Origin of the sequence: Cyclobacterium sp. 1_MG-2023, from assembly GCF_030546805.1 — a bacterium.
Lineage (GTDB): Bacteria > Bacteroidota > Bacteroidia > Cytophagales > Cyclobacteriaceae > Cyclobacterium.
Genome location: NZ_JAUOPC010000019.1, coordinates 1 through 57,671, shown reverse-complemented (window position 1 = coordinate 57,671; position 57,671 = coordinate 1). Strand labels below are relative to the sequence as shown.

Sequence of the window (57,671 nt, the reverse complement as noted above, 5' to 3'; positions counted from 1 at the left end):
CTTGAAGGCCGATATATCCTTTTTTGGCTTTAGCGTAATCCGGTGCATTGCTCCACTTACCTGAGTTTTTCCTTGATTCCCAATCTTCAGACCCTGGGACAAATGAAACCACAACCTTTCCATTAAGCCAATATTCTACTTTTTCGGGTGTGTATACTATTTTAGAGTTGTTCCATTCACCAACAGGATTTAAATCTACTTGCGATTGATCGGCAGGGTACATTGCATAATCAGAGGCAGTTTTTTGCCAATCTTGCAATTGGTCCAAGTTTTCTGTTTCCCCCATTTTTTTATTGTAGGAGGTTAAATCATGCATGGATGCATAATTTTCGTCATCTATAAGTTGGTATTCAGGGGCCAATACGGAAGGGCTTTTACCGGGGACTTCCGGCAAATGATAAAATATGCCACTGTTACCACCCTTAGGTAACTTCCACTCCAGGTACAATTCAAAGTTTTCAAATGCTTCCGCACCGTAAATAATGTCTTTTCCCCCTGTATAGTCTTGTTCTAAACCTAATTCCGTGTCAAAGGTCAATTCACCGTTTTTAATGATCCAACCGGGAGGAAGTTCATCGCCATTATAGGCTCTCCAGCCCTCAGTTGTCGTTCCATCAAAAAGAATTATCCAGTCATCTTTTTCTTGGACTTCAGTACTACTTTCCGTCTTGGTATTGCTGTTGCAAGCATTGAGTGCTACCAAAGCAAGTAAGGAATAAATGATTTGTTTCATATTATAGATTTAAATTTTCAGCTATAAATATAATTCGAATTGTCTGCTTCAGCAAAATTTGATTTTTCTGTACCGGTGATTTTTGCCTCCATCTTGCTCAGTCGTAGAATTCAGGTGAATATTTTAAGCCGGATTCTCTGTTTAAATTAATTTCATTTAAAGTACGTGTTTTAGTATTACAATGGTTTGAACAGGCTAATTGGTCGGTGTTATCCGTATTCAATTTGGTGTCAATAATTTGTTTTAGTATTTTATTTTGTGTAATAAATTCTTAAATTATGCTAAGTTTTTTCAAGAGATGATGGAAAGTACAGGCTATACCATAGTTGTCAATATAATGATAGGCTTGGCGCTCGCCTATTTCATTATTGAAATCATGCTTATCCTCAATGATGTTGAGGACGATACTTCCAATGTGCTCTTGCTGGAATGGTCCAAGGGTAAGTCTTTTTTTATTCCTTTTGCCCTGGGAGCAATTGCCGGACACCTTTTTCTGGGCACCACCAATGCTGCTTTTAAAATGGCTAATGGAATATTTCCCGTGTTGATCCTGTTTGGCTTGACAATTATCATGGTTATCATAGGTTTCAAAGTTCCCTTTGAAAAAACCAAATCCTTTCTTACGGCGATTCTAATAGCAGGCCTGTTATACGGTCACTTTTTTTGGTCCATGAATTATATAATAAGGCCATGAGCAAGCTGAAAAAGTTTTTAAAAAGGCACCTGTCAGAAATCCGTACCATTAAAATCGTGGTAGCGGTATTGCTGGGATTGATGGTAGTGATTGATATAGTGCTGGTGATGCTGGAAGGGAAAGATTTCCCTACTTTTAGCCTAGTGGTCAAAGAGCTCAGGCATCGCTTGATATGGTTTACCTTTCTGTATGGTGGCTTGGTAGCTAAGATTTTTTACAACAGGAAGGTCGGAGAAAAGGAAAAAGAAGTTACCGGATTACTGGCCTTCTTTTCCATGGTATTTTTACTTTTTGTCATTGGGAGGCATTTGGAAACAGCACCAAGTTTGTTCTTACAAGTTTTATTGTTGCTTAGTGGAGGGGTGCTTGCTTATAGGGCTTGGCCGCAATACCAATAATTTTTATTTACTAGACCAATAGTGGTTTTAATCATTGATAAATAGCGTTATTTTTATTGAACCCTATTGAGACCAAAGTAGAAGTGTTGCTAATTATTGGCATTTTTCTTTCAAAACATGGGCTCAGCCATGGCCTGTTGCGCGATTGCAGGGTATTTCTTTTTGGCATAGGTGCAAGTCTATGTCTTATCTAAAATTGAATAGCACCAAATGAAAGTAATAATTATAGGAGGTACAGGCCATATTGGAACCTATTTGGTTCCTAAACTCGTGGAGGCAGGCCACAGTGTAGTTTGTGTGAGTAGGCAACAAAGTAATCCATACAACCAACACCCGGCATGGAAATCAGTAGAACATGTAGCCATTGATCGGGAAAAGGCTGAAGAAGCCGGCAACTTTTGTAATCAAATAGTAGGGCTAAAAGGGGAAATCGTAATTGATTTAATTTGCTTTACAGAAGAAAGTGCACGGAAATTAGCAGAAGCTCTGAATGGAAAAATCAAGCATTTTCTTCATTGTGGTAGCATGTGGGTACACGGGCACAGCGAGCAAGTGCCAACCACAGAAGATCAAGAACGCAAACCCTTTGGTGAATATGGTATAGATAAGGCCAAAATTGAAGCCTACCTTCATGATTTTCACCACGAAAGTGGATTTCCGGTTACCGTTTTACATCCCGGTCATATTGTGGGGCCTGGTTGGCTTCCTGTAAACCCTGCAGGTAATTTTAATCCCGAAGTATTTGTTCGTCTGGCCAAAGGAGAAGAGGTGCAATTACCTAATTTTGGCATGGAGACGGTGCACCATGTACATGCAGCTGATGTCGCACAAGCTTTCATTAAGTCTATTGAAAATAGAGATTATGCCATTGGAGAAAGTTTTCATGTGGTCTCCGAACAAGCCCTGACCTTGCGAGGATTTGCTGAAGCCATGGCTGCAAAGTTTGGAAAAGAGGCCAATTTACAATTTCTTCCCTGGGAAAGTTGGGAAAAGACCGTGAGCAATACCGATAAGGAGTTTACCTGGGATCACATTGCCCACAGCCCCTGTGGAAGCATTTCGAAAGCAAAGGATTTATTGGGGTATCAACCTCAATACAGTTCCCTTGAAGCCGTTCAAGAGGCTGTAACCTACTATTTTGAGCAAAAAGGAATTGTTACCAAAACCTAAAGTCAAGGATACATTTAAACTTTTGAGGCTTAAAAAATATTAAAAGCACCCTGTTAAATGGGAGGCTTTAGAAAGGAAGTTAAGAATGCCTGTCAAAACTCTTGACAGGCATTTAATTTTTCTCATTATTCCTAAAACAGCCAATAGCGCAAGTTGAAGCACCTAAAAATTGGATTCAATTCCTCAATCAATAATGCTTGGTAAAATACCTTCTGATTATTTGAATAATATTTGTAGCTTAGAGCTTATAGGTATTAGGGTCCAAGAATAAGCTTTCTACCTATGCTTATAAAGATCGTTTTATCTGAATTTTACAATTGGAGTCTTATATGGAAAAGAAGTTCCAAAACTAAATTTTCAGATTTTAGGTAATTGTTTTTTTGACAATTTATTTAATTGGTAATGTGTGCTTTAATAAAAAAGCCTTTTTGTTTGGCTAAATAGGACTATGATGGGTACAGGTAAACTTTTCAATTTTGGGATTTGGATTTTGACTTTAGGACTTGATTTTTATTCTTGCCAATCAAAAGCTGATATTACCCTAAGAATTAAAGGTGCAGTAACTGTTCCTATAAGAACTTCCTTATTTTTTTCCGATGGCTTGGCTGAACCTGTTTCGGTCCTGTCTAGAACCCTACCTAATGGTTTCAAAGCAGAAGGCTATAAAATGGTAGCAAAGAGCAACCCAACTGATCACAATAGGCTTTTATCCAAAATATGGCATCTAACTTTAATGACAACAGCCGGATGATCTATGATGCCAATACCGGAGAAGATACAAAAGATAAAACCAAAGAAGAGCGTGCATATGCTGCCAACCCTTTTGTTGGCGAAGAATATCAAAATTATTGTGTGGAATGCATGCCTTCCCATTTTGGAAATTTTACGCATACCTATTTTATCCCTGTTCGTCCAAAATGTCCGTCCTCGGCTTAAAATTGCATTTAGAATGTTTAAACAATAAAATTATGTACATAACCGTTGAAACATCAATCAAAGCAGCCATAGGAAAGGTATGGGAATGCTGGACTGACCCGGCCCATATCGTTAATTGGAATTTTGCTTCAAACGAATGGGAATGTCCATCAGCCACAAATGATCTCCGACCCAATGGGTCTTTTAATTGGCGAATGGAAGCCAAAAATGGTACAATGGGATTTGACTTTACAGGAATTTACAGCGAAATCATAGAAAATGAGTTGATCGCCTACCAAATCTCAGATGGTCGAAAAGTAACGGTAGAATTTATTATTGTAGACAATGAAGTTAAGGTCGTGGAAAGTTTTGAAGCAGAAGGTTCCAATGCAGACGAGCAGCAGAAAGCCGGATGGCAGGCCATTCTCCAAAACTTTAAAAAGTACGTTGAGACCATTAAATAGCCAAGAAAAATTTCAATCCCTTAATAGAAAAACCATGAAAGTGATGGCACTTTTAGCCAATTGAAACCCAATTTAAACGATAAACCATGACCGATTCCTCTTCCCAGTTTGAAGACCTTGACGAAGAACAATTACCCGTAGCTAAGCATAAACTTCATGATTGGACACATTTTGCAGGGCTTTATGCAGCGGAGCATGTAGCCGCCACAGAATTTGTTATAGGAGCCACATTTGTAGCCTTAGGCGCAAAGACAATGGATATTCTATTGGGCTTATTGATTGGGAATATATTGGCCGTTTTAAGTTGGAGGTTTATTACTGCCCCAATTGCCGTTGAGACAAGGCTTAGCTTATACACCTATCTCAATAAAATTGCCGGAGATTCAATGACCAAGCTCTACAATTGGGCCAATGTGGTTATTTTTTCCGTGATCTCAGCAGCAATGATTACAGTGTCTGCTACAGCCGTTCGCTTTGCTTTTGACATACCTGCTCAGCTCAATTGGTATCCAACCAATTTTTGGTTTGTCCTGATTGTTTTCGGTGTAGGCATTGTAGTGGTTACCATCGCCTTGTATGGTTTTAATGCTGTTACTGAATTTTCCGGCATTTGTGCTCCTTGGTTGTTTGTGATGTTTACAAGTGGTGCCATGGTATTATTGCCTGCCTTAAGTCTGGATGTATTGGCCAAAACATTGCCTTCCGGTTGGGATGATTTTATAAGCTTAGGAAATCAATCCATTTGGACGGGGGTGGATAGCAATGGTGAACCGGGAATTGGCCTGATCGAAGTGATCGGATTTGCTTGGGCGGCCAATACCATTACCCATTTTGGATTGATAGATATGGCTTTGTTGCGCTTTGCAAAAAAGAAATCCTATGGATTTGCCACAAGTACCGGGATGATGTTCGGTCATTATGTGGCTTGGATAGCCGCAGGCATAATGGGTGCCGGAGCAGCAGTTATTTTAGGAAAATCAATAGTTGCCCTTGACCCGGGAGATGTAGCCTATTATGCCTTAGGCTTGTCTGGCTTTGTTATCGTTATTGTAGCAGGATGGACCACTGCCATCACCAACTTGTATAGGGCAGGATTGGCCGCTCAGGCCATCTTTTCAAAGCATTCAAGAATGAAAACCACTATAGTGGTCGGTGTAGTTACCATTATGATTGCCTGTTTCCCCTTTGTGTTTTCTCAAATACTTCCCCTTTTAACTTATGCCGGCCTGCTGGTAGTACCGGTTGGAGCAATTGTTTTTACAGAGCATCAAATTTTTCCGAGGATAGACTACACCTCTTATTGGTCGCATTACAAGGCCTTGACCTTTAGCACCCCTGCCATCGCTTCATGGGGGCTTGGCTTGGTTTTCGGTTTTGGGTTAAATGCACTCGATGTAATGTCATTCTTTTATCTTTTTGTCCCAACCTGGGGGTTTACCATCTTGGTGTATACTTTCTTAGCAGGAAGATATGGGGCCAAGGAAGCATATCCTGAGGCAGTGCAAAAGGAAAAAGAGCGAAATGAAAAAATTAGGAGCTATCAAGAGCAAAAGGGCAAAGAGGAAAAGCCACATTTGGCTGACAATTCATTGCCAACCTGGACACTAAAGGTTCTCGGTTATTTGGCTTTAATCATCACCTTGGTATTGGCTTGGAGAGTGCTTTTTGGAAGTGCAGATGAGCTCAGTTACCTGGATAATAGAGAAAGATTTTACAGTATTGCCTTTATTTGCACATTGGTTTATTTTGCAACGGCTTATTGGGCTTTGTTGCGCGGAAAACAAAAAAATCAACATTGAAATGGAAAGTACTTTAGCACTTAATCAGCAAAACCTAACAAAAATAACCCATCTTATTCCCTGCCCGGGATACAATAGAGAAGCACTCAAAAAGGGAGTGGTTCATATTGGGGTTGGAGGTTTCCATAGGGCTCATCAAGCTTATTATACCCATCAATTGATCAGGGAATTCAATGATTCTGACTGGGGTATTTGTGGAATAGGCTTGCGGAAAGCTGATCAAAAGATTCATGATGTACTCCAGAACCAAGATGGATTGTATACCCTGATTATTAAACACCCTGACGGTACAATAGCGCCGGAGGTGATAGGATCAATTGTTGATTTTCAATTGGCAGTAGATAGTACAGCCTCTGTAATCTCAAGACTTGCTTCTGAAGAAACAAAAATTGTCTCATTGACCATAACGGAGGGAGGCTATAATTTCAAACCGGCTACCGGGGAGTTTGATTTTGCGAATCCTGATATTCAACATGAGCTTGAGCACCCGGATGATCCCAAAACAGTCTATGGCTTTTTGACTGCTGCCTTAAAGAAAAGACGCGATGCAGGTTTGCCGGCATTTACAGTTTTGTCCTGTGACAATATACAGCACAATGGAGATATGGCTCAGAAAATGTTGCACTCCTTTGCCCAAGCACAAGATGCTGAATTGGCCCAATGGATTGAAAAGGAGGTTTGCTTTCCCAATAGTATGGTAGATAGGATTACTCCGGTGACAACCCAGGCTGATATAGATTACCTTGAAAGCACCTATCAAATAAAAGATGAATGGCCTGTTACTTGTGAGCCATTTATCCAATGGGTAGTGGAGGATAAATTTTCCAATGGTAGGCCTGAATTTGAAAAAGTGGGCGTTCAGTTCGTTCGGGATGTAAAGCCCTATGAGAAAATGAAACTTCGACTATTGAATGCAGGGCATTCAGTCCTTGGTATCTTGGGAGCCATCCATGGCTACCCTACCATCAATGCTTGCATAGAAGATAAAACCTTTCGAACTTTTTTACGGGCATTTATGGATCAAGAGGCTACACCTACTCTGGATGAGCTTCCGGGAATCGATTTAGATGCTTATAAAGACAGTTTGCAAGAACGTTTTGCCAACCCCAATATTAAGGACAGTGTTGCTAGAATTTGTTCCGAAAGCTCCGCCAAATTACCAAAGTTTTTGATCGAAACATTAAATGAAAATTTGTCCTCCAATGCAAGTATCGAGTTTTCTGCTTTGATCATTGCTGCATGGTGTTATTATAGTGACAAAGGAGTGGATAGGAATGGGGAAGCCATTGAGATAATTGATGCCATGGAGGAGGAATTGCATCAAGCAGCTGTGCAGACAAAAGAAGATCCGCTTGCCTTTATTAAGCTAGAGTCCATCTTCGGAGACTTATCAGAAAATCTTCGGTTTACCCGGGTGTACACCTCCTTGATTGAAATCATTTATAGGGATGGAGAAGTGATCAAGCTGATGCAAAAAATGCTAAACTCCGGATTTGAAAACAGGGAGGATTAAAAATAAGTAAATTAAGGGAGGTTTTCTTCGGTTATTGGATTTGAAAAAGTATTTATTAGGATCCATAATTAGCTGAATAAAAAAGAATTAAAGAAAAGCTTGCTTTATTCAAAACGATCGGTTAGTTTTGTATTGTTATTCAGACAATGGCAAGGAAAAAAGAATATAGGGAAGAAGAGGTTATCGATAAAGCAATGCGTTTGTTTTGGCGCAATGGCTATGAAAGAACTTCGATGCAAATGCTTGAAAAAGAAATGGGCATCAATAAATTCTCTATTTATTCGAGTTTTGGTAGCAAACGTGGTGTTTTCCTTGAAAGCCTCAATTGTTACCAATCGAAAGTAGCTGCCATGTTTGAAAAATTCAAGAAAGCCAGCAATGGGGTAGAAGACATTAAACAGTTTTTTTATGATTCCGTAGCCATATGTGCTGAGGAAGGAAATGAGAAAGGTTGTTTATTGACAAATACCTACAATGAATTTTCTGAAAGTGATGATCCTGAAATTAAAACCCAGGTAAAGTCTTTTATGGACAATTTGAAATTGCTTTTCTTGGAAAAACTTAGGATAGGCTCGAATAAAGAGGATAGCCTTCTTTTGAAACAAGCCAATTTTCTGGTCATTGCCAAACATGGTTTGGCTGCTGCGAGTAGAGTCAATAGTCGGGAAGAAATCGAAGACTATATTGAAATGACCTTCAGTAGCATTTGACCTTTTTTTTACACTAAATCTAAACAATCGTTTAGAAATAATTTAAAATGAATACTATGACAACTTTGAAAATTCACAACATCGAAACTGCTCCGGAAGGTAGCAAAGAACTATTGGAACAATCGAACAAGGCCAACGGGATGATTCCCGGTTTGCATGGCGTATTGGCAGGAGCTCCAGGAATACTTGAGGCTTATCAGACGATCCATAAATTGTTTACTAACTCTTCATTTGATAAAGAAGAATTAACTGTCGTTTGGCAAACAATCAATGTGGAACATGCCTGTCATTATTGTGTGCCTGCCCATACCGGTATTGCCAAAATGATGAAGGTAGATGATGACATTACAGATGCTTTGCGCAATGAGACTCCTTTGGAAAATCCCAAATTGGAGGCCTTGCGGAACATGACCTTAACGATCGTTCGTAACCGAGGACATGTAAACTCAGAAGATTTGCAAGCCTTTTATGCAGCCGGATATGGTGAAAGACAAGTGTTGGAGATTATTTTGGGCTTGTCTCAAAAAGTAATCAGTAACTATACCAATCATATTGCCAATACACCTGTGGACGCTCCTTTCCAAAAGTTTGCTTGGGAGAAGGAAAATGCTGAAGGTGTGTAAAGTCTGTAGGCTTGTATACATTAGCGATAAATAAACGATTGATACCTACCTTTCACTTTAATTTCGAAAGGTAGGTTATTCCCATTTTACCGATGAATTCGGATCTACAAATAGAATAATAATTCCAATTTTGGGTGATTCCCTGAGTAAATTGGGTCTAAGCGTCTGATAATGGGCTAATTGCCTTGAGTAAAACAAACTGCTTATTTTATATGTTTATGTAAGATTGTAAGCAATTGACAAAGAAGGAGTAAAGGAATGAAAGAAAAATTGAAAATAGATATTGTTTCGGATGTGGTTTGTCCATGGTGCACCATTGGTTACAAACGTATGGAGAAGGCCATAAGTGAACTTGGTATTGAGGACAAGGTGGACATAACTTGGCAGCCTTTTGAGTTGAATCCTAATATGCCTGCCGAAGGACAGGATCTTCATGAGCACATTGCCGAAAAATATGGCAGTACGTTAGAACAACAAAAGGAGTCTCAGGAAATGATGACAGAGGCCGGAGATGAGTTGGGATTTAAGTTTGATTATTTTGAAGGAATGCGCATGTCCAATACCTTTGAAGCCCATGTCTTATTGGAGTATGCCGGGGAGTTTGGCAAACAAACGGACTTAAAGATGCGATTGACCACTGCTTTTTTTAGTGAGCGAAAAGATGTTTCCGACAGGGAAGTCTTAAAGGAAGCCTTGCTGGATGTAGGCTTAAATGCCTCCGAGGCCTTGGCCAGATTAGAGGATGTAGAAGCAAGAAAGGAAGTAAAAAGTAAGGAAGAATATTGGCAAAATGTGGGAGTCAGGTCAGTACCCACCATCGTTTTTAATAAGCAAAGTGCCTTGACGGGAGCCCAACCAATTGAGGTATTCAAGAAGGTATTGACAGATATAATGACTAGTACACATCAGTAATAATAAATTATTGGGAGATCTACCTCCAATTCAATCAGGTCCAAAAGCCAATTGACTTGGAGGTTTTTTTATAAATGATTGGAGATCAATATTCTTTGGCATCAAATTTGAATTTTTTATGATAAACCAACCCATATATGGAAAAGTCAGATTTGAATCCGAGCAAGCAAAAAAAGAAAAAAATTGCCCGTCTCGGAATAGGAACCAAAGGAGTCGTTTATCTTTTAATCGGAGGGTTAACGGCATGGGAGGCTTTTGGTAGGGGAGGCAAAAAAACCGGAAGCAATGGTGCCCTAAAGTTTGTGATTGATCAACCCTTTGGTCAAATTTTACTTTGGCTGGTGGTGTTGGGCTTGGCAGGTTATGTTTTTTGGAGAATGTATCAAACCTTTAAAGATACGGAGGAAAAGGGAAACGATTCCAAAGGTATAATGTACAGGTTGGGGTATTTCTCAAGTGGTATTTTTTACCTATTTATTATCTTTAATGCCTTACAGTTGTTGATTGGTGGTGGAAGTGGCGGCAATGGTGGAGGAAAGGAATCAATGATTCAGCAACTTTTAGCACAGGAATATGGGCGGTGGATCGTTGCTTCTATTGCCTTAATTTTTTTAATACGGGCCATCATTCAAATTTTTATTGCCTTCTCAGGTAAATTTAAGGACAAGGTCAAAGAATCAGGGATGAATGACAAAGCCCAGCAATTAATGGTTAGTTCAGGTCGTGTCGGCTATACCTCTAGAGGAATGGTTGTGGGTGTAATTGCCTACCTAACGGTAAAAGCTGCCATTACCTATGATGCTTCGAAATCAGGAGGAACAAAAGATGCTTTTAATTTTATCCAAGATGAATTTGGCGGGGTAGTTTTAGGAGTGATTGCCTTAGGAATGTTAGCCTTTGGCCTATTTCTAATTTTTAAAGCGAGCCAACATAAAATGGATTTTTGATTATTAAATTTTTTAAATTTCTGCAATGATAAAGTTTGTTAGTCGCCCTTGGTAGAAGCTTAAATTTAATTAGGTTAAAATGGAATAGATGGGAATCGATACTTTTTCTTAAATCTACATTGTGTTTTTAATTTTGCTAAAATCCCTCTAGCTTAGTAATGGTAATCAGTGGCAATATGCAGGGCATGTTTCACTTCCATTCATAAGATTCAAACCGATGATTATTCCCAAGCTATATAAAAAGTTTCATGTTGACAAAGGGCATACGTCCATCGGTCTTTTTGTTGCTTTAAACGATAAATATTCAATTGATAAGGTATTCTACCCAGGTTCACATGTACATATTACACCCTCTTTGGTATTTTCTGAGGTGATTTATGCAGATTCTTTTAGAAATACTTTCAGGTTTTTTGAAGATCCGGAAACCTTGGTTTTTGTTTCAGCCAATAAAAGGTATAAAGAAGAGGCAATATTCCATTTTTATCAACAAGATTATGAGCAAAGTTTTAATGGGCTTGCCAAAGATTTTGATTTGGTTATTTCTCAATATGCAGGATTTGTAGGGCAAGCAGTCAAGTCTTATCTAAAAGTTGGAGGGCTTTTGGTATGTAACAATTCACATGGGGATGCAAGCCTTGCTTCATTAGACCCTTCTTATCAATTGACTGCTGTTTATAGAAGACTAGCGGATGATAAATTTTCCATTTCAGAAAATAAACTGAGCGATTACCTGATTCCAAAGAGCGGGGTAATACCAACACGGGAGGAAATCATTACCAAAAGACGAGGCATTGCCTATACCAAGAGCCCTTCGGGATATATCTTTAAAAAAGTTAAGGATTAAGAATGAATAATTGCTGCCGGGTTATATAAAACTAAAATCTCATACATTTGTCCAAAATAGCATAATCCATACTTTAATATTTATGAAAAAGGGAGTTATTGGTGGTTTCTTGATATTGTTAATTGGAATGGCAAGTATCTTTTCCTGTAATCGGAAAACGCATGGTTCTTTACAAACCGCCACGACTGTCAATTCTAAAACTTCTCAGAAAAAGCCTTATTTATTATTAATATCATTGGATGGATTTAGATGGGATTATTTGGAGAAATACAAACCTCCAAACTTAGATGCTTTTGTTAAAGAAGGTGTTCGTTCGGAAGCTTTAATTCCGGCTTATCCGACCAAGACTTTTCCAAACCATTTTTCCATAGTTACCGGAATGTATCCTGACAAGCATGGAATCTTGTCAAACTCGTTTTATAGTCATGACCAAGAAAAGCTGTATGATTATAAAAACGTAGAAACCGCTACTGATGGAAAGTTTTATAAAGGTTCTCCAATTTGGCTGGAAGCCAATAAGGCCAATATGGTAACTGCCAGTTATTTTTTTGTAGGTTCAGAAGCAGATATTCAAGGAATACATCCAACCTATTATCATACCTATGATTCCAAAGTAAAAAAGCAGGAGAGAATTGCTCAAGCCATCAACTGGCTGGAATTGCCTGAAGAAAAAAGGCCTCATTTAATTACCATGTATTTTGCAGACATGGACAATGCAGGTCATGATTATGGTCCGGGGAACGAGGAGAAAATAAAAGAGGCCCTCTTTGAATTGGACAGCCATTTAGGACAACTGTTTAAAGGAGTGGCTGAAACAGGACTTCCTGTAAATATTATGATTGTTTCTGACCACGGCATGGTAGACCTTCCTGCTTCCAATATCATCCCCATAGATTCTATTAAAAATGACAGTTTGTACAGGACGGTAGACAATGGAGCTATGATTAACATTTACCCTCACAAAGGCGTCGATACAGAGGCATTGATTCATTCGTTTAAACGAAGAAATGAACATTTTGAGGTATATACGCCGGAAGATATCCCGGGATTTGTAAATAGACCGAAGAGCAAAGATTGGGGTGCGATCCAGTTAATACCGGACTACGGCTATTATTTTTTACCCGCTAAAAAGAAAGAGTTGATGATCCAACACAATATTAAAGCCATTGGTGTGCATGGGTTTGAGCCAAAAAACAAGGCAATGCATGGTATTTTTTATGCCAAAGGACCTGCTTTTAAGACAGCCTTCACCCTACCTCCTATGGCCATTGTTCATGTTTTTCCCTTGATGTGTGAGGTCTTAGGCTTACCAATTTCAAAGAATATAGATGGGGATTTGGAGGTAGTTAAAAGTGTTTTGAAATAGTTGGAATCTACCAATAAAGCCTACCTAATTTAAAAAGTTAATCGCTTAATAGCCATTGGTAACGAAGGATTTGAGGATTTTTTCCGTCTAATTAATCAACCATAAACCTCTATTTGGTTTCAATTATTACTTGTTGATTAAATCCTTCAATGATGAAAAATACTCACAAATTTGTCCTTGTCATAGTTTCTGTTTTTTTCGTCCATACAGGGTGCAATACCGATATGGATGTAGCTATACCTTCCATTTCAGATTACAACGGCACAGCTTCTGTATCTCAAGGCTTTGCTACGGTTACAACAGATAACCTTTTTGAGTGTTCCAATGGAAGAGAAGCACCGGTTGGAGTTTCTACGGCAATGGATGGAAGCACATGGACAGTTCCGGCACAAGTTAACTTTACTGACAATAGTTTTCCATTTGCCTCGGACCTGTACAACCCATGTTCCGGGATAACTTTTAATTCAGAGGCAGCGGCAGTAATGTCATTAAAGGATGAAGATATCATTGAAGTGGATCCAAATGGTGAATTGATTACAGCTTTTGTATTTGCTGACAATTATTTCGAAATGTACATCAATGGTGTTCCTGTAGGGAAGGACATGGTTCCTTTTACGCCGTTTAATTCCAGTATTCTTCGATTTAGGGTCAGTTATCCTTTTACCATAGCCATGAAGTTGGTAGACTGGGAAGAAAACAGTGGCTTAGGCTCTGAGAGTAACCAAGGAGAATCTTTTTATCCCGGTGATGGTGGCATGGTAGCCGTTTTTAAAAATGAGGCAAATGAAATTGTAACCAGTACAGGAGCTGACTGGAAAGCACAAACCTTCTATACATCCCCTATAAAAGACCTGTCATGTCCCACCGAAAATGGGGCTTTAAGATTAAGTTATAATTGTAATACGGATGGATCAAATGATGGCACCTCTTTTTATGCGCTTCATTGGGATATTCCTGCCAATTGGACAGCAGAGGATTTTGATGACAGCAGTTGGCCTAATGCAACTCCCTATACCAATACTGAAATAGGTGTAAATAATAAACCATCTTATACGAATTTCACTTCCATATTTGATGACCCTGCTGATGATGCTGAATTTATTTGGTCTACGAATGTAATATTAGATAACGAAGTAATCGTTAGATTTACTGTAGATTAATTTAGATAGTATTTTCAACTCGGATTATACAATAGGGTTTCCTGAATTTTCTCAGGGAGGGTTGGAATTGCAAGTAAATCAGACTGTTTGGAGATTTTAGCATAGCATGATTATGGTGAAATTTTTTGACAGCAACGATTGGGTGATTTTTAAGCGATTTCAGCAGGTAATAGATAGTCCATTGTATATTTCGTAAAGTAAGGTGAATGAATAAAACCCTAAGGCTGATAAAACAAGATGTATATGATCAATGTGGGCTTGATATTAGTGACTTTGCGTGGGAACGCGAGTCCAAAGCCTATCATGCTTGTCAATTTAAGTTGAATGGAAAAGCTGTGATATGCCGGCAAGCCAAGATTACGCCAAAGAAATCCGGGCAATTTGTTACCATTTGGAAGAGAGAAGGTGCTGGGCCAATAGCGCCATTTTCAGTAACAGACTCATTTGAATTCTTAATTGTTAATATTTGCTCATCCGATCGATTGGGTCAATTTGTTTTTCCCAAAGCAGCAATGGCTAATTTTGGCCTGCTAAGTACACCTGATAAGGAAGGGAAAAGGGCTTTCAGAGTTTATCCTGAGTGGGAAATAGCTTTGAATGCACAGGCAAGGAAAAGTCAAAAATGGCAATTGAATTATTTTTTTGAAATAAGTGCTGAAATGGACCTCGAAAAGATTAAAAAGAAGTATGAATTGGTAGGCTTTTAAACATTTTTCTCTAACAGAAATTGTGATACAGATGAATAAGAAATATATTTTAATGGTAGGTTTAGTGATGGGTTTATTTTTATCCTGTAATGAAAAGGATGTCCTTCCGGAGGAACAAGAAAATGAATTGTATTTTCCGCCCGGCCAATCAGATAACTGGGAATCAACTCCAATTAATACCTTGGGCTGGGATGATTTGGCATTAGAAAACCTGTACACCTATTTGGAAGACAATAAAACCAGGGCATTTATTGTCCTTAAGGATGGTAAAATCGTCGTTGAAAAATACTGGGGCAACAATATTTTAAATACGGGAGAATTTGAGGCAAGTAGTGTGTGGTATTGGGCATCTGCGGGAAAGGCATTGACAGCGACACTTGTTGGCACTGCAGAAAAAGAAGGGCTTCTGTCAATAAATGATAAAACCTCTGATTATTTGGGTAAGGGCTGGACTTCTTTGAATCAAGAAAAGGAAGATTTAATCACGATAAAGCATCAGCTGACCATGAGTGCAGGTTTAGATTATCAGGTCTCGGATTTGGATTGTACGGAGCCTTCTTGCTTGGAATACGGAGCAGATGCCGGAACACAATGGTACTATCACAATGCTGCTTATACTTTATTGGAAAGCGTGGTCAGCAATGCTTCAGGTATGGACTACAATAGTTTTACTGATCAGAAAATAGAATCAATCACCGGAATGGATGGAAGGTGGATACCTTTGGGATATAACAATGTGTATTGGAGTACTGCTAGGGACATGGCCAGATTTGGCTTGCTTACCTTAAACAAAGGCATTTGGGAGGATAATCAAGCAGTTTATTTGGATGAGTATTACCAGCAAATGGTCAATAGTTCTCAGGAACTCAATCCTTCTTATGGCTATTTATGGTGGCTAAATGGCAAAAGTAAGATCATTTTCCCGGCCCTTGCAAGCTCTTTTAATAGGAGTTTGTCAGATCATGCTCCGGATGATCTGTTTGCAGGAATGGGTAAAAATGGTCAGTTTGTAGAGGTAGTGCCTGAGCAAAACCTTGTTGTGGTAAGGATGGGAGAAGCCCCTAATGATGCCTTGGTGCCCATAACCTTTCATGATGAGATGTGGGAAAAGCTTAATCTCGTGATAGGAAACTGACCATGAAATCTCCAGGTAGGTTGGCTTTGGGTTTTAATTCTTACCTTTGTTAATCCCCTTACAGGATATGTGGAATTAAAAGGAAAATAGGCTTAGATTGGAAAAGAAGGGCATTCGGTCTATCTTTAAATGAATTAAAAACTAAGCCAAACCAGACCCAAACCTAAGCTTTTGCTAAATCAGTACAATGAAAAGTGTCTACCCTTACCTTCTAATATTTACCCTGCTTTTTTTTATAGGAATTCATTCTTTAAGTGCACAGCAACCCATTCGAGTGGCTGCTGCTTCAGACTTAAAATTTGCTTTAGACGATATCATTGAAGTCTATACTAAAGACACGGGGAAAGAGGTGGTGCCGATTTATGGCTCTTCCGGTAAACTATACGAGCAGCTTTCCAACAAGGCACCTTTCCATTTGTACATGTCTGCCGATGTGGAATATCCCAAATTGTTGATCGAAAAGGGACTGACGGGATCTGAGCTTTATATTTATGGTGAAGGAAGATTGGTGCTTTGGAGTAGAAAGTTTGATTGTGATGCATCCACTTTGGAAGGGCTGAGTCGTTTGAACTTAAAAAAGATAGCGATTGCCAATCCCAACCATGCTCCTTATGGTAAGCGGGCTAAGGAAAGTTTAGAATTTTATCAGTTATATGATGCCATTCGTTCTAAGATAGTGTTGGGTGAAAATATCTCTCAAACTGCCCAGTTTTTGTCTACAGGTGCTGCAGATGTTGGCATAATAGCCCTTTCGCTCGCCCTTGCTCCTACCATGAAAAAATATGGTAAGGGCTATTATCTATTGCCAGCAAAAAGCCACAATCCTTTACTCCAAGGAGCCATCATTACGGATTTTGGCAAAGGCAATCCTAATGCGGCTTTGTTTTTCGATTTTCTAAAATCTCCGACTGCAGGAGAAATTTTCAAAACGTATGGCTTTGTTCAAGAAGTAGAATAATGAATTTTGAACCTTTTATATTGACCTTAAAGTTGGCCACTTTGACTACCGGCCTGTTGTTTCTGCTAGGGGTTCCTTTGGCTTATTGGTTGGCATATAGTAAATACAAGGTTAAATATGTGGTAGAGGCTTTGGTCAGCATGCCTCTGGTTTTGCCACCCACGGTCTTAGGCTTTTACCTTCTATTGGCTTTTAGTCCCGAGAATAAGTTGGGACAATTCTTGGAAAATTATTTTGATTTACGTTTGGTGTTTACCTTTCACGGCTTGGTTTTGGCTTCGGTTATTTACAGTCTTCCTTTTATGGTACAGCCGCTGCGATCCGGGTTTTCCGGTATTCCCAACGCTTGGCTTGATGCAGCCAAAACGATGGGAAAAAGTTCTTGGCAGACCCTTTTTCATATACTTTTACCCAATATGAAGAATGCCTTAATCACAGCAGGGGTTCTCACATTTGCACATACTATTGGAGAGTTTGGCGTGGTATTGATGGTTGGTGGAAATATTCCCGAAGAAACCAGGGTGATTTCTGTTGCCATTTATAATGAAGTGGAGGGGATGAACTATGAGATGGCCAACCAATACAGTCTACTATTAATTGCTTTTTCATTTTCAGTGCTTCTGATGACTTACCTAATCAATCATCGGAAAAACCGAATGCTCTCCTATGATTGAACTATCCCTAAAAAAAACGCTGTCGGGAGCAGAAGGTAAAATAGCCTTGGATCTTTCTTGCCGTATTAAAAAAGGCGAGCTAGTAGGGCTATATGGGCCTTCAGGAGTGGGTAAATCCAGTGTCTTGCGCATGATTGCAGGCTTGATGCGACCTGATGAAGGCGTGTTAACCGTAGATCAGGAAGCTTGGGTAAACACCACAGAAAAGGTGTTTTTAAAAGCCGAAAAGCGGAATATTGGGATGATTTTTCAGGAATATTCCATATTTCCCAATATGACAGTATTTGAGAACCTTGTTTTTGCATTGGGAAAAGGGCAAGACAAAAGTTTTGTTATGGACTTATTACAAAGCATAGGAATGGAGCAGCTTGCTGATCACAGTACCGTGAAGTTGTCCGGAGGACAGAAGCAGAGAATTGCATTAGCAAGGGCCATGGTGAGGAAGCCTAAGATTTTACTATTGGATGAGCCATTGTCTGCACTAGATATGAAGATGCGGAAAAACCTGCAGGAATATATCGTTAAATTTCACCAAGAATATGGTTTGACCACCCTTTTGGTAAGTCATGATGCTTCCGAGATTTCGAGGATGGCCCAAAGGGTGTTGGTATTAGAAAATGGTGGTTTCAGTTTTGATGGTCGGCCTGAAGACTTTTTTAAGGAATAGCCTCATGTTTTGTGAAAGTAGTCTCCTATAAAGAAAGGAGGCTAAGACTTCTAATGCATGGTCATGCCCCTTCAAAATAAGCCGCTTTTTGTACTGTTTTGGACCTGTCTTCCTGCCTATTGTAGGCTTCACCATAGTTATGTGATGTTTCAAATTACAATTTTCTTGCAGTCAGCCAAATTTGTGAGACCTATTACACAATCCGGGATTAAAGGGCTAAAAAAAAATCCACTGCTGATAAAGGGCAGTGGAATTAATTTTATTTGACATTAGCTTTTATCTTGACCTTTTTCTGTTGGCGAAGAAAGCTTGTTTTTTACGTTGTTTTTCCTTGTTAAATTCTTTCTTTTCTGAAGCTGTCATTGGTTTATCTGTCTGCGGGAATGGGTTATTGTCCACCGTAGAGATTTTCTGACTGATCAATTTCTCTATTAATTTAACATAGGCATTTTCTTCCGGTTCACATAGAGAAATTGCTGTTCCTGACTCCCCTGCTCTCCCTGACCTACCTATCCTGTGCACATATGTTTCCGGATCCTCAGGGACATCATAGTTGATTACATATTGCAATTTGTCGATGTCTATCCCTCGAGCGGCTATGTCTGTGGCCACCAAAACACGAATAGCGCCTTCTTTAAACTGGGTCAATACTTTTTGACGGTGATTTTGCGCCTTATTGCCATGAATGGCTGCGGCTTGAATGTTTTTGCTTTTCAGGTTTCGGGTAATCTTGTCGGCCCCATGCTTGGTTCTAGAGAAAAGTAAAACTTGATCGATCTCCTTGTTTTCCAAAATATGGAAAAGTAAGTCCTTTTTTGTGCCTTTATTGGTATAGTAAACCTTTTGTTTGACTGTTTCTGCAGCAGAAGAAACCGGGTTTACTTCGATTTTAACCGGGTCAGTAAGGATTTTTCCTGCCAAAGAAACAATATTGTCCGGCATGGTTGCTGAGAAAAACAGGGATTGGCGTTTTCTTGGCAATAGTTTCAATAGCTTTTTGATGTCATTTATGAATCCCATGTCCAGCATGCGATCCGCCTCATCAAGCACAAAAATTTTGATTTGGTCCAATTTTATAAAGCCTTGATTTATGAGGTCTAACAACCTGCCTGGAGTTGCTACCAAGATATCCACTCCTCGTCTAAGTTCGTTTACTTGTGCCCCTTGTTTGACCCCGCCAAAAATTACAGCATGTCTTAGCTTGGTGTATTTCCCATAATAGGCTAGATTTTCATCTATTTGAATGGCCAACTCTCGAGTAGGGGTTACTATTAAGGATTTGATGGCCAATTTACCCTTGTTATTGTTCTTCTCAGTGTGAAGCAATTGGATGATAGGAAGGGAGAATGCTGCTGTCTTTCCGGTACCTGTCTGTGCACTTCCTAGAATGTCCCTTTTTGCCAATATTTTAGGAATGGCTTGTTCTTGAATGGCCGTTGGTTCTTTGTAATTTTTTTCCTGAAGTGCTTTCAGGATTGGAGTTATAAGATCTAATTGTTCGAATGTCATGCTTTTTTTTCATTTATGCGGCATTGTATGCCTGTGCTTTGCACCACGCTTATTAATGTGTTTGAGTGCAAATTAATTTTTTGCCTATTCGGCCGATATCAACCTATATAAATAATATTGGGTTTCAAATTGCTAGAATTAAAATTGAGGGAGTTATAACCCGAAATAGCTTGTTTAATTGTCTAATTCGCTATGAATTCAGCTAAGGTTACCCTGATAGAGTTTCACCACAGCGATTCATCATGTATGTTCAAAAGATAATCTAAAAACCAAGATAATCAGGCTATCAATTCACCTGAATTACTTGAATTCAAAAACAACAGGTTTAAACGCAATTGTATATAGGAGTTGATAAAGTCTGTAAAGGTAGGCAGATTTATTGGATTGGAAGCACCTTACACCAATTTTTAATCAATCGCAAATTTTGAAGGTAAAAATATATGGCTAATAATTTTATTATAGGGCTTGGTCTGCCCTAAGTGACTTTGTTATAATGATACGGTTTTATTAGCTTCCTGCAATTGAAACCTCGAATTTAAGTCTACCCTCACTTTTCTTTTATATCTGAAGTTCTAAGAACTTTAAGTAAAGGAGAAAGGTTTTAAGGGAATAAATTTCTACAAAATGCAAAAGGAGAGACTTTTACTTTGGACTTTGGCGGCCATCAATTTTACCCATATAGTGGATTTTATGATCTTAATGCCATTGGGGCCACAGTTGATGCGAATTTTTCATATATCTCCACAAGAATTTGGCTTATTGGTTTCGTCATACACTTTAAGCGCCGGGGTAAGTAGTTTTTTTGGTGCTTTTATACTAGACAAATATGACCGGAGAAGTATATTGATGTGGGTGTTTTTAGGGTTTTTGGTGGGTACTTTGGCTTGCGCTTTATCCCCTAATTATCCATTTTTATTGTTTTCAAGAATTCTTTCCGGACTATTTGGAGGTTTAACTTCAGCATTGATTTTTGCGATTATTGGAGATGCTATACCTGATCAACGAAGAGGTAGGGCCATGGGTTTGGTAATGGCCGCTTTTTCCGTAGCTTCAGTAGTAGGGGTTCCATTTGGCCTTTTTATTGCCAGCTTATCCAATTGGCATGCGCCATTTTTCTTTTTGGCTTTACTTGCCATGATAATACTTTTGCTTATTTATAAGTTTGTTCCTTCCATTTCTGTCCCTAAAAGCGAAGGAAATGTTAAGCCAAGTCCGGTACAGGTGATCCGGAGAGTCACCAACAATGGGAATCAAATGCGTGCTATTTCCTTAACGGTAATGATGATGTTAGGGCAGTTTATGGTGATCCCATTTTTGAGCCCTTTTATGGTAGCCAATGTTGGTTTTTCAGAAATCCAATTGACTTATATTTACATGGCCGGAGGTTTTTTTACCGTTTTTACATCCCCATGGGTAGGGAGGCTAACTGACAAATATGGGAAAGTGCCCATTTTCACCATTTTCATGAGTTTAAATGTTATTCCAATTGCTATAATCACCCATTTAGGAGCCACACCCATTTTGCTTGCTTTGCTGGTTTCGACTTTGTTTTTTGTCACCTCTAATGGCCGTATGGTACCTGCGGCAGCGCTTATCACCGGTACAGCCAAGGCTGAAAACCGAGGAAGCTTTCTGAGTTTCAATTCTGCTGTCCAACAATTAAGTTCCGGCTTAGCTTCTTTTTTAGGAGGACTTATTTTGGTGGAAGGTACAGAGGGAAAACTACTAAACTTTGAGTACATAGGATATATCGCCATAGTAATTAGCCTATTATGTATTCCACTTATTAGAAGGATAAAAGTTGTAGATGTATTACCTATTAATTAAAAAAATGTTAGTTAATAGTTTGGTTTAATATAAAATTCCTAATTAATTTTTCGTTTTGTTAAAAATTTAAAAATTATATTCTACTTTTGTTTGAAGGGTAGCAGCAATTCTTTTTATACAACCCGAATAACAGATCACCTATAATTCTAAGTTTTAAAATGAAAAGTGGATTTTTCTACAGGTTGTTAGGGCTCTTCCTTAATGCCCTGAATAGTATTACACCTGTGCAGGGAGGAAAGTTGGGATTCAAATATTTTTGCTCTCCTGCTCGCCCCCAAATAAGCAAGAAGCAATTTGACTTTCTTCGGACGGCGGTGGAGTCAGATATTCTTTTTAAAGGGAATAAGATCCGTCAATACAAATGGGGAAATGGTCCAAAGAAAATTTTGTTCATACATGGCTGGCAGAGCTTTTCCTTTAGATGGAAGGAATACATTGATTTGCTTTTATCAACTGATGAATATACGATAATGGCCTATGATGCACCCGCACATGGTCAGAGCCAAGGTAAACGCTTTACGGTACCTGAAAATGCTGCTTTGATAGAACAAGTATTAAATAATGTTGGCGAGGTAGATGCGGTGGTGACTCATTCCATTGGAAGCTTTTCTTTTTTTTATGCTTTTGCCAAGCATAAGCTGCCACCTGTAAATAAACTGGTCGCTTTGTCAACTCCCGGAAGTGCCATAGAGTTTATTGGTTATTATAGGCAAGTTTTGAAACTTAAACCCTATACAGTTAAAAATATTACCGCTGAATTTGAAGCTTTTATTCAAGAAGATTTAAACAGTGTTAATTTGCCTAACTTGGTTAAAGACTTGACCATTCCCGGGCTTATTATTCATGACCAAAAAGATGGACTGACTGATTTTAGTAACGCTCGGCTGCTTCATCAGCATTGGCCACAATCGGAGTTAATGACGACAACCGGTCTGGGACATCGGTTACGTTCCCCTGAAGTGATTAATGCAGTAGTAGCTTTTATCAAAGAATAATATTGTTTGCATTTAAACCCAAAATCCCGGCCGCGGGTAATGCTTACTCGTGACCGGGAAAATCAACAACAAATAATCCAATAATTATTAATTCAGCTTGAACCGAATTGGCAGTTGAATTTTGACATTTACTTCTTTTCCTTTTTGTTTACCCGGGGTCCAATCTGGTGAATTCTTTATTACCCTAAGTGCTTCGGCATCTAGATCCGGATCTACACTTCTAATAACAGAGGGATTGACTAATCTCCCTTCTTTATTGATGATGAATTGTACGTAAACTGTTCCTTCTTTTTTTTGATCTCTGGCAGATTGAGGATATTTAAGGTTTTGACTTAAGTACTTGTTCCAACCTTGCACGCCTTCTGCAGGGACAGGCATGTCTTCAGCAATATCGAAAATCTCATTTAGGTCTGCTTGTTCAGTTATTGATTCAGCTTTTGGGATTTCTACTTCCACGATTTCATCCTTTTGCTCGCATGAAACCAGAGCAAACAGACCAATAAATACGGGTAAGGCTAGAGCATAAAGCCCTTTGGCTATTTTTTTTGATTTGGGTTGTGTCATCATGGTTAATCTTTTTTTAATTTGAAATTTATTAAAATTATGTGCCAGCTGATTTACACTTTTTGGTCTTCCTAAATGAATTAGCAGCAAGGCGTATTCTTCGACCGGGTAGTTCTCGGTCATTTTATTATCTACTTGATACTCATGGATCACTTCTAAATCCGTTTCATACAAACGATAAATCGGGTAAAACCAAAAGATAATTTTCACCAATTGCAGCAGTAACTTATCTATGCTGTGTCTGAAATCAGCGTGAGCTGCTTCATGATCTATTATCCAATCCACTTTGTTTCTTAACTGAAGTGAACCTTCAGGCAGAAAGATCAAGTGAAAAAAGGAAGCTGGCTCAAAAGAGGCATGTTCCAATAAGGTGTATTTACCTTTATAGGAGGTATGTGCTTTTTTGACCGAGCTTATTAAGGAGAGCATTCCTATAAGAAATTTGGTGAGCGGAAAAAGGATTCCCAATAAGTAGAGGCCTACCAAAATGCTGCTTAGGGAAAGTGACTTCAATGAGTTTGTTTGCTGATTTGAACCATCAAATTCAAATGTTGGCAATTGAAACAGGTAGGTTTCATTGGCTAAATTGAAGCTGTTTATACCTTCAAAGCCTAAAGCTGGGAAAACCAAAGCCATGATTAATGCACAGAGCAAAAAGGTCCTGTTCCAAGCAAAAAAAGTGGTTCTTTCAAGGAATACCTTATAAAACAACCAAGGTATTGTCAAACAGACAGCTCCTTCCCATAAGTAATTGATAAGGGCCATCATGATGATTTCTTTTTAAAATTCTCAACAATTTTTTCTAAATCTTGGATATCATTTTCGGACAGTTTCTCTTCTTTCACCATAAAAGACAATACATTTTTCGCAGAACCATCGAAATAGTTTTTCACCATCTGATTGAAACTACTGTGTTGGTAAGCTTTTTTGCTTATTAAAGGAAAATATTCATGCGTATTGCCATAGGTTTTGTGGTCCAAGTAGCCTTTGTTTTCCAATTGCTTGATGATTGATGCCAATGTGGTGTAAGGAGGCTTGGGCTCAGGAAATTCATTCAATACACTCCTTACCAATGCTTTTTCCAGCTTCCAGATGATCCGCATCACCTGCTCCTCATTGCTTGTTAATGCTTCCATAATCCAAACCTAATAAATTAAAATTAGTTTTCCTACGAAAATTACGTATACCTACGAAAAGAGCGTAATTTCTTTAATGAGTTAGTAAAGTATTGTTATAAAGGAGGTGAAAATTGTATTATTTGCATAAATACTTAGTGTAAATATCAATTATCAACACTGAAAAAGTAAGACCAATGCGTTTGTTTTGCAGGTCTATTGTGGGGAGTATTTTTATCTAATTTTAATAAAATGCTTGTAAAATTAAATATATTTTTAACAGAAAAATGAATTTTAATTCTATTAATATGCTGTTTAAAATAAATATTTGGCAAATAAATAATATTTTTCTACTATTATGCCTTTAATAAGCAAGAGGCCTACTTTTTAACAATGAATAACAGCAATACCAACAACTCTAGTTTCAAGCCTGAAGACAAACGATTTTTAATAGTTGATGATGACCCTATAATGAGAATGGTGATGAAGTCAATGTTTAAAAACTGGGATCACATCACAATAGAAATAGTTATGGATGGTGAGCAGGCCTTAGAAAAATTAAAGCATTCATTTTTTGATTTAATTATCATGGATCTTCAAATGCCTGTGTTAAATGGTTATCAAACGGCCAAAGCTATAAGGAGTGGAGAATGTGGAGAATTACGTAAAAATATCCCCATATTGGCTGTAACCGCAGATCTCTCAGACAGGGCCATGACGAAATCTTCTCAAATGGACTATGTGTTGATCAAGCCTTTTGATCTTGAAAAACTTGAGACGGCCATTCTTCATTGTTTGATGCCAGGTGAGCAGTTAAATAAGCGCGCAAATTAGTTCGTATCATTTGTGAACTTGGGTAGTGTTTGTCGATGCATTTAATATTAAATTTAATGCCTTGATTTTAACAGTCCTTGGTTATCTTTGACGATTCATTGTCTATCAGATCCAAACCTTTGCATTCATGAGGATAGCCCTGTTTTTTCTTGCCCTTGGTTTAATAATTTTGGGACAAGCGTGTAAACCTAATGACAAGAATAGTCAAAAGGAAGAGCGTGCCAACCCAAAGGTTGAAGTGAAAAAGGAAGCTTTACAAGACCCGTTGGAAAAGCCTGCAGAAATGCTTGCCAAAACATATTGTACCGGATGTCATTTGTACCCTGATCCCAATCAATTGGATAAAGCTACTTGGAAAACAATTCTCCCTAGAATGGGTCATTTTTTTGGTATCTATGAATCAGACAGCAGCAGGGAAAATCTTTTGGAGGGAGGACGAGCCGGTGCAATTGTAGAAAGAAATAATGTTTTCCCAAAGTCTCCCACAATAGACACTTTGATCTTTGACAAAATCAAAACTTATTATATTGATACAGCTCCTGATAAATTACCGAAAGCGGAAGTCATAAAAATTAAGACCGGCTTGAATAACTTCAAACTCCATCGTCCGGCCAATAAGACTAAGAACCCAATGCATTTAATGGTGAAAATCATAGGCCCTGATCGCTGGTACATCAGTGATGCAGGTAGGTCTTCCTTTTCTATCATGAACAATCAATTTAAGGTGCAGAAAACAGCTTCTAGTCCGGAAGGGACAGTGTGGGTGCATGAAGGTCAGCAGTATTCCTATGCTTTGGTAATCGGTACCTTTAACCCTACAGACATGGACCTGGGTTTTGTAATGCGCTTGCCTAATACCGCCGGCGAAGTAACAAAAATTGTTGCCAAAGATTTACAAAGACCCGTCCATATGGATATGGGAGATCTTGATGGGGATGGATTGGATGATATGGTCATTGCTGAATACGGGAAAAACACCGGTAGCCTTGGCTGGTGGAAGCAAGATCCTTCAGGAAACTTTAAAAAAAATATTTTGAGGAATAAGCCGGGAGCTACCAAAGCATATATTCGTGACTTGAATAACAATGGCTTAAAAGATATCATAGCCCTTTTTGGCCAGGGAGATGAGGGGATTTTTATATACCATAATCAAGGAAACGGTAAATTTGCCGAAGAACCGGTTTTAAGGTTTCCTCCTACATACGGATCCAGTTATTTTGATTTATATGATTTTAATGGAGATGGGATAGAGGATATTATCTATACCGCCGGCGATAACGCAGATTATGATCCCATACCCAAGCCCTATCATGGGATCAGGGTTTATATCAATGACGGCACAAACCATTATAAAGAATCTTTTTTCTATCCCCTTAACGGGGCCTACAAAGCCATTCCTGCAGACTTTGACAAGGATGGAGACATTGATATTGCGGCGATTAGTTTTTTTCCGGATTATGAAAGTAGCCCGGAGGAGAGTTTTGTTTACCTTGAGAACAAAGGAGACATGAATTTTGATGCTTTTACCTTTTCCGGTAGTGCAGATGGGCGTTGGATGGCAATGGATGCAGGAGATATGGATGGTGATGGAGACCTGGATATTCTCCTTGGCTCAATGATATTTGGTACGGATTTTAGCAGGTTTTTTGAAAAATGGTCGGATGGCACCCTGCCTTTTGCTTGGCTTGAAAATACAAGTTCCAATTGAGACCAAAAGGAGTCAGCTTAACAGTTTAAGTTTCCTGAGAAATTAGAGCTTCTTGAAAACTGTATACCTATAAATGCTCCACTTACTTTTCAATATTATTTGTCTTCCTTTTTATAGGCCTCTTCATAAGGTGACCAAATTTCATATATGGGATCTCCCTTTGAACTCAAGCCACTGTGGTGCCATTTTCCGTCAATTACTTTGTAATCAAACTCCAACTGAGCTCCTACACGACTGTCATCTTTGGAAAAGAATGTGATCTTTTCAATGTATTTCCCATCTTTGGCTTCATATTCACCTCCACCGGTGCCACTAAATGCTTTTGTTTCAGAATTAAAGGCAATCCACTGAAATCGCCCTCCACTTAAAATCTTAACGGTTCTTCTAGCTCCCGGAGTCATTTCAGATATCTTATCTCCACGTTTCCTTCCGGTAATTACCCAATTTCTTGTCAGATCGTCTTCTTCCTGAGATACCCTCTCCCAGATTTCGATCAGGTCTTCCCCTTTTATCTTGGTGGAAATGACTAGTCGATCATTGGCAAAGTCCAATGTGTATTTATTGGTAGTTCCTATTTGATCAGGGTCAAGGGTTAGAAAGTCCAGGTGCTCCTCGTAGACATTTCCATTTAAATTGTATTCTCCTCCTCCGGCATAGAGAAACTTGTCTCCTTTTATTTCTTTTGCCCCAAAGGCAAAATAACCATCCTGATATATTTTAATAAACTCTTGGTCGGTAATGGCAACACCATTTTGATGGGTCAAAATCCAGGAACCCTCCAGCTCCTGTGAAAAAACCGTGGTACAAATGGCAAAACAAATAATTATAAGAATTGATTTCATAACTCAGGCTCCATTGTTAAACTTAAATTTAATTATTTATTGATACATTATCACAAGGCAAGGCTGAAAATCCTTCTCATTCAAGCGCTTTTTGATTAATAATTTAGGAGATTTAATGTTTTATTGTTTGAAAGTCTCTTTATTTAACCGGAAAGGAATAAAAGGAAAGGAAATTAGTCCAATTACATGCTTTGTCACTGGATAATTATTTATCCGTAAATGGCTAAGGGCGAGAAAATTCCTGATTAATTTTCTTATTCTGGCTGGTTTTTTGGTAGATGTTCCTGATATTTAATTTATAGTGATGCTGAAATACACTTTAACAATTGTACTCACCGGTTTAATGCTGATTGGAAGCTACTCTTGGTCTTATGGACAGAGTTATGGTACAAGTGCAGGATTGAGATTGGGAAATAATGATCAAGGACGCATGTTGGGTTTTACCGTCCAGCAGCGGCTCATAAAGGGACTAACCTTAGAGGGAATTGTCCAATCAGATTTCAGTTACAATACCACCCTTCATGCCATACTGCAAAGGCACCGACCACTGCTTTCCAAGCGGCTTAACTATTATTACGGGGCGGGTGCCTCCCTAGGAATAGAAGAGAGCCGGCAGAAAGTAAGCGAGAACATGCAAATAATCCGAACCTACGGAAACAAAACCTTAGGGGTTGATTTTATTGGTGGTGTAGAGCTCACTTTGTTAGGGATAAATTTCTCTGTAGATTATAAACCCAATATCAATATTGTTGGTAGACAACCCTGGTACAGTGGGCAAGTGGGGATCTCAGTGAGATCAGTTCTAGTAAAGGGGAAAAAGCAAAATAAGAAAAAACGACAGAAGGCCAGAAGAAAAAGGAAAAGTAATTCAGATGGTTTTTTCCATAATTTGATGGACTCTATTAAAAACAATTAACCATGAAAAAATCAATACTATCATTTTTTGCGGCTTTTATATTGCTACCTTTTCAGTGTCTATTTGCGCAATCAGCAGTGAAAATAGCAGTGGTAGGTCTTACTCATTCCCATGTACACTGGATACTTGGGAGGGAAGATGTTGGAGATGTTGAGATTGTAGGTATAGTGGAGCCAAATGAAGATTTGGCCAATCGCTTGATGTCTCAATATGGATTAGACAAGCAATTGCATTACCCGGATATGGAGTCACTTTTTGCAGTTGTTAAACCTGAAGCTGTTACTGCATTTGGTTCCATTTATGAGCATTTGGAGGTAGTACAGGCATGTGCTCCCCGAGGAATTCATGTCATGGTTGAGAAGCCATTGGCGGTAAGTATGGATCACGCTAAAGAGATGGCAGATTTGGCCAAAAAGCATCAGATTCATTTATTGACCAACTACGAAACAACCTGGTATGCAAGTAACCATGAACTGAAAAAGCGACTGAAAGCAGAGGAGATAGGTCCGGTCAGGAGGGTGATTGTCAATGATGGGCATGAAGGTCCCATGGAGATCGGCGTCAATCAGGAATTTTTGGATTGGCTCACGGATCCGGTTTTGAATGGAGGGGGAGCAGTCATAGATTTTGGTTGCTATGGCGCCAATTTGATGACTTGGTTAATGGATGGTGTGAAACCCATATCGGTTACCGCTGAGTTAAAACAGATCAAGCCTGATATCTATCCCAAGGTGGATGATGAAGCAACCATTCTCTTAGAATATCCCAAAGCCCAAGGGGTAATTCAGGCTTCTTGGAACTGGCCTTTTAGCAGAAAGGACATGGAAGTATATGGAAAGACGGGATATATGGTGGCTAAAAACAGCACAAGTCTGTTGAGTAGAACTGAAGGACAAAAGCAAGAAAAGGCAGAGACCCTAAGCAAAAGAACAAATCCATACAATGACCCTTTTGCTTATTTAGCAGCTGTGGTGAAAGGGGAAATTCAAGTAACAGCTAAAGATCTATCCTCTTTAGAAAATAATTTGGTGGTGGTGGAAATTTTAGATGCAGCCAAGGAAAGTGCTAAAAAAGGAAAGCGAATATACCTTAAATAAAAAGTAAGCCCAAAGCTGTTTTAGGTAACAGGGTTATTTCCGGAGATTGTTTTTAACTCTTGAAGGTGCCTAAGCCGGTAAGCAAGGATGGCATTTTTCCCGAGCATTTGACTCAATTTATAATTGGCAATTGCTCCTATCCCAGCACCAATTACCGGTATCATTTGAGCCAGTTTGGCAAGATCCATAAAGTCCCTATACTCCAACTGAAATTGCCTCCAATCAAAGTCATCCAAATTGGTAGGTAAAGTTTGAGAGAAGCTGTTCCAATTTTCAAGGATACCTATGGTTTCATTTCGTGTTTTCTGAGTAGAAAAGCTAAGCTTAAAAATATAAAGTACAAACAATCTCTCCCTCAGGTCTTTGGTGTCGTGACCAAAAGCTGCCGCTATATTGAATAGCATTTTCATCTTAATGGCCAAGAATGCAGGAAGATCGGCAAAACCCATCAATATACCTCCGGCTCCTGTAATTGCTCCCTCCACGGAGGCAGTTCTGGTATAGGTTTTAATGCTTTTTCTGGCCTTAAATTCCTTAAGCCGAAGCAGACCGTGATTTATGGGTTTCGGGGCAATAAATTGGTTGCCAACAAGCACTCCTTTTACCATTTTTTCAATGGCGTAAGTAATGGCTTGATGAATTTTATCCGGTATAATTTTATTAATAGACCTTTGGGTGCCACTTGTCATCCGGTTGAGGATAGAAGGACTTTGATGCTGCTTTTCCAACCAGGCTTTAAGCTCTTTTTTGGCAATGGCTTCATATTGCTGGTCTATGTACTCTTTATTGATTGACATGTTTACTTCTTTGTTTCTTTAAGATAATCATTTGTAAACTTCTCATCTTTTTTGGGTTGATCAAACTTCTCCTTATTGAATGATTGTGAGGCTCCCTTTGGAATGCTGAGGCTTTTCCAGCTGCCCTGATGAAGCATCTTGGCAAGGTAGATCAATTGCCCGATATGCGTGGCATAATGCGTAAGTTGTCTACTGATGGCTTCTATCAAATGATGGGATTGATTTCTGATATATACTTCCTTGTTAAAATCATTTTCACCACATTTTTCCAAGGCTTGGAAAAGGCTGTCCCAGCCAACTTTCCAAGCTTCCATTATCTCCTCTCGAGAATGCAGGTCATTTTCAAATTCCGCATCTCGGTTTCGCCATGGTTTCTCACCATCCGAGTTCATAAAATCAGACCATCTGGATAACATATTTCCTGACAAATGTTTTACAATGGTGGCAGCACTATTGCTGTCCTCATTGAATTGCCAAAAGAGCTTTTCATCAGGGATTTGTTGAAGCGCCTTCTCCCCTAAGTTTTTGTAAAAGGTAAAAAGGTGGAGACTACTTTCTAGAAATACTTGCGCATTATTTTTCATAGCATTGAATATAAATCAATAAAACAAAAACCTCCGGTTGCAATGAAATATTTTATGCTTTTATAGTATGGCCGGAGGCATTGAGCTGAGGACTTACCTTTCTTCTGAACACTGCCAAGCGTTTTTCATGCCATCACTGGCCAAAGGAATTACCGAATAAATCCTAATAGTTATTTACGCAATAAGTGTACTTAAGTTAATCTCTCAGATATGACTTACCGGGATGAGTCGATAGAAAGGCCCTGTGGACAGTCTTTTGTTTTCGGGATTTCAATAAATCTAAGTATCAGCTTATCAATGAATGGAGTTAAAGCAATAATCCCGCCATTGCTTTATCCCGGTTTTGACAATAAAAATCTTAAAAGCTGGTCTATTGCCTATTTCAGATTAAAAGCGAGTAGGGTGACCTTTTGGCTGGCTAGGATTAAATAAAAAAAGGCAGCTGTTGAAGCTGCCTTTTAAAATGATATTAAAATATTGGTTTAGAGACCAAACTCTTTTTTAATCTGATCTATATAATCCAATTTTTCCCAAGTAAATAGTTCCACATCCAAAGTTATAGAAGCTTTATCAGGCGCAACAAAGGTTTTGGTTATCACTTCATTTTCTCTTCCCATATGCCCGTAAGCTGCTGTTTCTTCATAGATAGGGTTTCTCAATTTCAGCCTATTTTCGATGGCATAAGGCCTCATGTCGAATAGTTTCTCTATTTTTTTAGCAATTTCGCCATCTGACAAATCTACATTGGCTGTTCCATAGGTATTGACATACAGTCCCATGGGCTTGGCTACGCCAATGGCATATGAAACCTGCACCAATACTTCATCTGAAATGCCTGCGGCCACTAAATTTTTGGCAATATGTCGAGTGGCATAGGCTGCAGAGCGGTCAACTTTTGAAGGGTCTTTCCCGGAGAATGCACCGCCTCCATGTGCTCCTTTTCCACCGTAAGTATCAACGATTATTTTTCTTCCGGTTAGCCCTGTATCTCCATGCGGTCCCCCAATTACAAATTTTCCTGTAGGGTTGATATGGTATAGGATGTCATCATTAAAGAGATTTTGTATGCTTTCCGGTAACTGGGCTTTTACCCTTGGAATCAAAATTTCAACAATGTCTTTTTTAATTTTCTCCAGCATGGCCTGCTCCTCGCCAAATTCGTCATGTTGTGTGGATACTACAATAGCCACGATTTTTTCCGGGGTATTGTCATCGCTGTATTGAGTGGTCACTTGGGCTTTAGAATCGGGACGCAGGTAAGTGATTTGGTCATTTTCTCTTCTCAATGCAGCCAGTTCTTTCAATAACCTATGAGATAAATCAAGTCCTAATGGGATAAAATTGCTGGTTTCCTTGGTTGCATACCCAAACATCATTCCTTGGTCTCCCGCTCCTTGCTCCTCAGGTTCACTCCTGTCTACACCTTGGTTAATGTCAGGAGATTGCTCATGAATGGCGGAAAGAACACCACAGGAGCTGCTATCAAACATGTACTCACTTTTAGTGTATCCCACCCTGTTGATAACATCCCTAGCAATTTTTTGCACATCCAAATAGGTAGATGAATTGACCTCTCCCGCCAGAATAACCTGACCAGTGGTGACGAGGGTTTCACAAGCTACTTTAGCATTTGGATCGAAAGCCAGAAAATTATCAATAATTGCATCTGATATTTGATCAGATATTTTATCTGGATGACCTTCGGAAACAGATTCCGAAGTGAATAGATAGGACATACAATGCGTTTTTTGATTAAAGTTTAAATTTACATTTAAAGGTTATAAATTAAAAACTATATTTTCAAAAGCCGACAATTATTAAGTATAGTATCTATTGAAAACCCTGGGGGCAAAAAAGGAAAGCCCTAATGATAAGTACATTATGCCCGCCAAGAATTGAACCCAAATAAAAACATGGCCCATACTATAATCTCCTATAGAAGGGTAATAATAGGTTAAAATAAAAAATATGTATCTTTCTCCGTAGGAAAACAAAATCAGGGATGCCATCCAAAAATAGGGCAAAGACAGCAAGTTGATGTCTCTAAACTTGCTTTGCTTCAATATGTCTTTAAAGAAGATAACACTATAGGATAGCACCAATCCGTGACCGAGTAAATAACTATAAGACTGAATGGCCCCACCTAGGGGTTGGAGAAAGGTGCTGATAAGTCCACCGGTTATCAAGAAACCAAAAATGGTAGGGAAGACCGTTCTCTGGAGTTGACAACTAAAAGGGAGCTGGCTAAACAATAGTAACATTGCCGTAGGCCTTACATATACATATAGCAGATTGTATAGGAAGAGATTTTCATCCCCACCTTTATTGGAGTTGGACCATATGATTACAGAAAGTAGTTCTGTAAATAGAATAAATAATACCAGAAAGTTAATCTTTCTATATTCTTTAGGATGGAAGCCCAAAAACAAATAAAGTGTGGCAAATAAAATCCCAAGAATTAACGCGATGGAATAGAATGACATTTGCATATGACAATATGATAGGTCTGCAAGGTATCAATAACTAAAACTTCAATCAATACCCTGTTCAGGGTATTTAATCTGCATTTATAAAGAAAAAGAGCCATTCTTAAAGTAGAATGGCTCTTTTGTATGAAAAAATGTGGCGTATTCCGCTTATTTTACCGGAACTTCACTTTCACTTTCAATTTCTTTTTTCATTAAATCGACAACTACCGGAGTTGCGATATAGATGGAAGAGTAGGTACCTACCAAGACACCTATTAATAAGGCGAAAGAGAATCCTCTTAGCACTTCTCCCCCAAATATTAACAATACCAGTACTACAATTAATGTAGTTGCTGATGTAATCAGGGTTCTGGCCATCGTTTGGTTGATTGCATCATTGAACATTTTGACAATTTTGCTTGTGCCTCGGCTAGCAATATTCTCTCTGATCCTATCAAATACAATTACCGTATCATTTATTGAATAACCGATTACTGTCAATACAGCAGCAATGAATACTTGGTCGATTTCAAAAGTGGCTCCAAATGCACTTGCTATGGCAAAAGCGGCGATAACGAAAAAGGTATCATGAACCAATGCGATAATCGAAGCAAGTGAGAACTGCCATTTTCTAAACCTTAGTAAAATATAAAGGAAAATGGCTATAAGGGAGAAGAACATCGCCTCTAAAGAGGAGTTTTTGATGTCATCTGCTACCGTTGCTCCTACTTTATTGGAACCTGTGATTGAGAAATCATTTCCGGAAAGCTTGGTGGCATCTTCCAAATAACTAAAGCCGGTTACAGCAGCGATACCATTCCTAACCTTGTCTTCCACCTCTCTGTTGGCTTCATCATTGTCTTCGTTTACCAAGTAAGAAGTGGTTACTTTTAAGACATTGTTTGCACCATAAGTTTTGACTTCCACTGCACCATCAAATTCACTGTCCAGTCCAACTTTTAATTCAGAAGCAGGAACTGATTCGCTAAATTCAACGACATAGTATCTACCACCGGTGAAATCGACGCCAAATTTGATGCCTGAGGTTAAGGCAAGAATCATCCCAACGACAATAATACCTGTAGAGATCAAATAAGCTACCTTACGTTTTCCTAAAAAGTCAATATTTAGGTCGCTAAACATGTTTTTAGCAAATGGCGTAGCGAAAGAAATATTGCTTTTCTCGCCTTTCTTACTCATCCAATACACAATCACTCTTGTGATAAAAACTGCTGAGAAGAAGGATGAGGCGATACCTATCATCAATACAATCGCAAAACCTTTTACCGGACCTTGGCCCAAAGCATAGAGTATGGCTCCTGTAAGGAAGGTAGTTACGTTTGAATCCAGAATGGCACTGAATGCTTTGTCATAACCACTGCTTATTGCCTGCAAAATACCGGCGCCATTTTTTAGCTCTTCTTTAATTCTTTCGAAAATAAGCACGTTGGCATCAATGGACATACCAATGGTAAGTACAATACCGGCAATACCCGGTAGGGTTAAGGCTGCGCCTAATTGAGCAAGGATTCCAAGAATAAAGAAGATGTTGAACAACAATGCCGCGATGGCAACAAAACCACCTTTAGAGTAATAGGCGATCATAAACAATACCACCAATACAAGACCGGCAACCATTGAGTTGATGCCTTGATTTCTTGCTTCTACACCCAAAGTAGGACCCACAATGGCTTCTTCCACGATATTGGTAGGAGCAGGCAAGGTTCCGGATTTCAATATATTGGCCAAATCTTTGGCTTCTTCCATGGTGAAATTCCCGGTAATCTCAGATTGTCCTGAAGGAATTTCTCCTTGAACTGTAGGCGCTGTGTACACATAATTATCCAGTACAACGGCTATCCTTTTACCTATATTTTCAGCCGTTAATTTTCTCCATCTCCTCGCACCTTCAGCATTCATTTGCATGCTTACAGCAGGTCTTGAAGTTTGATCCAATGATTGTCTGGCATCTGTAATTACATCACCCTCTAAAGGAGCTTGATCTGTACCACGTGGGGCTTTGATGGCATGCAATTCCAACAGGTCCATTCCGTCTTGCACCTGAGGCTTGACAGACCACATAAACTTCACATCTCTCGGTAGCAAAGCTTTTACATCTTCTCTATTTAAAACCCTGTTGATGGCAATGGTATCTCTTAATTCATAAACAAGTCCATAATTTGCTTTCAACAAAGCAAAAATTGGAGAAGCTTCAGTTCCTAAAGAATCAGCATCTGTAGCACCTTCAGCCAATTGCTTGGCCAGGTCACTTTCCAAATCTGTTGTATCCGAAGAAGTAGTCGTTTCTGCAGCGGGGCTTGATGCCTTTTGGTTTTCGGCTTCTTCCATAAGAAATGCATTGACTTGTTGCAATGCATCACCAAACTCATCTATTTCTGCTACTTGCCAGAATTGCAATTTGGCAACACCTTGAAGAAGGTTTCTTACCCTTTCGGCATTGTCTACACCGGGAAGTTCAATTTGAATTCTACCGGTATTTTGAATCCTTTGGATGTTTGGCTGTGAAGTACCAAACCGGTCTATTCTAGTTCTTAGGATGTTGAAAGATCGGTCAATCGCATTTTCTACTTCAGTATCTATGATATTTAAAATCTCTGCATCCGAGGTTTCTAGAGAAATCCTTCCTCTATTGGCTGCTGTTGCAAAAATTGTATTCAAGGATTTGTCACCTGCTTTTTCTTGCCAAGCCTGATAAAAGATGTTTACAAATTTATCATTTACTGTTTTGGAGCGCTCTTTCGCTACCGCAACAGCTTCATTGAATACTTGATCCTTGCTGCCACCTGCTAGTCCTTTTACGATCTCTACCGGAGAAACCTCCAATGTCACGTGCATACCACCTTGAAGATCCAGTCCTAAGCCTAGTTCCGTATTCTTTACTTCCTGATAAGTAAATGGTATGCCTAGAAAATTGTAAACAGGCTCTCTCCATACAGAATCAAGGTAGGTTTGCCTTTTGTCAAAATCGACGTTGCCTGAGGCATCAGTTGCATAAGTAGTGGCTTTCTCATGAACATTGTTTGATACCAATGTAAATGATAAATAATACAGACATAGGGCTGTAATGACCACCGTAAAAAAAACGATTATCCCTTTGTTTTTCATGATTGTTGATTAACTATTAAATGTTGTATTTGATTTCTATTGTAGAATTTTTCATTTGAATCCATGATTCAATAATGGTGGCAAATGAAAATAGTGAGCAGGGGCTTACTCAGGGGGCATTGACAGATATAATCTGTTCAAATAGTATTTTGAATAATTGATTGTATTCAAGTTCAGTACCCAATAGGAAATTGGTCTGAGGAAGCGCTGCTACAATGATCTCATAAATAAAATTGTAGATGAAATCAAATGCGTACAGTACGAATGGAACAACTGCATCTATATTCGAATGAATAAATGTTTGGTTGTCTTCCGCAGGACCCTCATCGTTGGTAGAGGATAAGTCCAATTTTACTTCAAGTGCCCTGTCTTGGCTGTCAAGGCTTACAACAATCTCTGAACTGGAAACAAACACGCAGAAAAGCATTACGATCAGTAATGTCAGCCTTTGGCGCATCAATCCTTTATTTTTCCTGTTCAGTTTCATGGGATGCAAATATAAAAAAGTTTTTTCAATTCCTGTATGGCTATCCTTTTTAATTTTTGCTTTGGAAGGGTCTGTAATACAGGTATTTATATTTTAATTGAGGGCGGTTTGGAAAATAAAGGTTTGCTTTGACACTTTAAATCGGGGAATAAAAGAAGAGAATCAGGATCGTTCCTCGCCTATTTTAAAACGTAAAAAGGTTTTTATTACCTCCAAGGCCTTTTTAAAATCACTGTTATTGGGGACAATTATGTCCGCATCATGCTTAAAGGGGGCGATATACTTTTCATAGGTAGGCATTACATGTTGCTCATAGCGATACAATACATCGTCCAGGTCGTAACCTCGTTCTACTTTATCCCTCACAATTCTCCTCTTCAGCTTGATATGGTCTTTGGCATCTATATAGACCTTTAGGTCCAGTAAATTCGCCAACTCAGGATAATATAGCACAAAAATTCCTTCAACCACCACCACGGGGGCAGGAGAAAAGGTAAGCATTTTAGGCTTTTTATTGGGATTGTTGAAGGTATATTCCTGTCGATTTATGGTTTGACCCTCCTGAATCTTACGAATATCATCTGCGTACTGCTCAAAATCAATGGAATTGGGTGTGTCAAAATTATGAATGCCCCGATCATCCATAGGTTGCTGGTGCCTGGGCTTATAATAGTTGTCTTGTGAGATCAAGCAAACTTGACCCGGCTCAAAAGAATGCAAGAGCTTGTCTAAAAAGTGGGTTTTACCTGATGCACTTCCTCCGGTGATTCCTATGATAAATGGCTTGGTCATAAAATGTTAATTAGGGTGTCATTCAATCTCATGCAGTTCTTAAGCTTTCTCTTTTAAAAAAGAGGCCAGTAGCTTTACTGCCTTCCCTCTGTGGCTGATGGTGTTTTTTTCTTCCATGCTTAACTCAGCAAAGGTTTTCTTATAACCCAAGGGCTTAAAGATAGGGTCATAGCCAAAGCCACCTTCTCCGGATCGTTTGTCCAAAAGTTCTCCTTCAGCCTTCCCTTCAAATGCCCATTCATTTTCCCCGATTATCAAAGCAATAATGGTCCTGAAAGCTGCATTTCGCTCTTGCTTACCACGCATGTTTTCTAACAATAGATTAACATTCCGTTCATCACTTCTAGGTTCTCCGGCATACCTACCTGAATATACACCGGGGGCACCATCTAAAACTTCTACTTCCAGACCGGTATCATCTGCAAAGCAGTCTACTCCATAATGGGTTTTGACATACCTGGCTTTCTGAAAAGCATTGTCTTCTAGTTTGTCACCCGTTTCAGGTAATTCCTCTTTACAGCCGATTTCCTCAAGGGAGACTATCTCAAACTCATCCCCCAAAGCAGCCCTAACTTCTTTTAATTTTTTCGAATTATTTGTCGCAAAGCAAATTTTCATGGTGTAAAATTACTTTAGCTTTTCCAGAAATCTTTCCTTAAACCTACTTTTTTGATTGAAAAGAAATTTTTCGGTTCTATTTTTCTCCATATGGGCCAATTTTTAAGTTATGAATAGGTTAAATCAATTTAAAGAGATGATCAATTTCTTTTAGCATTTGTAGCTTAGTGGGCTTTCGGATATCAATTTTTAGAGAATAGGAGTTTATATTTGAAGACCATAAAGAATCAGGTCAAAATTGAAAGTTGAACCAAGCGGTATAAGAATTATAAAAGGGAGATAGAAAAAGGTATTGCTATGCTTGCCCTTTAAATACTAAAATCATTTATTATTATATGTTTCCATTAAAAAACATCACGGTCTATTGCGGATCAAACACAGGAATTCTTCAAGAATATTCAGACCAAGCAAAAGCCTTGGCCAAAGAAATGGTCAAAAGGGAGTTGGGGCTGGTTTATGGTGCAGGAAAAGTTGGGCTTATGGGAATTATTGCAAATGAGATGCTTGCCTCCAAAAGTCCGGTGTATGGAATAATCCCTCAAAAACTCGTAGACATAGAAGTCGCCCATCAGGGTTGTACGGATTTGATTGTTGTGGAAACAATGAGAGACAGGAAATGGCTAATGGCAGAAAAAGGGGATGGTTTTATAGCCATGCCCGGGGGCATAGGTACACTAGAGGAGTTGTTTGAAGTCATGACTCTCAATCAGCTAATGTACATTCAAAAACCACTTGCCTTGTACAATGTATCGGGCTATTATGACAAGCTATTGGACTTTTTGGACCATGTAGGTGACCAGGGATTTTTAAAACCGGATCAGTTGAGTAATTTAATTGTTGCGGATGATCCGGTTGCTTTACTTGACAAAATGGAAGCCTATCAACCTTCCGGTACACCAGATTGGTTGCAAAGAAGGAAAGATAAAAGCTAAACCCTGTATTCAAGGTTTATCCCTTGGTCTTCAGTAACAATTGTAAACGCTTATCCCTGGAGGGTTTAAGTTCATAAAATTTATAAGCATAAGAAATAGATTACCATTTGGCGTCCTGAGAGGTTTCTCCATCTTTACAATGCCACTACTAAAGACAGGTCCGTTCTGAATATAAGCCAAGTTCCCCGCTTGATTAAGGGATAAAAATGCCCACATAATCGGATAAACTTCGTCTCAAAAGTCTATTTGAGGGATTAATTTGATGAATTTAACCCTAGTCTATTGCCTTCACTGTCTACAAACAAAGCAAAAAAACCACTTTCATCTGCGTGGGCTGTTTTTGGTAGAATGATTTTTCCTCCATTTTTTTCCACTCGTTCAAGAATGAGGTCGAGTTTTTCTCCGGCATTAAGATATAAAGTTACACCCTCAGTCGATGGCTGATAACCTTCGCCTTTTATAATAAGCCCTGTAACCAATTGGTCTTCGTAGGGAAATATTCCCATTTCCATTCCGGGTAATTTCATTTGCTCAATCTTGATGTCTAAGATGGCTTGATAAAAATCTACGGCTCGTGAAATTTCCATAGCAGGAATTTCAAACATTGAAAAATGACTTTTCATTTCGTTTGTTTTTTGATTTAGGTTACTGTTAACAGCTATTGCTTCGGCTTCACCTTTATTTTGACTATCGCAGGCAGTACTAAAAAGGAATAGTATTATGGCTACATAATGTAAAGGCTTTTTCATATTGCTTTGTTTGAATTGACAAAACAAATGTAGCCTACATAATTTTTTGGAAATTGTAAAAATGCGACACCCGGCTATTTGTAGAAAAGGGTAGAAAGTGCCATGTTTTCATTCCCTAAAAATGCTTTTGGGTTAATTCCTGTAAATTCCTTAAAGTCTTTTATAAAATGTGCTTGATCGAAATAGTCACTTTCGTAGGCAATATTGGTAAGGTTTTCTGTCTTTCTGTTGAGCAACATTTTTAAAGCGGTTTGTAATCGAATTACCTTACCTAATTGTTTTGGACTCACCCCAATTTGTTTTATGAATTTTCTTTCCAGTTGTCTTCTTTTAGATAAGTCTTGTTGAAGAATGGTGCTTATAGATGCAGTTCCATTCGATGATAGGAGGGCATCTATGGTATGTTTTACTATGTGATCTATGGTTGTTTTGTCATTTAGTTTTTCTAAAAAGAAGTTTTCTATGATTTCTATTCGATGTTTGTCGTCTTTTGCCTCAATTATTTTTTGTTCCAATTCTTTTGCCTTTTCCGCTCCAAACAATACGTCTATTGGTGTTTCTTTATTGGCTAAATTTTTAATGGGTTGGTTAACAAAATTGGCAAATCCGTAGGGATAAAATCGAATGGCAAATGTATTTACCTTGCCTGTTGGCTCGATATAAAATGGTTTCATTATCTGACCAAGTACCATCGCACGAGGCTGAAAGATAAATTCATCTTGGGAAGTGTATCGTTTAATGTCGTCTCCAAGTATAAATGCCATTTCAATGCAACCGTCCGGAATAATCCGCTGTCTTTCTGTTTTATTTTGTGCAGGGGCTTCTAAGGTCCAGTAACAACTTACAAAAGCTTCTAAATCTGGGTGGGGTTGAAATGTTTGGTAGTTCATTGATCAAAAGTTTTATCTTACCCATGTAATTATTATAGACATTTCTAATATATCTGCCATTATGCCTCTCGGACCCGTATGTCCGTTTTTCTTGGGCGACTTTTTAATGGTTTTTTAAATAGCTTAGCGCATTTTCCAAAGCTTTTTTAGAGGGTAGAGGATTAAAGCCTAATTCTTTTCTTGATTTACTGATGTCATAATCTTGTTTTAAACCATAAAACATATCCAGGTATTGTCTCTGTAAGAGCGGCTCTTTTCCAGTGATTTTACTGCTAAATTCCATTAAACCGGCTACCGTATACAATAGAATTTTTGGTACTTTTTTAGGAGTTTTTAATTTTAGTTCAGGAAATAAGTTGGCTGCGATTTTTACACTTTCTTGTAATGAAGTGTGTTTCTCGTTAGATAAGATATATCTTTCACCATCCCTGCCTTTTATCATAGCTTTATAAGTACCTAAAGCTACATCTTTCACATCTACCCAGTTCAACGTAATATTGGTGTCAACGGGTATTTCCCCCTTTAAAATCTGCCATACGAGTTTGTTAGAATAGCTTAAATTGAAAGCTACAGAACCAATCATTGCGGAGGGCAAAACCAGAACAGTTTTGATGCCATATTTTTCTCCCAATGCTAAGGCCAACTTATCCGAATCATTTTTAGAATTATAATACCAATTTTTTCGGTCCTTATTATACCCATTGGCTACATTGGCCGGTAATTTCGTAAAATCTAAACTAGCGACTGAACTTACATAAACGATGTTTTTGATCCCACATTCTTTGGCAATGTCAAAGACATTTTGGGTTCCTTGCATGTTATTGTCGTAGATTTCAATTTTAGGGTTTCTAGCCCACATACTAAAATTTGCTGCTACGGCATATAGGTTGGTGATTCCTAGGAAGGCTTTTTTAAGAGATTCCTTATCGGTAATATCGGCTTGAACAACATCACAATCTAGGCCTTTAAATGGTTCTTTGTTGTCAATATCTCTAACAGTCGTTCGTACTTTTATATTTTTAGAAAGCAGTAGCCTAACTAAATTGTTCCCTAAATGACCATTTCCACCTGTAACCAATGAAATTTCTGTACTCATTCTTCTTAAATTTTGTTTGAACAAATTTCGAGACCTTTTATGAGCTGAAGAATAACATTTGTTAGATAGCGATTTGTTTTCTAATGCGGCTTAAAGATTGGGGCTCCATACCTAAAAATGAAGCGATATTGTCTATGGATACATTTAAAGCTAATTTAGGGTATTGCCGGACAAATTTTTGATAGCGTTCTTTTGCCGTTAATATTTGAAAATCTTTCACCCGTTCTAACTTGCAGCTTAAATGTTCATTGGTTATTTCTTTGACAAAAAGGTCCCAAAATTTTGTTTCTCTCTGTAAAATATCAAAACCTGATTTTGAAATTTTCACAAGGCTACAATCCGTAATGGTTTCATAATAATCTAATGCCGGTGTTTGGGTCATAAAACTATCCAAAGAGGTGAAAAAATCTTGATCTCCTACAAGGTGCTGCACTACAATTTTTCCATCAATATTTTGATAACCTTTAACAATTCCGGTATCTAAGAAATAAATATACCGTTCCACTGCTCCGGCTTTTAAAAGTATGGTTTGCGCTGAAATTTTTTCAGTAATGAACTGGTTTTTGATCAAATCAATCTCGTATGGGTTTAAAGTGACTTTTGATTGTATACGATTGATTAGATTTTCCATTGATAGCTACTAATGATAAAGTAAGGCTTGGCCACCTTGACTGGTAAATATAGGTCAAAAAGCTGATCGCTCCAACGGGTCAAAACCTGTGCCGAAGCATATCCGTGGCTGGTACCGAGTTTCATCTGGATCTCTTAAGCGCCTGAGTTCCCAATTAATTTCGAGACAAGCTGTTACCCGAATTTAATTAAGTGGCTAATATTGAAGGTTGAATTTCGGCCAGATTTGATGAGAAGCAAGGTGTTGGGTTAGCGCCATCTTAAGCAGGACCATGTGTCAATATATGATCCAGAAGGACCATTTTAGCGAAGAGCCGGACTGAAGGTTAGATACGTGACCTGTATCTACGGAGCCCCCTTCACGGTTCTATCCTATATTATTGCCTAAAGCACGACTTCTTCTCCAAACTTAAATATTTCAGGTTTAAACTCTTTGTTTTGTTCATTTGCGGTAAATTGTACCCTGATTTAAAGTTCTTTTTGTTTAATTAACTTACTACTCCTTTACCAAGATTTCAACATTCTCTTGTTGTTAATGTATATTTTCTTTTGGTGTTTTTATTGATGAACAATTATAAAGGAGTAATTCTATTATGGAAAAGGTAAGTTTATAGCAAAGAATGGGAAAAATGGGATCGAAATGTAGAGCCTGTAATTGCTGAGGGGAAAAAGCCCGTGAAATTCAAAAAAAATAATTGATCAGGATTGCAATTATCTTTGGGGTGTTAAACCAAAATTTATACATAACAACTACTTAGGTAGTATTTGGAAGATTTGCAATTGCTATTATAAGCTATCTATAATAAGAGAGGAAAACGGTTGTACTCCTATCTGGTAAAAAAAAGGGAAGAGTAAAATTCGGGATTGTTTTTTTAGCCTTTTTTTTTAGGTCCATGTGCTTTATTTGTCGCTTTATTAAATAACCCGGTTTGCTAGTTATTCTTTCGTATGATTTTTACAATTCGGTTAATTGTAATTTCCGATAGGTTCCACTCATAACCATTAAAATCTGTAGTATTAATAAATTGAACCACTACCCCGTCTATGTCTTTGTGGTATTCGGCAAGGCTTTGATAGCCGACAACCAATCCTCCATGGTTGTATTCGTAGGGATAGATTTCTTGTTCGCCTTCGTCAAATACAGAGCCGTCGTTTAAGGCGCGAATAAAATCGCCCACATCTTCTGCTGTAGCCAACATTCCATATTCATTGGCTTTGAAATCTTCCTCATACCCAACATAGTATCCGCTCATTACATCATCTAAATCAACCTCAGTAATCGAAAAAAACGTGTTTTTTAGACCCAAGGGTACCAATATTTTTTCTTTGATGTATTCGTTGTGATTATAACCTAAAACATCATCCATAATCCTTCTTAATAACAAATAATTTGTGTTTGAATACCCATATCCTTTGTCTGGTTTAAACTTTGCAGGTAAGTCGAGGGCAAACTCTAGGGCATCTTTGCTGTTTTCCTCTTCGTTGTTCCAATAAGCAGGGTTATCTGTAAAATTTGGAATACCGGACCGATGTTGAATCATCATCTTCAGGGTAATTTCTTCTGAATTTTCAATCCTATCTTTTAATTCCGGAAGATATTCCGCAAGTGTTTTGTCAAATGACAAACGGTTTTCTTTGACCAATTTAGTGGCTGCTACAGCTGCATATAACTTGCTTATGCTGGCAATTTTGAACAAAGAATTGGGGTCGGCAGGAATTCTTTTTTGTCTATCCTTCCAGCCTCCTGTGTAAAATTCCGGTGGTTTCCCCGCTTGATCGACGTAGACAATCATTCCATCGAATCCGTGTCCAATGGCTTCATCTACTTGTTCTTGAATTGTATCGGGTAGTGGTAATATCCAAGCCTTTACTAAAATCCATGGCACGTAAAACAATGAAATAACAGTTCCAACAAGCAATACCACCCTTGTAATCCATTTGGCTTTTTTATTTTTTATCATTTTTGGGTCAGTTTGTGGCTAAAGAGAAGATGTTAAATTTTTGTTCCGTTTTATGATGGATTAGAACCTTTATATGGCTTACTGTTTATGGCTCATGCAAATCCTTTGATCAATGCAACTGCTTTTCTAATAAAGAGATACTTACTATCCATTTATTTTCTTAATTCCATATGTAAAATCGGGTAGGGTTTTCCTGTAGGATCCAATTCTGAGCGCCTTTTGGTTTCGAATCCGCAATGCTTATAAAATCCTACGGCTTGCTCATTCTGTTCATTGACATCCACTTTTGACACATTTAATTGATCAATTGAATACTTCAATAATATTTTCCCTAAGTTATTTCCTCTATAATCAGGATGGATAAACAGCATTTCCAAGTTTTGGTCGGCTACTCCGAGAAATCCAATTATTTTCTTATCCTTATTTCTAATACCTTTTAATTCAACTGCATCTAAATAAGTATGGAAAATCAGGGGTTTAAAATATTCAATGTCCTCTTCTTTCAAAAAATGATGGGTAGCACGAACGGAGGCCTCCCAAAGGGCCACCACATTTCCATATTCGTGTTTGTCAATATTATCTATCCTGTTTGTCATTCTAATTATTGCCGAGGTTTTGGTTGATAGCCAAGGCCTCCCGCATGGGTTTATTGTTCAAGGTCCTTTTTGATCGTTTTGACTTCAGCCAATTCATCCCATGGGCTGATATCATAACATTTATTTAATTCGATAAATTTAACTGCCTAATCCATAAGGAAATTATAGTGGCGGTATCAGTTATTGACACAGAAATGTTTTTTCGACCATATTGCCTGAAAAGTAAGCATATAGATTAGGGAGCAAATTGTTTTAATAATAAATATAGTTTATTTTTTTAATTGCCCCATATGAAGCGAACTTATTGTTGATCAATACCAACTGTTATCGCAAGATGTTGAATTTTTAGGGTAACATCCAATCTGATTGTGCTTTAAACTCGGCTTGGAAATCCTTACTCCATCTGGAAATTGAAGCTTTACCATGGCCATCAATAAAATGATTCGTTGATTCAACACGGATATATGGTCCTTCCCTTCACCAATAATATCTTGCCAAGGTTGTTTACCAAAGCCCCATTTGATATTTATATGGTGATTGTTTCCTAAGCCTTCGAATGTAATCGAACGTAAATAGTCTACAGTTGGAAAATCAGCGTCGTGTTTTCTTAGATTCTCATCTACTTCGTCGTATTTGTCAATAACTTTAAGAATATTTTTCTTTTCTGCCACCATCTTCGTAGTTACTGAAATAGGCTTCTTTCACACGCTTATGAGCAAGAAGTCTCGACTTGGAGTAATTACAGGAGTTAACACCTGACCAGGTAAGCACAGGCCAATCTGTAAATTCAAGGAGATTACCTGATAAGACCAAAACAAGTTATTGCCCATAGCCTTTATAGAAAAAAGTTTTTTTAATTATCCATTTTTATAATTAAATAGGGGATGCCGCTAGATGAGAACTCTCCATCAATCTCTGAACTTAATCTTATTCCCAAAACAATTTTATGGTCTGGAAGATAGTCAATAATATTATCAGTCATTAAACTCTCTTTTAAATCATAAATATTATTTGTCCTAATGAGTGTATTGGATATTGGTACACCATCTGTAATATTGTACAGTTCTAGTAATGCGTAATTATTGTTTTTGGCAACATGTGGGTCGGATTCAAAAAATATAGCCCCTACATTTTTAAAATTACTTTTGGTAAATGTTATACCCGAAACTATAACAGGAGTGGAGCTTGTTGTGTTGGCACTTGAACCTATGCCATCCGCAACTTTTAACCTAATTTCTTCATTTATTACTCCATCTGTTTTACTACAGACATATTTTGTTGTATGGATTTCGTTATCATCTAATAAATTGTTTTTATTTGAGTCAATTCCTACTTCAATTTTAATCCCCCCATTCTCACACATTATTCCTTCTTTTTCATCAGTAATGTTAATTAGGCTTAAGTTGCCATCTAGACCATTACATGTATAGGTTGTGTATTGAACCTCACTATCATTTAATTCCCCATTACTGTTTTTATCCAGTCCATATTCTATTTTTAACCCTCCATTTTCACAGTTCGAACCTGAGTTTTCATTGGTGATTTTGGTTAAACTAGTATTACCATCAATTCCATTACATACAAATGTAGATGACATAATCTCGCTATCATCTAAGATGGCATTGTTATTAATATCTATACCAGAATTTATTTTTATACCACCGTTTTCACAGTTTTCTCCCCTTGGTTCTGTTATTACAGAGGTGAGACTATTGCTTCCATTAATCCCATTGCAGACATATTTTGTATTTTGAATTTCGTTATTTTCAAGTATTCCATTTGAGTTGTCGTCTAAACCGGCATCAATTCTGAGGCCACCATTTACACAATTACTTCCACTCATTTCATCCGAAATATTTATTAAACTGTTGATTCCTTGTATACCTTGTGGACCGTCTTCTCCTACACAAGCAATAAATAGCATAATTGCAGATAGGTAAAAAAGTTTTGTTTTTTTCATGAATTGATATTCCTTAATGGATTGTTTAAAAAATTGTATGGTTAAAGGTATCTTATTGTTACCAGAGAAAAAAGGGTTAAGGCAACGAAATACTTAATTGCAGTGTTTCAATTACAAAAAGCTTATTTGAATATGGTGTTAGTTTCTCAAGTAATCCTATAAGGTATTGACCCTCCTTTTTTCCTTGCGAAAAGCAAGTAGCCTTTCTTTAACAGTTGGGGTTCTGATGATAAATCCTACAATCACGATTACTGCATAGATTATCCAAGTCTTTTCTAAAATCGCAACATGCAACAAACTCAATATAATGGCTAGATAAGCCAGACTTTGTAACTTTTTCCATTTTGATTTTAGCCACTTCATGGACTTTCGATTAGAAGTAAAAAACAATGGAATTAAAATCAATACTGCAATAAATCCAGCGATATAATTGAATTGTGAAAAGGTCTCGAGAAAACCCTCTGCCCAGATAAAAAAGATGAAATGCAAGAAACTCCAAATGGCTGTTGCAATCCCCATGGCTTGTCGCACATAGAGATTGCTAACCCCAAATAAAACATAGAAAGGCGTCAAGGTCAAAACAGCGGTCATCCAGCGAATGGCAAATTCGCCGGTAACATGATATAGCATCTCTAATGTTGTTCTACTTCCTTCTCCTGTACCTTCCACTAAAGTGATGGAAAAGCCATTGATAAAGTCAAGATTTATCATTCTCAAAATGACAAACATGGGTAATATTGCCAATATGGCTACAATTATCCAACCGTAATTTTTACTTATAAATTTCATTTTGTATTTATTTTCTAATTGAAATCAAAATTACTTTTCCAAAGCCTCTGACTAGCGAATGATAATCGACTGTTGGGAATTTAATAATGACCATTGCCCTATTTTTGGTCCTGATTTATTATCAATAGTCCCAAAATAGCCGGGTTTTTGAGAAAAGGATCAGATTAAATTTCATGAAATACGTTTATAATTCGATGATTTCAATATTGAAGGGTAAAACTATATTATTCCCAAAGAATACTCCAATTTGTGATTCAAGTATTATAAGATAATCTTTATCATTATTGCTAAAAAACCACACCCCGGATGAATCATTTAAGCCATCTCTCAATATGCTTCCTGTGGCCGTAGTTGGGTCGCTTAATTCCACTTTATATACTTTACCAAAGTTACCGGACGGGTCAGTAGCATCATTTTCTGCATAATAAAATGTGTTGTTCCCTGCCCAAGTGATCCCGTCGGCATCGATTGAACTGATACCGGAAATAGACACTTCTTCCAAAGTTCCGGGAGTACCATCGGTAACTGGTAGGAACCAGAATTTCCCTCCTTGAGCGATGTAAAATCCTCCTTCGTTGTTATAAATTACCCCTCCAAGTCCGCCGGAAGAAGGAACCCAGTCGGTAGTATTCGTGTACCAGGTAGCATCTATATTGTCGGTCGCTGGGTCTATTTGTATTATTCTTGCGGTTGGGTTCCAATCGCATACGTAATACTTGCCATCCACTATTTGTACCGAATTGCCGATTGTATTTTCAGGAAGTGCCCACTCATTTGTTTTGGCACCTGTTGCCAAATTGTATTCAACCAATTTACTAGGCCCATTCATTGTGATGTCCTGAAAATTAGGGTTGTTTAGAAGGTTTAACAAGACGGTCCCATCTGAAGCCAAGCCCCAGCGTGAATAGTAATCATGTTCTGCAGCAACAAATTCTTGAGCAATTGCCGTTTCTTGGCTTAAATCTATTGATTTAATTGTGCCATCTCCATAACCACTGACAAAGATGCTGTTGTTAGCAAAGACCACATCTTCCGGGAAGAAACCATTGTCTTCAATACTTATGTTTGAAGGGATATTTAGCTCCTCAACCGGCGTCACCATGTCATCATCTTCCTCACATGAAAGTAAAATTGTGGAGGTGAAAATCGCTAAGAATAAGATTTTTATATTTAGATACTTCATCATTATATTTTTTTAATGCTTTGATAATGTTTTTGATCAATTGTTACTGCAAAGATGAAGTGGCTTTGTAGTATTGTTATTATCAAAGTGAATTCAATAATGGTAAAAGTGAAACCAATCTTAATTTTACCACCTAAATTTAGACCAGTTGGCCTAAGCATTTTACTAAAAACAGTAGACCTAAAGCCAATTACGCCTAAAAGTGCTTAATGATGTTGGCTCGTTCTTCCTGTCCAGTTTTGATAAGGGAAGGTGCATTATGAAATATGACTTTCAGGTCTTTGAATATTTATTTTCAAGCTTCCACATATTCCCGAGCATGTAGATCCCTTAAATAAAAAGCATAAGTTAAATTTTGGCTTCTGAGATAAGATAGGTCGGAGCATACTTGTCCCTATTTTAAGTTTACCCATTCAAATAACCCTCTTTCCTGACTTCAAATTCAACGAATTCAAATAGGTTAGGGTATTTATTTGTGTCAACTGGTAGCGGGGTGCCAAAGGGACTGTGCAGCATTTATTTCATTTTAAATGTATACAACTCGGGTTTTGCAAAATCACCCTTCATTTGTTGAGGAAGTCGGTAAACGTTACCCTCTTTATCACAGAAGTATAATCTTGATTCTGAAGGTTCACGCCCGTGGCCGTCTGCCCAGAAAGCGTAAAAGTCGGGATGCACATTGATAGGGCGCCGGGCATAACTATGGTTGTACTTGCTATTCCAGGTCAACATTTTCAGTTTTGTCCAGGTTTTTCCATGGTCTTTGCTCTCCCACATTTCCATTTCTCCACCGGTGTTGTAATCTTGTGGACCCATTGCAGTTGGGGCGATTACTTTCCAACTTCCATCCTCTTGGACATAGATGGAACCGCTGTCATAGTTGTTTCCTGCGGGTGTGAAATATTGGATTTCCCAGCTGCTCCCATTCCACCAGGCAGTATGCCACATTCGCGGTCCGTGAACCGGTCCCGGCAGGGGTCCATTACTTGTTTTGTATAAAATTATTGGTCTTCCTTCCTTGTCGAAATTTAAATCGTCAATATAAACATTGCGGTCTTCAGCGTCGTAATCGTATATCATTGCCGGATTAGCTATCTCCCTCAGTGGCAAATCTATTGTTGCCCCATCAACCGTATTCCAGGTTTTTCCAAAATCATCCGACTGAAGATAATAAAGGTTGGTTCGGAAGTCCAGGCCACCCCTTGCCTTTCTGTTGGGGTGATACATAAAGGTAGTACCGATTCGCTTTCTTTGATTTGCGCTTGTTTGGTAGTGGCCATCGCCCAGTAAGGACAAGTCTTTCCATTCAGACCAATTTATTCCGTCCTCACTCCTCATCCAGGAAATGACACGACCGCCAATTTGTTCATAATGGGTGAAAAGACCAATAAAACCATCTGTATCGGAATAGTAAATTTGCATGTAAGAAAAGTTATTTAATGGCACTTTTTTGCCATCCACGGTTTTCGTTGCCGGCATCAATTCGAATTCAGAAATGTCGTAAGGTTTTACACTCCTATGGATAAAAGCAGGTCTTTCGACTCCGTGGGCAGTCGAAAAAATCCATATATAACCCTCTTTGTCCACTTGAAGCACGGGGTTGTCATGGGCATCCTCGGTGGCTTTGTCGAGAACGATGGTGGGACGAGGCACCTGGCCAGTCTTGTGATCAAAATAGGAGACCATGTGCAGCAGGGTTTTCCCATTTTGGTCGGTTCCACCATAACAGAAAAAGGTTTTGTCCACCTCTTCCGCATAAACTGAGAAAGGGTATTGCGTAGCACCATAGGTCCCCAGCCCTCCGCTATATTTATATTTGTACTGGTTGGTGACCTTTCCTGCCTGTCCGGCAGTATTGATATAATACCAAATTCCTCTGTACCCTTCAGCTTGCTTATTTATCAATCTGGCTTCCCCGTAAATATCGCTCTGCGCTTTTACCGAATTGAGCCCTAACACCAACCAGAATGAGAAAAGGATTGTCTTTTTAATTACTTCCATAATTTTTTAAAGTCTATTTTGGTTTATTTGTTACTTATTGTCTTTGAGCGAATCCTGCTACGCCAGCCGATATTAATAAAAGAAATCAAAAGATGAAAAACCATATTCAATCTATTTATAAGGATTGATAGTGGATCCTAGGCCAAGTTGCCGATCCCTGAGTCTGTCGAAGGGTGTCAATGGGGTCCGGCGATTAGCAGGCTTTGTTTTGGTGCTTTGTTTTTATTAGTGCTTAAAAAATGGTTTAATTTATTCAGGTTTTGTGTATTCAATTAGTTCCTCTATATACAAAAAATCACCTTGATTTTGAGTCAGTTTAATGAATGTTTTAACTTCGGGAGCATACAGCCAAATCTCTTCTTCATTGGCACTATACCCTCTGGAGTTCGTGGTTTTACCAGTGTATTTAATTGTGTAAGCCATGAAAGTTCCGGCTTCTACTGTTTCTTCTCGGTAGGACAGTATCTCAGCCACTTGACTTTGGTTTCCCGTTGTTCCATCTTGACTTGTCCAATTGTTTTCATATTTCCACTTTTTACCCACTTCCAGGGGCCAAGCATACTTAGGTGTTTCGCTTTCTTCCGGTTTAACGATTTCGGATACAGGAATGGTGTCATTACCGATTGTCATTCCTAATACTCCGTCAATACTGACTATTTCTCGCGTATCTTTTCCATCCGAGCGTACTTCTCCCTCCGTAGTCACACCTTTGTATTTCCAGACCCATTTCTCACCCACCTGATAATCAGCTAGCGAAGGTTGATTGGTGATGCCGTATTTAGTGGAGTCCTCACAGGCGGTAAGTATGCCTATTGCAAGTATTAGTAAGAATAGATTTTTCATATGATTTAATTTAATAGGACCTGTCAGATTAAATTTTATTACAATTACTAAGGTTTTAAATATAGCTTCCCTTTACTAGTAAATGCTATTGGTTGGTGGTAGTAACAAAGGGTTTAATTTCGACTGTTTTCGGTAGGACCGGATCATTGGGATTGAATCTAACCTCGGAAAAACTGCCAAACGTACCCATAAATACAATTTATTGATCGTCCAAAAGCGATGTGTATATTGTACCTTTTCATAAGGACAATTTAACATTACAGCCGGCACAATCTTGGCTTATTAATTTTTGCCAACCAAGGGCGCTTATTGCCAATAGGTTATTTAACAAAGTACATGTCCACTTCCCCTTTTCCTTTGGCATAAATTTCCCCTCTGTATTCACATTCAATGTCATTTTTGACAAGCTGATAGGTTGGTGCTGAAATATTTATTTTGCCAGGTTCTCCGGATGACTCCATTCTACTTGCTGTATTAATAGTGTCTCCGAAAAGGTCATATCTGAATTTTTTCCTTCCTACGACTCCGGCCACAATTGGTCCGGAATGTATACCAACTCTCATCCTCCACTTTATTTCATGGGTCAAATTTCTTTCATCAAGGTAGTAAATCATCTGTTGGGCGGCTGAAATGCAGTTCTTGGCATGCTCCGTTATTCCTTCACCAAGCCCGCATGCAGCCACATAGGCATCACCTATGGTTTCAATTTTTTCAACTCCTGCCTCCTCAACGATTTCATCGAACCGTCCAAAAATATCATTCAATTCATTGACCAAAGTGATCTCTGAAATGGATGAAACTAACTCCGTAAAACCTTTGAAATCAGTAAATAATATAGTCACCTTTTGGTGCCTTTGGGGTATTGTTTTACCGGTTTCTTTTAGATCTTTCGCAACTTTGACCGGAAGAATGTTATGTAGGAGATTGTCTGATTTTTTCTGTTCAGCCATTAAGGATTCCTCCGAACTATCAATTAAAACAGACATACTCCATATAATGGCGAGGCAAATGAATCCGGTTATACTAATATTAACTACTTGTAATAAATAGGGATCTACTTCATCATATTGCGCAGTAATATTTGATTGAAGAATGACAGTTACAACCAAGGTTAAGCAAGCCAGTATACCAAAACCATGTGCTATTTTCCTTGCCTTTCGGGGGAAAGTCATGTAAGGAAGGATAATGATTAAGAAACTAATGAAGGCCACGCCTGAGGTATATCCCAGTAAATAAAGAAATAGGAGAACGGAAATATACGCCGCAATAATAAGCCATGTAGTTGCCAATACCCGCCAACCTTTATTGTTAAAAATGAGCACCATTAGAAACATCAATCCCAAGAGTGCATTGCTTCCGTAAATTATTGGGGAGTCCGTGAGAATAATTGAAAGGAGCATCCAAATTGCATTATATAAGGCGCCTAGAATAGAGGCTATATTCGTTACGCGTAGATACCTAATTTCAGTTATAGAAAAATTTTTATTAGCGCCAATATCAATCAATTTTTGAAAGAATCCGGATTCGTTTTTATCATCATTCGACATTTTGGTCCTCCTTTTTCTTTAGATTGCCTTTAAGTATAGCTAACAATAGATGATCTAATGTTTGAAGAAGACAATATAAGGACTAGAACCGCTTAATCAAATACCTGGCTACCAACTGGTGGGGTGATTTTTTCATTGCCTTAAAAAAAACAGGCGTTTTCCCACTCGCTTGAGCGGGCAATTCCTACTTGGCAATAAATGAGGTGGAATAATATCGGCTAAAGGCTAAGATATAGCAACGCCGGGTTGAACCTGAAGTGGTTATGCAACCCGTTAAAAGTCTATTTCAGGGTGACCTCTTAGTCTGGTCTCTTGACTGATTCCTAAGCATGCCTCCAAGCCCGGTCCCAAAGCTCAGTCCCTGAACTTGTCAAAGGTCCAGCCTTCAGAATACCTATCAATTATCTTCCGTTTTTTATTGGAATGGCTTTATCAAGACCACGATAAGTTAATTTTCTCCACAACCATTCTAATGGGCCTTGTTGGAATTTTCTTAACCAGAGCCAGCTTAGCGTTAATTGAATAGTCCAAATTATTCCTACAATCCATAAGAGCTCAATTCTAGAGAATTGGTTAAATAATGCCAGTCCGTATCCGTAAAAGATAAACCCTAGTACTATGTTTTGAAAGATGTAGTTGGTTAGGGCCATTCTTCCCACTTTAGAGATTAAGTTGGATTTTTTTGACTTTAAAAATTTCTGAAAGGTTCCATTCAATATCAGGACGTATCCTATTCCAAGAATTTCTTTTGGAAATGTAAAAAGAAAGCCTTCCCAGATATCAGTTACGGGTTCGAAATATTCAAAAGTCCACTGGTAAAATCCAAGATAGTTGATAATTAATCCTACGCTGAGAATACTAAAAGAGACAATCCAATAATATTTCCAATTTTGATAATTATGGAATATTCCAGACCGATAAAGGACGATTCCTAAAATCATTATAATAAGAGAGGGGAATAGCAGTCCTTGATAGTAAAGAAGCCCTTTATGAGCACTTGCATGTTCATAGGTTTCTTGCAGCCCTATCCAATATGTTTTTTTTGGAGCTACGTATGTTGAAGTGTCCGGTTCTTTTTTCTTCGTTTGTTTTTCCCAGATTTGAATGCTTTTATGGTCCTCACTTGATCGCTGATCTTCCTGTAGGCTTTGTGCTTTTATATAGCTTTCTTGCCTGACCTTCCGATTCATTGTTTGATCATAAGATTTAGCTAGCTGCAGTACTGCTAGAAATGCTAAAATGAGTAAAAGGTTCGGGGTTTTTATGGACCTGAAAGGAAACAATAGGAATCCACAAATCGCATAATGATAAAGAACATCTCCGTTCCAAATAAGGTAGGAGTGGGCAATTCCAATGACAAAAAGCCACAATAATCTTTTTGCATAAATGTCCATTGACATTAGCCCTAATTGTTTTTTTTCCAGTCTTTCTAAGAAAATATAAAAACCTACTCCAAAAAGCAGTGCAAACATGGTATAGAACTTTCCTTGAGTTAAAAAATATACCCAAAATCGGGTTGAATAATCAATAGCTCCTTCATAACCATATTTCCATGGACTCCAAGGGTCAGGATAAGCGAAATTCTCTATGTTAATAAAGAGGATGCCAAGAATTGCAATTCCTCTCAAAAAGTCTAGAGAAGGGATTCGCTCCAATGGTTCTGTGGCTTTTATCAATGTAGACATTTTTAAGGATTAGCCAAGCGCTAAAAAACAAAAGAAGAAACCATTTCATATGGTAGCCCTTGTTTCCCAATTACTAAAGTGAACTCCAAGACTAGGCCCCAAGAACGACGCTCTGAGCCCGGTTACTAAGCCTGCCGAAGGGCAAGCCGTCAGAATGCTTGGATATTGTGGATAGGCGTTTTTAGTTCAGGTTTGTCATGCCGAATTGATCAATTGCCTGTTTTTCGTTCTTGGCAAGAGAAAATTTTAATTCGGTCCACGCTGTTCCTTCCATTCCCTTGAGTTCAATTCCGCTTTCCGTTTTAGTTATCGTAAATAAAAAGTCAGCAAGGTTCTCGTCCTTATTTACAGAAACATTTTTCAATTCAGTCATGCCATATTCATCAACTGCTTGTGGTCGATAATTATCTAGGCTAAACGACAAGTCTATCCAAGCACTACCTTTTTTGCTTTTCATTTTTATTCCATTGTCCGTTTTCTCAACAATAACTTTAAAATCTTTTATTTCAGCTATTTTTTCTTGAGCAAACAACTCAGATGTCGTGGCCAAAAAAAGTAATGCCAATATCAATGTCGAAAATGGTTTCCTAAAGTTCAATTTTGCTTTCATGTCAATAATTTTATTTTAGTTCGAGTTTTGTTTCACTTGCAGACTGCATTCAGCCTAGGCTGTTCCAGCCGTCAGAATGCTTAGTTATTGTGTGCTGGCTCTTATTCTTTAGGGTTGGTATCTATTATTACGGCATTCATTAATTCGCTTTCTGTTGCTTTATGAAATTCTCCTTCCATAAAATCAAACATTCCTGGTGTTACTTCGAATGAGAAAGTTTCACCTCTATTCACGTTTCTATCTAAAACTCGTTTTCGTCTAATTGGGTGTTTTGCAGACACATAGTGTAATTGAATCTCTTTACCGTTTTCTTCGGCTAATTGCTGGAATAATTTTCTTTTCTCTCGCTTAGTAAATCCAAGATCAAGTATCACATCACATCCTCGATTAGATATATCTTCTGATAATTCCCATATTAGTTTTTCGCATCTTTCAACTCTTTCCATAATCCATTTTAGATTCATTGATTTAGGAAGATCATCTCCATACAATTTCCACATCCAATTATCTATTCCTAAATGAATCCCTTTAACTTCGTCTGCTAATTTCTTTGAATATGTTGATTTTCCTGCCCCTTGAGGTCCAAAAACAATATGTATTCTACTCATTCAGTTTTTCTTATTATGGTTTTTTTTCTTCCTGCTTGAACCTAACGTCTCTTTATATGGCTCGTAGCGTGCAAATTATAAAATTATTTTCGGATGAAGCACGAGCCGAATTTTTTTATTTTTCTTATTATCTTTTTTCTCAATAAGCCAAATTAAAAAATTTGGCGGACTTGCAAATATGCCTTAACTTTGAATTAAGCAACTTACTAGCTATGAGCTATATACGTTGTTGAACGAATCCTGCTAAGGCAGGAAGCCGGCAGTTTTTGCCGTTTCTTCCTACATTAGACTTATCATTAATATTCAACATTTTAAGCTATGAAAAAAAAAGCAATCTATCATTGAAAAAGCCTGTGAAAATGTACCAGGCTTTGATTTACAACTCAAAAGACTCCGTAGATCAATAACCATTTCGGGGAAAAGTCAGAGCACTCTCAATAATTACGCCCGATGTTTGTCCCATATGGGACTGCATCTCAACTCTGATCTGCTTAAACTTGATGACGAAGTCATACAGGATTACCTCCATTTCCTTAAGCGTAAGCACCATACTCCCTCCGACAGTTTCTTTAAACACACCGTTTACGGACTCCGCTACCTTTTTCGAATCTTTGACAGGAAAGAAAGCAGCGTTATTCTGCCCTCAATTGAACGACCAAAAAAACTTCCTGTCGTCCTTAGTCAGCAGGAAGTTAAGGAGCTTTTAAAAGCCCCAAAACTACTCAAACATCGCCTTATCCTCGCTTTACTTTATGGCTGTGGACTACGCAACTTTGAATGTTGCAAGCTCAAGATAACGGATATCGATCTTGACCGGAAAATGCTACATGTCCGGGAAGGAAAAGGCCGAAAAGACCGGTATGTCCCTCTCTGTGGCCTTCTTTCAAGAGGAATTAAAACTTATTTGGAAGTAGAAAAACCTG

At 38.3% G+C, this 57,671-nt stretch carries 57 protein-coding genes (1 of these 57 running past the window's edge); 28 read left to right on the top strand and 29 right to left on the bottom strand.

The features are described 5' to 3' along the window. On the bottom strand, window positions 1–733 hold the 5' portion of the coding sequence (locus tag Q4534_RS22320; RefSeq protein WP_303615377.1) for a DUF1080 domain-containing protein. Its footprint begins 50 nt before the window's first position; the window shows 733 of its 783 coding nt (coding positions 1–733); the start codon lies at window positions 731–733; the stop codon falls past the left edge of the window. 298 nt (window positions 734–1,031) lie between these two features. Between Q4534_RS22320 and Q4534_RS22315 the strand changes: the two genes are divergently transcribed. The 19 genes from Q4534_RS22315 to Q4534_RS22225 all read left to right on the top strand — a co-directional run bounded on the left by Q4534_RS22315 (window position 1,032) and on the right by Q4534_RS22225 (window position 18,389). Further along, window positions 1,032–1,427: a hypothetical protein gene (locus Q4534_RS22315; RefSeq protein WP_303615376.1), complete on the top strand. Its 396-nt coding sequence runs from the start codon at window positions 1,032–1,034 to the stop codon at window positions 1,425–1,427. Continuing rightward, entirely contained in the window at window positions 1,424–1,825 is a 402-nt protein-coding gene (locus Q4534_RS22310; protein WP_303615375.1) for a hypothetical protein, read from the top strand. Before Q4534_RS22315 ends, Q4534_RS22310 begins: the two co-directional genes overlap by 4 nt. A 210-nt stretch (window positions 1,826–2,035) precedes the next feature. Continuing rightward, window positions 2,036–2,995, top strand: a complete 960-nt coding sequence (locus Q4534_RS22305; RefSeq protein WP_303615374.1) for an NAD(P)-dependent oxidoreductase — start codon at window positions 2,036–2,038, stop codon at window positions 2,993–2,995. A gap of 717 nt (window positions 2,996–3,712) precedes the next feature. After that, window positions 3,713–3,931, top strand: coding sequence for a hypothetical protein (locus tag Q4534_RS22300; RefSeq protein ID WP_303615373.1), 219 nt, complete (start codon window positions 3,713–3,715; stop codon window positions 3,929–3,931). Between the two features lie 32 nt (window positions 3,932–3,963). Next, window positions 3,964–4,374, top strand: a complete 411-nt coding sequence (locus tag Q4534_RS22295; protein ID WP_303615372.1) for an SRPBCC domain-containing protein — start codon at window positions 3,964–3,966, stop codon at window positions 4,372–4,374. A gap of 86 nt (window positions 4,375–4,460) precedes the next feature. After that, window positions 4,461–6,173: a cytosine permease gene (locus Q4534_RS22290; RefSeq protein ID WP_303615371.1), complete on the top strand. Its 1,713-nt coding sequence runs from the start codon at window positions 4,461–4,463 to the stop codon at window positions 6,171–6,173. A 1-nt stretch (window position 6,174) separates the two neighbouring features. Beyond that, window positions 6,175–7,686: a mannitol dehydrogenase family protein gene (locus tag Q4534_RS22285; protein ID WP_303615370.1), complete on the top strand. Its 1,512-nt coding sequence runs from the start codon at window positions 6,175–6,177 to the stop codon at window positions 7,684–7,686. 146 nt (window positions 7,687–7,832) lie between these two features. Continuing rightward, complete coding sequence (locus tag Q4534_RS22280; protein WP_303615369.1) at window positions 7,833–8,396, top strand: TetR/AcrR family transcriptional regulator; 564 nt, start codon at window positions 7,833–7,835, stop codon at window positions 8,394–8,396. Between the two features lie 56 nt (window positions 8,397–8,452). Next, a complete protein-coding gene (locus Q4534_RS22275) occupies window positions 8,453–9,019 on the top strand; it encodes a carboxymuconolactone decarboxylase family protein (protein WP_303615368.1) in 567 nt (188 codons plus the stop codon). 258 nt (window positions 9,020–9,277) lie between these two features. After that, on the top strand, window positions 9,278–9,931 hold the full coding sequence (locus tag Q4534_RS22270; protein WP_303615367.1) for a DsbA family oxidoreductase: 654 nt from the start codon (window positions 9,278–9,280) through the stop codon (window positions 9,929–9,931). Window positions 9,932–10,068: 137 nt separating this feature from the next. Continuing rightward, on the top strand, window positions 10,069–10,878 hold the full coding sequence (locus Q4534_RS22265; RefSeq protein ID WP_303615366.1) for a DUF1206 domain-containing protein: 810 nt from the start codon (window positions 10,069–10,071) through the stop codon (window positions 10,876–10,878). Window positions 10,879–11,095: 217 nt separating this feature from the next. Further along, window positions 11,096–11,722 (top strand): hypothetical protein, encoded by a 627-nt coding sequence (locus Q4534_RS22260; RefSeq protein WP_303615365.1) that lies wholly within the window; start codon window positions 11,096–11,098, stop codon window positions 11,720–11,722. Between the two features lie 82 nt (window positions 11,723–11,804). Next, entirely contained in the window at window positions 11,805–13,088 is a 1,284-nt protein-coding gene (locus Q4534_RS22255; protein ID WP_303615364.1) for an ectonucleotide pyrophosphatase/phosphodiesterase, read from the top strand. A 149-nt stretch (window positions 13,089–13,237) separates the two neighbouring features. After that, entirely contained in the window at window positions 13,238–14,248 is a 1,011-nt protein-coding gene (locus Q4534_RS22250; protein WP_303615363.1) for a hypothetical protein, read from the top strand. A 206-nt stretch (window positions 14,249–14,454) separates the two neighbouring features. Beyond that, on the top strand, window positions 14,455–14,955 hold the full coding sequence (locus Q4534_RS22245; protein ID WP_303615362.1) for a MepB family protein: 501 nt from the start codon (window positions 14,455–14,457) through the stop codon (window positions 14,953–14,955). A gap of 31 nt (window positions 14,956–14,986) precedes the next feature. After that, a complete protein-coding gene (locus Q4534_RS22240; RefSeq protein ID WP_303615361.1) occupies window positions 14,987–16,090 on the top strand; it encodes a serine hydrolase in 1,104 nt (367 codons plus the stop codon). A gap of 187 nt (window positions 16,091–16,277) precedes the next feature. After that, window positions 16,278–17,048: a molybdate ABC transporter substrate-binding protein gene (gene modA, locus Q4534_RS22235; protein ID WP_303615360.1), complete on the top strand. Its 771-nt coding sequence runs from the start codon at window positions 16,278–16,280 to the stop codon at window positions 17,046–17,048. Beyond that, window positions 17,048–17,722 carry a molybdate ABC transporter permease subunit gene (gene modB, locus Q4534_RS22230; RefSeq protein ID WP_303615359.1) on the top strand — a complete coding sequence of 225 codons (675 nt, stop codon included), beginning with the start codon at window positions 17,048–17,050 and terminating at the stop codon, window positions 17,720–17,722. Before modA ends, modB begins: the two co-directional genes overlap by 1 nt. After that, window positions 17,715–18,389, top strand: coding sequence for an ABC transporter ATP-binding protein (locus Q4534_RS22225; RefSeq protein WP_303615358.1), 675 nt, complete (start codon window positions 17,715–17,717; stop codon window positions 18,387–18,389). Before modB ends, Q4534_RS22225 begins: the two co-directional genes overlap by 8 nt. A 276-nt stretch (window positions 18,390–18,665) precedes the next feature. On the opposite strand, the gene Q4534_RS22220 is transcribed toward Q4534_RS22225, so the two are convergent. Further along, window positions 18,666–19,898, bottom strand: coding sequence for a DEAD/DEAH box helicase (locus Q4534_RS22220; protein WP_303615357.1), 1,233 nt, complete (start codon window positions 19,896–19,898; stop codon window positions 18,666–18,668). A gap of 624 nt (window positions 19,899–20,522) precedes the next feature. On the opposite strand from Q4534_RS22220, the gene Q4534_RS22215 reads away from it, so the two are divergent. Both Q4534_RS22215 and Q4534_RS22210 read left to right on the top strand, forming a co-directional pair. Next, a complete protein-coding gene (locus Q4534_RS22215) occupies window positions 20,523–21,725 on the top strand; it encodes an MFS transporter (protein WP_303615356.1) in 1,203 nt (400 codons plus the stop codon). Window positions 21,726–21,883: 158 nt separating this feature from the next. Then, the gene (locus Q4534_RS22210) at window positions 21,884–22,720 is read left to right on the top strand and encodes an alpha/beta fold hydrolase (RefSeq protein ID WP_303615355.1); all 837 of its coding nucleotides are present in this window, start codon (window positions 21,884–21,886) and stop codon (window positions 22,718–22,720) included. An 87-nt stretch (window positions 22,721–22,807) separates the two neighbouring features. Here the strand turns inward: Q4534_RS22210 and Q4534_RS22205 are convergent, their stop codons facing one another. Together Q4534_RS22205 and Q4534_RS22200 are read right to left on the bottom strand one after the other, a co-directional pair. After that, window positions 22,808–24,052 carry a M56 family metallopeptidase gene (locus tag Q4534_RS22205; protein ID WP_303615354.1) on the bottom strand — a complete coding sequence of 415 codons (1,245 nt, stop codon included), beginning with the start codon at window positions 24,050–24,052 and terminating at the stop codon, window positions 22,808–22,810. Next, entirely contained in the window at window positions 24,049–24,420 is a 372-nt protein-coding gene (locus Q4534_RS22200) for a BlaI/MecI/CopY family transcriptional regulator (RefSeq protein WP_303615353.1), read from the bottom strand. The genes Q4534_RS22205 and Q4534_RS22200 overlap by 4 nt, the downstream gene beginning before the upstream one ends. Before the next feature lie 372 nt (window positions 24,421–24,792). Here Q4534_RS22200 and Q4534_RS22195 point away from each other — a divergent pair, with 372 nt between their 5' ends. Together Q4534_RS22195 and Q4534_RS22190 are read left to right on the top strand one after the other, a co-directional pair. Then, window positions 24,793–25,233 (top strand): response regulator, encoded by a 441-nt coding sequence (locus tag Q4534_RS22195; protein ID WP_303615352.1) that lies wholly within the window; start codon window positions 24,793–24,795, stop codon window positions 25,231–25,233. Between the two features lie 127 nt (window positions 25,234–25,360). After that, complete coding sequence (locus Q4534_RS22190; RefSeq protein ID WP_303615351.1) at window positions 25,361–26,941, top strand: VCBS repeat-containing protein; 1,581 nt, start codon at window positions 25,361–25,363, stop codon at window positions 26,939–26,941. 95 nt (window positions 26,942–27,036) lie between these two features. Here Q4534_RS22190 and Q4534_RS22185 read toward each other — a convergent pair whose 3' ends face one another. Next, window positions 27,037–27,783, bottom strand: coding sequence for a hypothetical protein (locus Q4534_RS22185; protein WP_303615350.1), 747 nt, complete (start codon window positions 27,781–27,783; stop codon window positions 27,037–27,039). Between the two features lie 304 nt (window positions 27,784–28,087). On the opposite strand from Q4534_RS22185, the gene Q4534_RS22180 reads away from it, so the two are divergent. Together Q4534_RS22180 and Q4534_RS22175 are read left to right on the top strand one after the other, a co-directional pair. Continuing rightward, window positions 28,088–28,699, top strand: coding sequence for a hypothetical protein (locus tag Q4534_RS22180; RefSeq protein WP_303615349.1), 612 nt, complete (start codon window positions 28,088–28,090; stop codon window positions 28,697–28,699). A 2-nt stretch (window positions 28,700–28,701) separates the two neighbouring features. Continuing rightward, window positions 28,702–29,796, top strand: a complete 1,095-nt coding sequence (locus tag Q4534_RS22175; RefSeq protein WP_303615348.1) for a Gfo/Idh/MocA family protein — start codon at window positions 28,702–28,704, stop codon at window positions 29,794–29,796. Window positions 29,797–29,816: 20 nt separating this feature from the next. On the opposite strand, the gene Q4534_RS22170 is transcribed toward Q4534_RS22175, so the two are convergent. Then, window positions 29,817–30,593 (bottom strand): EcsC family protein, encoded by a 777-nt coding sequence (locus tag Q4534_RS22170; RefSeq protein ID WP_303615347.1) that lies wholly within the window; start codon window positions 30,591–30,593, stop codon window positions 29,817–29,819. 2 nt (window positions 30,594–30,595) lie between these two features. Continuing rightward, window positions 30,596–31,177, bottom strand: a complete 582-nt coding sequence (locus Q4534_RS22165; protein WP_303615346.1) for a DUF1572 family protein — start codon at window positions 31,175–31,177, stop codon at window positions 30,596–30,598. 210 nt (window positions 31,178–31,387) lie between these two features. Here Q4534_RS22165 and Q4534_RS22160 point away from each other — a divergent pair, with 210 nt between their 5' ends. Then, window positions 31,388–31,609, top strand: coding sequence for a hypothetical protein (locus Q4534_RS22160; RefSeq protein ID WP_303615345.1), 222 nt, complete (start codon window positions 31,388–31,390; stop codon window positions 31,607–31,609). Between the two features lie 50 nt (window positions 31,610–31,659). Here Q4534_RS22160 and metK read toward each other — a convergent pair whose 3' ends face one another. The 6 genes from metK to Q4534_RS22130 form a co-directional block, all read right to left on the bottom strand. After that, a complete protein-coding gene (gene metK / locus Q4534_RS22155) occupies window positions 31,660–32,913 on the bottom strand; it encodes a methionine adenosyltransferase (protein ID WP_303615344.1) in 1,254 nt (417 codons plus the stop codon). A gap of 81 nt (window positions 32,914–32,994) precedes the next feature. After that, entirely contained in the window at window positions 32,995–33,666 is a 672-nt protein-coding gene (locus tag Q4534_RS22150; protein WP_303615343.1) for a hypothetical protein, read from the bottom strand. Window positions 33,667–33,813: 147 nt separating this feature from the next. After that, window positions 33,814–36,771: a protein translocase subunit SecDF gene (secDF, locus tag Q4534_RS22145; RefSeq protein WP_303615342.1), complete on the bottom strand. Its 2,958-nt coding sequence runs from the start codon at window positions 36,769–36,771 to the stop codon at window positions 33,814–33,816. Window positions 36,772–36,880: 109 nt separating this feature from the next. Continuing rightward, window positions 36,881–37,258 carry a hypothetical protein gene (locus Q4534_RS22140; RefSeq protein ID WP_303615341.1) on the bottom strand — a complete coding sequence of 126 codons (378 nt, stop codon included), beginning with the start codon at window positions 37,256–37,258 and terminating at the stop codon, window positions 36,881–36,883. A 162-nt stretch (window positions 37,259–37,420) separates the two neighbouring features. Further along, entirely contained in the window at window positions 37,421–38,050 is a 630-nt protein-coding gene (gene udk, locus Q4534_RS22135; RefSeq protein ID WP_303615340.1) for a uridine kinase, read from the bottom strand. 39 nt (window positions 38,051–38,089) lie between these two features. Continuing rightward, entirely contained in the window at window positions 38,090–38,668 is a 579-nt protein-coding gene (locus Q4534_RS22130) for a non-canonical purine NTP diphosphatase (protein WP_303615339.1), read from the bottom strand. A 335-nt stretch (window positions 38,669–39,003) separates the two neighbouring features. Here Q4534_RS22130 and Q4534_RS22125 point away from each other — a divergent pair, with 335 nt between their 5' ends. Then, a complete protein-coding gene (locus tag Q4534_RS22125; protein WP_303615338.1) occupies window positions 39,004–39,600 on the top strand; it encodes a TIGR00730 family Rossman fold protein in 597 nt (198 codons plus the stop codon). A 254-nt stretch (window positions 39,601–39,854) separates the two neighbouring features. On the opposite strand, the gene Q4534_RS22120 is transcribed toward Q4534_RS22125, so the two are convergent. From Q4534_RS22120 to Q4534_RS22045, 16 genes are all read right to left on the bottom strand, one after another. After that, window positions 39,855–40,349 carry a VOC family protein gene (locus Q4534_RS22120; protein ID WP_303615337.1) on the bottom strand — a complete coding sequence of 165 codons (495 nt, stop codon included), beginning with the start codon at window positions 40,347–40,349 and terminating at the stop codon, window positions 39,855–39,857. A 74-nt stretch (window positions 40,350–40,423) separates the two neighbouring features. Further along, the gene (locus Q4534_RS22115) at window positions 40,424–41,239 is read right to left on the bottom strand and encodes a helix-turn-helix domain-containing protein (protein WP_303615336.1); all 816 of its coding nucleotides are present in this window, start codon (window positions 41,237–41,239) and stop codon (window positions 40,424–40,426) included. A gap of 103 nt (window positions 41,240–41,342) precedes the next feature. Beyond that, entirely contained in the window at window positions 41,343–42,335 is a 993-nt protein-coding gene (locus Q4534_RS22110) for an NAD-dependent epimerase/dehydratase family protein (RefSeq protein WP_303615335.1), read from the bottom strand. A gap of 61 nt (window positions 42,336–42,396) precedes the next feature. Then, window positions 42,397–42,966 (bottom strand): Crp/Fnr family transcriptional regulator, encoded by a 570-nt coding sequence (locus Q4534_RS22105; RefSeq protein WP_303615334.1) that lies wholly within the window; start codon window positions 42,964–42,966, stop codon window positions 42,397–42,399. A gap of 931 nt (window positions 42,967–43,897) precedes the next feature. Continuing rightward, window positions 43,898–44,926 (bottom strand): serine hydrolase, encoded by a 1,029-nt coding sequence (locus Q4534_RS22100; protein ID WP_303615333.1) that lies wholly within the window; start codon window positions 44,924–44,926, stop codon window positions 43,898–43,900. A 152-nt stretch (window positions 44,927–45,078) separates the two neighbouring features. Further along, window positions 45,079–45,522 carry a GNAT family N-acetyltransferase gene (locus Q4534_RS22095; RefSeq protein WP_303615332.1) on the bottom strand — a complete coding sequence of 148 codons (444 nt, stop codon included), beginning with the start codon at window positions 45,520–45,522 and terminating at the stop codon, window positions 45,079–45,081. A gap of 311 nt (window positions 45,523–45,833) precedes the next feature. Continuing rightward, window positions 45,834–46,196 carry a nucleoside hydrolase-like domain-containing protein gene (locus Q4534_RS22090; RefSeq protein ID WP_303615331.1) on the bottom strand — a complete coding sequence of 121 codons (363 nt, stop codon included), beginning with the start codon at window positions 46,194–46,196 and terminating at the stop codon, window positions 45,834–45,836. 179 nt (window positions 46,197–46,375) lie between these two features. Continuing rightward, window positions 46,376–47,482 carry a hypothetical protein gene (locus Q4534_RS22085; protein ID WP_303615330.1) on the bottom strand — a complete coding sequence of 369 codons (1,107 nt, stop codon included), beginning with the start codon at window positions 47,480–47,482 and terminating at the stop codon, window positions 46,376–46,378. Between the two features lie 156 nt (window positions 47,483–47,638). Further along, entirely contained in the window at window positions 47,639–48,271 is a 633-nt protein-coding gene (locus Q4534_RS22080; RefSeq protein ID WP_303615329.1) for a ferric reductase-like transmembrane domain-containing protein, read from the bottom strand. Window positions 48,272–48,455: 184 nt separating this feature from the next. Next, window positions 48,456–49,457 (bottom strand): hypothetical protein, encoded by a 1,002-nt coding sequence (locus Q4534_RS22075; protein WP_303615328.1) that lies wholly within the window; start codon window positions 49,455–49,457, stop codon window positions 48,456–48,458. A 513-nt stretch (window positions 49,458–49,970) separates the two neighbouring features. Next, window positions 49,971–51,455, bottom strand: a complete 1,485-nt coding sequence (locus Q4534_RS22070; RefSeq protein ID WP_303615327.1) for a BNR-4 repeat-containing protein — start codon at window positions 51,453–51,455, stop codon at window positions 49,971–49,973. A gap of 249 nt (window positions 51,456–51,704) precedes the next feature. After that, window positions 51,705–52,298, bottom strand: a complete 594-nt coding sequence (locus Q4534_RS22065; protein WP_303615326.1) for a hypothetical protein — start codon at window positions 52,296–52,298, stop codon at window positions 51,705–51,707. Window positions 52,299–52,618: 320 nt separating this feature from the next. Further along, on the bottom strand, window positions 52,619–53,845 hold the full coding sequence (locus Q4534_RS22060) for an adenylate/guanylate cyclase domain-containing protein (RefSeq protein ID WP_368509169.1): 1,227 nt from the start codon (window positions 53,843–53,845) through the stop codon (window positions 52,619–52,621). Between the two features lie 401 nt (window positions 53,846–54,246). Further along, window positions 54,247–55,530, bottom strand: a complete 1,284-nt coding sequence (locus tag Q4534_RS22055) for a DUF418 domain-containing protein (RefSeq protein WP_303615324.1) — start codon at window positions 55,528–55,530, stop codon at window positions 54,247–54,249. Between the two features lie 181 nt (window positions 55,531–55,711). Next, window positions 55,712–56,140 (bottom strand): hypothetical protein, encoded by a 429-nt coding sequence (locus Q4534_RS22050; protein WP_303615323.1) that lies wholly within the window; start codon window positions 56,138–56,140, stop codon window positions 55,712–55,714. A 101-nt stretch (window positions 56,141–56,241) separates the two neighbouring features. Next, the gene (locus Q4534_RS22045) at window positions 56,242–56,748 is read right to left on the bottom strand and encodes an ATP-binding protein (protein WP_303615322.1); all 507 of its coding nucleotides are present in this window, start codon (window positions 56,746–56,748) and stop codon (window positions 56,242–56,244) included. A gap of 463 nt (window positions 56,749–57,211) precedes the next feature. Here Q4534_RS22045 and Q4534_RS22040 point away from each other — a divergent pair. After that, on the top strand, window positions 57,212–57,671 hold a 460-nt coding region (locus Q4534_RS22040; protein ID WP_303615321.1), incomplete at its 3' end, for a tyrosine-type recombinase/integrase.

Excerpts from the sequence above, each read along its gene's own strand:
- Q4534_RS22315 (WP_303615376.1), top strand. The coding sequence starts at position 1,032 with ATGATGGAAAGTACAGGCTATACCATAGTTGTCAATATAATGATAGGC.
- Q4534_RS22310 (WP_303615375.1), top strand. The coding sequence starts at position 1,424 with ATGAGCAAGCTGAAAAAGTTTTTAAAAAGGCACCTGTCAGAAATCCGT.
- Q4534_RS22305 (WP_303615374.1), top strand. The coding sequence starts at position 2,036 with ATGAAAGTAATAATTATAGGAGGTACAGGCCATATTGGAACCTATTTG.
- Q4534_RS22300 (WP_303615373.1), top strand. The coding sequence starts at position 3,713 with ATGGCATCTAACTTTAATGACAACAGCCGGATGATCTATGATGCCAAT.
- Q4534_RS22295 (WP_303615372.1), top strand. The coding sequence starts at position 3,964 with ATGTACATAACCGTTGAAACATCAATCAAAGCAGCCATAGGAAAGGTA.
- Q4534_RS22290 (WP_303615371.1), top strand. The coding sequence starts at position 4,461 with ATGACCGATTCCTCTTCCCAGTTTGAAGACCTTGACGAAGAACAATTA.
- Q4534_RS22285 (WP_303615370.1), top strand. The coding sequence starts at position 6,175 with ATGGAAAGTACTTTAGCACTTAATCAGCAAAACCTAACAAAAATAACC.
- Q4534_RS22280 (WP_303615369.1), top strand. The coding sequence starts at position 7,833 with ATGGCAAGGAAAAAAGAATATAGGGAAGAAGAGGTTATCGATAAAGCA.
- Q4534_RS22275 (WP_303615368.1), top strand. The coding sequence starts at position 8,453 with ATGACAACTTTGAAAATTCACAACATCGAAACTGCTCCGGAAGGTAGC.
- Q4534_RS22270 (WP_303615367.1), top strand. The coding sequence starts at position 9,278 with ATGAAAGAAAAATTGAAAATAGATATTGTTTCGGATGTGGTTTGTCCA.
- Q4534_RS22265 (WP_303615366.1), top strand. The coding sequence starts at position 10,069 with ATGGAAAAGTCAGATTTGAATCCGAGCAAGCAAAAAAAGAAAAAAATT.
- Q4534_RS22260 (WP_303615365.1), top strand. The coding sequence starts at position 11,096 with ATGATTATTCCCAAGCTATATAAAAAGTTTCATGTTGACAAAGGGCAT.
- Q4534_RS22255 (WP_303615364.1), top strand. The coding sequence starts at position 11,805 with ATGAAAAAGGGAGTTATTGGTGGTTTCTTGATATTGTTAATTGGAATG.
- Q4534_RS22250 (WP_303615363.1), top strand. The coding sequence starts at position 13,238 with ATGATGAAAAATACTCACAAATTTGTCCTTGTCATAGTTTCTGTTTTT.
- Q4534_RS22245 (WP_303615362.1), top strand. The coding sequence starts at position 14,455 with ATGAATAAAACCCTAAGGCTGATAAAACAAGATGTATATGATCAATGT.
- Q4534_RS22240 (WP_303615361.1), top strand. The coding sequence starts at position 14,987 with ATGAATAAGAAATATATTTTAATGGTAGGTTTAGTGATGGGTTTATTT.
- modA (WP_303615360.1), top strand. The coding sequence starts at position 16,278 with ATGAAAAGTGTCTACCCTTACCTTCTAATATTTACCCTGCTTTTTTTT.
- modB (WP_303615359.1), top strand. The coding sequence starts at position 17,048 with ATGAATTTTGAACCTTTTATATTGACCTTAAAGTTGGCCACTTTGACT.
- Q4534_RS22225 (WP_303615358.1), top strand. The coding sequence starts at position 17,715 with ATGATTGAACTATCCCTAAAAAAAACGCTGTCGGGAGCAGAAGGTAAA.
- Q4534_RS22220 (WP_303615357.1), bottom strand. The coding sequence starts at position 19,898 with ATGACATTCGAACAATTAGATCTTATAACTCCAATCCTGAAAGCACTT.
- Q4534_RS22215 (WP_303615356.1), top strand. The coding sequence starts at position 20,523 with ATGCAAAAGGAGAGACTTTTACTTTGGACTTTGGCGGCCATCAATTTT.
- Q4534_RS22210 (WP_303615355.1), top strand. The coding sequence starts at position 21,884 with ATGAAAAGTGGATTTTTCTACAGGTTGTTAGGGCTCTTCCTTAATGCC.
- Q4534_RS22205 (WP_303615354.1), bottom strand. The coding sequence starts at position 24,052 with ATGATGGCCCTTATCAATTACTTATGGGAAGGAGCTGTCTGTTTGACA.
- Q4534_RS22200 (WP_303615353.1), bottom strand. The coding sequence starts at position 24,420 with ATGGAAGCATTAACAAGCAATGAGGAGCAGGTGATGCGGATCATCTGG.
- Q4534_RS22195 (WP_303615352.1), top strand. The coding sequence starts at position 24,793 with ATGAATAACAGCAATACCAACAACTCTAGTTTCAAGCCTGAAGACAAA.
- Q4534_RS22190 (WP_303615351.1), top strand. The coding sequence starts at position 25,361 with ATGAGGATAGCCCTGTTTTTTCTTGCCCTTGGTTTAATAATTTTGGGA.
- Q4534_RS22185 (WP_303615350.1), bottom strand. The coding sequence starts at position 27,783 with ATGAAATCAATTCTTATAATTATTTGTTTTGCCATTTGTACCACGGTT.
- Q4534_RS22180 (WP_303615349.1), top strand. The coding sequence starts at position 28,088 with ATGCTGAAATACACTTTAACAATTGTACTCACCGGTTTAATGCTGATT.
- Q4534_RS22175 (WP_303615348.1), top strand. The coding sequence starts at position 28,702 with ATGAAAAAATCAATACTATCATTTTTTGCGGCTTTTATATTGCTACCT.
- Q4534_RS22170 (WP_303615347.1), bottom strand. The coding sequence starts at position 30,593 with ATGTCAATCAATAAAGAGTACATAGACCAGCAATATGAAGCCATTGCC.
- Q4534_RS22165 (WP_303615346.1), bottom strand. The coding sequence starts at position 31,177 with ATGAAAAATAATGCGCAAGTATTTCTAGAAAGTAGTCTCCACCTTTTT.
- Q4534_RS22160 (WP_303615345.1), top strand. The coding sequence starts at position 31,388 with ATGACTTACCGGGATGAGTCGATAGAAAGGCCCTGTGGACAGTCTTTT.
- metK (WP_303615344.1), bottom strand. The coding sequence starts at position 32,913 with ATGTCCTATCTATTCACTTCGGAATCTGTTTCCGAAGGTCATCCAGAT.
- Q4534_RS22150 (WP_303615343.1), bottom strand. The coding sequence starts at position 33,666 with ATGCAAATGTCATTCTATTCCATCGCGTTAATTCTTGGGATTTTATTT.
- secDF (WP_303615342.1), bottom strand. The coding sequence starts at position 36,771 with ATGAAAAACAAAGGGATAATCGTTTTTTTTACGGTGGTCATTACAGCC.
- Q4534_RS22140 (WP_303615341.1), bottom strand. The coding sequence starts at position 37,258 with ATGAAACTGAACAGGAAAAATAAAGGATTGATGCGCCAAAGGCTGACA.
- udk (WP_303615340.1), bottom strand. The coding sequence starts at position 38,050 with ATGACCAAGCCATTTATCATAGGAATCACCGGAGGAAGTGCATCAGGT.
- Q4534_RS22130 (WP_303615339.1), bottom strand. The coding sequence starts at position 38,668 with ATGAAAATTTGCTTTGCGACAAATAATTCGAAAAAATTAAAAGAAGTT.
- Q4534_RS22125 (WP_303615338.1), top strand. The coding sequence starts at position 39,004 with ATGTTTCCATTAAAAAACATCACGGTCTATTGCGGATCAAACACAGGA.
- Q4534_RS22120 (WP_303615337.1), bottom strand. The coding sequence starts at position 40,349 with ATGAAAAAGCCTTTACATTATGTAGCCATAATACTATTCCTTTTTAGT.
- Q4534_RS22115 (WP_303615336.1), bottom strand. The coding sequence starts at position 41,239 with ATGAACTACCAAACATTTCAACCCCACCCAGATTTAGAAGCTTTTGTA.
- Q4534_RS22110 (WP_303615335.1), bottom strand. The coding sequence starts at position 42,335 with ATGAGTACAGAAATTTCATTGGTTACAGGTGGAAATGGTCATTTAGGG.
- Q4534_RS22105 (WP_303615334.1), bottom strand. The coding sequence starts at position 42,966 with ATGGAAAATCTAATCAATCGTATACAATCAAAAGTCACTTTAAACCCA.
- Q4534_RS22100 (WP_303615333.1), bottom strand. The coding sequence starts at position 44,926 with ATGATAAAAAATAAAAAAGCCAAATGGATTACAAGGGTGGTATTGCTT.
- Q4534_RS22095 (WP_303615332.1), bottom strand. The coding sequence starts at position 45,522 with ATGACAAACAGGATAGATAATATTGACAAACACGAATATGGAAATGTG.
- Q4534_RS22090 (WP_303615331.1), bottom strand. The coding sequence starts at position 46,196 with ATGGTGGCAGAAAAGAAAAATATTCTTAAAGTTATTGACAAATACGAC.
- Q4534_RS22085 (WP_303615330.1), bottom strand. The coding sequence starts at position 47,482 with ATGAAAAAAACAAAACTTTTTTACCTATCTGCAATTATGCTATTTATT.
- Q4534_RS22080 (WP_303615329.1), bottom strand. The coding sequence starts at position 48,271 with ATGAAATTTATAAGTAAAAATTACGGTTGGATAATTGTAGCCATATTG.
- Q4534_RS22075 (WP_303615328.1), bottom strand. The coding sequence starts at position 49,457 with ATGATGAAGTATCTAAATATAAAAATCTTATTCTTAGCGATTTTCACC.
- Q4534_RS22070 (WP_303615327.1), bottom strand. The coding sequence starts at position 51,455 with ATGGAAGTAATTAAAAAGACAATCCTTTTCTCATTCTGGTTGGTGTTA.
- Q4534_RS22065 (WP_303615326.1), bottom strand. The coding sequence starts at position 52,298 with ATGAAAAATCTATTCTTACTAATACTTGCAATAGGCATACTTACCGCC.
- Q4534_RS22060 (WP_368509169.1), bottom strand. The coding sequence starts at position 53,845 with ATGTCGAATGATGATAAAAACGAATCCGGATTCTTTCAAAAATTGATT.
- Q4534_RS22055 (WP_303615324.1), bottom strand. The coding sequence starts at position 55,530 with ATGTCTACATTGATAAAAGCCACAGAACCATTGGAGCGAATCCCTTCT.
- Q4534_RS22050 (WP_303615323.1), bottom strand. The coding sequence starts at position 56,140 with ATGAAAGCAAAATTGAACTTTAGGAAACCATTTTCGACATTGATATTG.
- Q4534_RS22045 (WP_303615322.1), bottom strand. The coding sequence starts at position 56,748 with ATGAGTAGAATACATATTGTTTTTGGACCTCAAGGGGCAGGAAAATCA.